Annotated in this window: 43 protein-coding genes and 1 pseudogene (2 of these 44 cut by a window edge); 16 read left to right on the top strand and 28 right to left on the bottom strand. The window is 71.5% G+C overall.

What is annotated here, in order from left to right; translation table 11 throughout:
* From ACIPK3_RS01275 to ACIPK3_RS01260, 4 genes are all read right to left on the bottom strand, one after another.
* A protein-coding gene (locus tag ACIPK3_RS01275; protein ID WP_402565510.1) for an AMP-dependent synthetase/ligase crosses the window boundary here: on the bottom strand, positions 1 to 436 show its beginning. 1499 nt of this gene lie to the left of the window's left edge; only the first 436 of its 1935 coding nucleotides appear in the window; it begins with the start codon at positions 434 to 436; its stop codon lies beyond the left edge, outside the window.
* Positions 437 to 517: 81 nt separating this feature from the next.
* Positions 518 to 2065, bottom strand: coding sequence for a von Willebrand factor type A domain-containing protein (locus ACIPK3_RS01270; RefSeq protein ID WP_402565508.1), 1548 nt, complete (start codon positions 2063 to 2065; stop codon positions 518 to 520).
* 334 nt (positions 2066 to 2399) lie between these two features.
* On the bottom strand, positions 2400 to 3272 hold the full coding sequence (locus ACIPK3_RS01265; protein ID WP_402565506.1) for an ABC transporter permease: 873 nt from the start codon (positions 3270 to 3272) through the stop codon (positions 2400 to 2402).
* The gene (locus ACIPK3_RS01260; RefSeq protein WP_402565504.1) at positions 3269 to 5923 is read right to left on the bottom strand and encodes a CocE/NonD family hydrolase; all 2655 of its coding nucleotides are present in this window, start codon (positions 5921 to 5923) and stop codon (positions 3269 to 3271) included. Before ACIPK3_RS01260 ends, ACIPK3_RS01265 begins: the two co-directional genes overlap by 4 nt.
* 115 nt (positions 5924 to 6038) lie before the next feature.
* Between ACIPK3_RS01260 and ACIPK3_RS01255 the strand changes: the two genes are divergently transcribed.
* Complete coding sequence (locus ACIPK3_RS01255; protein ID WP_402565502.1) at positions 6039 to 6455, top strand: GNAT family N-acetyltransferase; 417 nt, start codon at positions 6039 to 6041, stop codon at positions 6453 to 6455.
* Between the two features lie 3 nt (positions 6456 to 6458).
* Here the strand turns inward: ACIPK3_RS01255 and ACIPK3_RS01250 are convergent, their stop codons facing one another.
* Positions 6459 to 7877 (bottom strand): APC family permease, encoded by a 1419-nt coding sequence (locus ACIPK3_RS01250; protein WP_402565500.1) that lies wholly within the window; start codon positions 7875 to 7877, stop codon positions 6459 to 6461.
* A 353-nt stretch (positions 7878 to 8230) separates the two neighbouring features.
* Here ACIPK3_RS01250 and ACIPK3_RS01245 point away from each other — a divergent pair, with 353 nt between their 5' ends.
* On the top strand, positions 8231 to 9082 hold the full coding sequence (locus ACIPK3_RS01245) for a hypothetical protein (protein ID WP_402565498.1): 852 nt from the start codon (positions 8231 to 8233) through the stop codon (positions 9080 to 9082).
* Between the two features lie 63 nt (positions 9083 to 9145).
* Here the strand turns inward: ACIPK3_RS01245 and mmsA are convergent, their stop codons facing one another.
* The 5 genes from mmsA to iolC are packed head-to-tail and all read right to left on the bottom strand — an operon-like array spanning position 9146 to position 15284.
* A complete protein-coding gene (gene mmsA, locus ACIPK3_RS01240; protein ID WP_402565496.1) occupies positions 9146 to 10648 on the bottom strand; it encodes a CoA-acylating methylmalonate-semialdehyde dehydrogenase in 1503 nt (500 codons plus the stop codon).
* Positions 10649 to 10662: 14 nt separating this feature from the next.
* Positions 10663 to 12561, bottom strand: a complete 1899-nt coding sequence (iolD, locus tag ACIPK3_RS01235) for a 3D-(3,5/4)-trihydroxycyclohexane-1,2-dione acylhydrolase (decyclizing) (RefSeq protein WP_402565494.1) — start codon at positions 12559 to 12561, stop codon at positions 10663 to 10665.
* Positions 12558 to 13373, bottom strand: coding sequence for a 5-deoxy-glucuronate isomerase (gene iolB, locus ACIPK3_RS01230; RefSeq protein ID WP_402565492.1), 816 nt, complete (start codon positions 13371 to 13373; stop codon positions 12558 to 12560). Before iolB ends, iolD begins: the two co-directional genes overlap by 4 nt.
* A gap of 7 nt (positions 13374 to 13380) precedes the next feature.
* On the bottom strand, positions 13381 to 14337 hold the full coding sequence (locus tag ACIPK3_RS01225) for a deoxyribose-phosphate aldolase (RefSeq protein WP_402565490.1): 957 nt from the start codon (positions 14335 to 14337) through the stop codon (positions 13381 to 13383).
* Entirely contained in the window at positions 14334 to 15284 is a 951-nt protein-coding gene (iolC, locus tag ACIPK3_RS01220; protein WP_402565488.1) for a 5-dehydro-2-deoxygluconokinase, read from the bottom strand. Before iolC ends, ACIPK3_RS01225 begins: the two co-directional genes overlap by 4 nt.
* 267 nt (positions 15285 to 15551) lie before the next feature.
* On the opposite strand from iolC, the gene ACIPK3_RS01215 reads away from it, so the two are divergent.
* Positions 15552 to 15758: a helix-turn-helix transcriptional regulator gene (locus tag ACIPK3_RS01215; RefSeq protein WP_402565487.1), complete on the top strand. Its 207-nt coding sequence runs from the start codon at positions 15552 to 15554 to the stop codon at positions 15756 to 15758.
* A gap of 124 nt (positions 15759 to 15882) precedes the next feature.
* On the opposite strand, the gene ACIPK3_RS01210 is transcribed toward ACIPK3_RS01215, so the two are convergent.
* Positions 15883 to 18156 carry an MMPL family transporter gene (locus ACIPK3_RS01210; RefSeq protein WP_402565486.1) on the bottom strand — a complete coding sequence of 758 codons (2274 nt, stop codon included), beginning with the start codon at positions 18154 to 18156 and terminating at the stop codon, positions 15883 to 15885.
* A 161-nt stretch (positions 18157 to 18317) separates the two neighbouring features.
* On the opposite strand from ACIPK3_RS01210, the gene ACIPK3_RS01205 reads away from it, so the two are divergent.
* From ACIPK3_RS01205 to ACIPK3_RS01195, 3 genes are all read left to right on the top strand, one after another.
* Positions 18318 to 18983: a TetR family transcriptional regulator gene (locus ACIPK3_RS01205; RefSeq protein ID WP_402565485.1), complete on the top strand. Its 666-nt coding sequence runs from the start codon at positions 18318 to 18320 to the stop codon at positions 18981 to 18983.
* Positions 18984 to 19242: 259 nt separating this feature from the next.
* Positions 19243 to 19482, top strand: a complete 240-nt coding sequence (locus tag ACIPK3_RS01200; RefSeq protein ID WP_402565483.1) for a heavy-metal-associated domain-containing protein — start codon at positions 19243 to 19245, stop codon at positions 19480 to 19482.
* Positions 19483 to 19592: 110 nt separating this feature from the next.
* Positions 19593 to 21875 carry a heavy metal translocating P-type ATPase gene (locus ACIPK3_RS01195; RefSeq protein WP_402565481.1) on the top strand — a complete coding sequence of 761 codons (2283 nt, stop codon included), beginning with the start codon at positions 19593 to 19595 and terminating at the stop codon, positions 21873 to 21875.
* 661 nt (positions 21876 to 22536) lie between these two features.
* Here ACIPK3_RS01195 and ACIPK3_RS01190 read toward each other — a convergent pair.
* A complete protein-coding gene (locus ACIPK3_RS01190) occupies positions 22537 to 23826 on the bottom strand; it encodes a citrate synthase (protein WP_402565480.1) in 1290 nt (429 codons plus the stop codon).
* A gap of 251 nt (positions 23827 to 24077) precedes the next feature.
* Positions 24078 to 26348: an ATP-dependent RecD-like DNA helicase gene (locus tag ACIPK3_RS01185; RefSeq protein WP_402565479.1), complete on the bottom strand. Its 2271-nt coding sequence runs from the start codon at positions 26346 to 26348 to the stop codon at positions 24078 to 24080.
* A gap of 293 nt (positions 26349 to 26641) precedes the next feature.
* Between ACIPK3_RS01185 and ACIPK3_RS01180 the strand changes: the two genes are divergently transcribed.
* Together ACIPK3_RS01180 and ACIPK3_RS01175 are read left to right on the top strand one after the other, a co-directional pair.
* Positions 26642 to 27688, top strand: a complete 1047-nt coding sequence (locus ACIPK3_RS01180) for a LacI family DNA-binding transcriptional regulator (protein ID WP_402565477.1) — start codon at positions 26642 to 26644, stop codon at positions 27686 to 27688.
* A gap of 54 nt (positions 27689 to 27742) precedes the next feature.
* Entirely contained in the window at positions 27743 to 28543 is an 801-nt protein-coding gene (locus tag ACIPK3_RS01175) for a sugar phosphate isomerase/epimerase family protein (RefSeq protein ID WP_402565475.1), read from the top strand.
* Positions 28544 to 28556: 13 nt separating this feature from the next.
* On the opposite strand, the pseudogene ACIPK3_RS01170 reads toward ACIPK3_RS01175, so the two are convergent.
* A pseudogene (locus ACIPK3_RS01170) lies at positions 28557 to 29397 on the bottom strand (EamA family transporter); the annotation flags it as partial.
* Between the two features lie 87 nt (positions 29398 to 29484).
* On the opposite strand from ACIPK3_RS01170, the gene ACIPK3_RS01165 reads away from it, so the two are divergent.
* On the top strand, positions 29485 to 30474 hold the full coding sequence (locus ACIPK3_RS01165) for a LysR family transcriptional regulator (protein WP_402565473.1): 990 nt from the start codon (positions 29485 to 29487) through the stop codon (positions 30472 to 30474).
* A gap of 7 nt (positions 30475 to 30481) precedes the next feature.
* Here the strand turns inward: ACIPK3_RS01165 and ACIPK3_RS01160 are convergent, their stop codons facing one another.
* The gene (locus ACIPK3_RS01160; protein WP_402565471.1) at positions 30482 to 31738 is read right to left on the bottom strand and encodes an MFS transporter; all 1257 of its coding nucleotides are present in this window, start codon (positions 31736 to 31738) and stop codon (positions 30482 to 30484) included.
* Positions 31735 to 32274: an ArsR/SmtB family transcription factor gene (locus tag ACIPK3_RS01155; RefSeq protein ID WP_402565469.1), complete on the bottom strand. Its 540-nt coding sequence runs from the start codon at positions 32272 to 32274 to the stop codon at positions 31735 to 31737. Before ACIPK3_RS01155 ends, ACIPK3_RS01160 begins: the two co-directional genes overlap by 4 nt.
* A 164-nt stretch (positions 32275 to 32438) precedes the next feature.
* On the opposite strand from ACIPK3_RS01155, the gene ACIPK3_RS01150 reads away from it, so the two are divergent.
* Positions 32439 to 34256 carry a glycoside hydrolase family 3 protein gene (locus ACIPK3_RS01150; protein ID WP_402565467.1) on the top strand — a complete coding sequence of 606 codons (1818 nt, stop codon included), beginning with the start codon at positions 32439 to 32441 and terminating at the stop codon, positions 34254 to 34256.
* An 80-nt stretch (positions 34257 to 34336) separates the two neighbouring features.
* Here the strand turns inward: ACIPK3_RS01150 and ACIPK3_RS01145 are convergent, their stop codons facing one another.
* The 5 genes from ACIPK3_RS01145 to ACIPK3_RS01125 all read right to left on the bottom strand — a co-directional run bounded on the left by ACIPK3_RS01145 (position 34337) and on the right by ACIPK3_RS01125 (position 42218).
* Positions 34337 to 35764 carry a S28 family serine protease gene (locus tag ACIPK3_RS01145; protein WP_402565465.1) on the bottom strand — a complete coding sequence of 476 codons (1428 nt, stop codon included), beginning with the start codon at positions 35762 to 35764 and terminating at the stop codon, positions 34337 to 34339.
* Positions 35765 to 35849: 85 nt separating this feature from the next.
* Positions 35850 to 36239: a hypothetical protein gene (locus ACIPK3_RS01140; protein WP_402565464.1), complete on the bottom strand. Its 390-nt coding sequence runs from the start codon at positions 36237 to 36239 to the stop codon at positions 35850 to 35852.
* A 102-nt stretch (positions 36240 to 36341) separates the two neighbouring features.
* On the bottom strand, positions 36342 to 40091 hold the full coding sequence (locus ACIPK3_RS01135; RefSeq protein ID WP_402565462.1) for an ABC transporter ATP-binding protein: 3750 nt from the start codon (positions 40089 to 40091) through the stop codon (positions 36342 to 36344).
* 81 nt (positions 40092 to 40172) lie between these two features.
* Complete coding sequence (locus ACIPK3_RS01130) at positions 40173 to 41207, bottom strand: esterase-like activity of phytase family protein (RefSeq protein WP_402565460.1); 1035 nt, start codon at positions 41205 to 41207, stop codon at positions 40173 to 40175.
* 78 nt (positions 41208 to 41285) lie between these two features.
* Entirely contained in the window at positions 41286 to 42218 is a 933-nt protein-coding gene (locus tag ACIPK3_RS01125; protein ID WP_402565458.1) for a serine hydrolase, read from the bottom strand.
* 519 nt (positions 42219 to 42737) lie between these two features.
* Here ACIPK3_RS01125 and ACIPK3_RS01120 point away from each other — a divergent pair.
* Complete coding sequence (locus ACIPK3_RS01120; protein WP_402565456.1) at positions 42738 to 44474, top strand: M4 family metallopeptidase; 1737 nt, start codon at positions 42738 to 42740, stop codon at positions 44472 to 44474.
* A gap of 67 nt (positions 44475 to 44541) precedes the next feature.
* Here the strand turns inward: ACIPK3_RS01120 and ACIPK3_RS01115 are convergent, their stop codons facing one another.
* Complete coding sequence (locus ACIPK3_RS01115) at positions 44542 to 45384, bottom strand: serine hydrolase (RefSeq protein ID WP_402565455.1); 843 nt, start codon at positions 45382 to 45384, stop codon at positions 44542 to 44544.
* A gap of 239 nt (positions 45385 to 45623) precedes the next feature.
* On the opposite strand from ACIPK3_RS01115, the gene ACIPK3_RS01110 reads away from it, so the two are divergent.
* Entirely contained in the window at positions 45624 to 45974 is a 351-nt protein-coding gene (locus ACIPK3_RS01110; protein WP_402565453.1) for a peptidase inhibitor family I36 protein, read from the top strand.
* A gap of 15 nt (positions 45975 to 45989) precedes the next feature.
* Here ACIPK3_RS01110 and ACIPK3_RS01105 read toward each other — a convergent pair whose 3' ends face one another.
* Together ACIPK3_RS01105 and speB are read right to left on the bottom strand one after the other, a co-directional pair.
* On the bottom strand, positions 45990 to 47687 hold the full coding sequence (locus ACIPK3_RS01105) for a thiamine pyrophosphate-binding protein (RefSeq protein WP_402565451.1): 1698 nt from the start codon (positions 47685 to 47687) through the stop codon (positions 45990 to 45992).
* A complete protein-coding gene (speB, locus tag ACIPK3_RS01100; protein WP_402565449.1) occupies positions 47684 to 48664 on the bottom strand; it encodes an agmatinase in 981 nt (326 codons plus the stop codon). The genes ACIPK3_RS01105 and speB overlap by 4 nt, the downstream gene beginning before the upstream one ends.
* Before the next feature lie 113 nt (positions 48665 to 48777).
* Between speB and ACIPK3_RS01095 the strand changes: the two genes are divergently transcribed.
* Positions 48778 to 50292 carry a helix-turn-helix domain-containing protein gene (locus ACIPK3_RS01095; protein WP_402565447.1) on the top strand — a complete coding sequence of 505 codons (1515 nt, stop codon included), beginning with the start codon at positions 48778 to 48780 and terminating at the stop codon, positions 50290 to 50292.
* Between the two features lie 40 nt (positions 50293 to 50332).
* The gene (locus ACIPK3_RS01090; RefSeq protein WP_402565446.1) at positions 50333 to 51127 is read left to right on the top strand and encodes a phosphatase; all 795 of its coding nucleotides are present in this window, start codon (positions 50333 to 50335) and stop codon (positions 51125 to 51127) included.
* Between the two features lie 107 nt (positions 51128 to 51234).
* On the opposite strand, the gene ACIPK3_RS01085 is transcribed toward ACIPK3_RS01090, so the two are convergent.
* The 4 genes from ACIPK3_RS01085 to ACIPK3_RS01070 all read right to left on the bottom strand — a co-directional run bounded on the left by ACIPK3_RS01085 (position 51235) and on the right by ACIPK3_RS01070 (position 54749).
* Complete coding sequence (locus tag ACIPK3_RS01085; RefSeq protein ID WP_402565444.1) at positions 51235 to 51627, bottom strand: hypothetical protein; 393 nt, start codon at positions 51625 to 51627, stop codon at positions 51235 to 51237.
* 311 nt (positions 51628 to 51938) lie between these two features.
* Positions 51939 to 52817, bottom strand: a complete 879-nt coding sequence (locus tag ACIPK3_RS01080; protein ID WP_402565443.1) for an acyl-CoA thioesterase — start codon at positions 52815 to 52817, stop codon at positions 51939 to 51941.
* Positions 52818 to 52855: 38 nt separating this feature from the next.
* Positions 52856 to 54013 carry an acyl-CoA dehydrogenase family protein gene (locus ACIPK3_RS01075; protein WP_402565441.1) on the bottom strand — a complete coding sequence of 386 codons (1158 nt, stop codon included), beginning with the start codon at positions 54011 to 54013 and terminating at the stop codon, positions 52856 to 52858.
* Positions 54014 to 54131: 118 nt separating this feature from the next.
* Positions 54132 to 54749, bottom strand: coding sequence for a TetR/AcrR family transcriptional regulator (locus ACIPK3_RS01070; protein WP_402565439.1), 618 nt, complete (start codon positions 54747 to 54749; stop codon positions 54132 to 54134).
* Positions 54750 to 54844: 95 nt separating this feature from the next.
* On the opposite strand from ACIPK3_RS01070, the gene ACIPK3_RS01065 reads away from it, so the two are divergent.
* Entirely contained in the window at positions 54845 to 56461 is a 1617-nt protein-coding gene (locus ACIPK3_RS01065; RefSeq protein WP_402565437.1) for a carboxyl transferase domain-containing protein, read from the top strand.
* Positions 56462 to 56472: 11 nt separating this feature from the next.
* Positions 56473 to 57671 carry the 5' portion of an acetyl/propionyl/methylcrotonyl-CoA carboxylase subunit alpha gene (locus ACIPK3_RS01060; RefSeq protein ID WP_402565435.1) on the top strand. Its footprint extends 742 nt past the window's final position, so only the first 1199 of its 1941 coding nucleotides appear in the window; the start codon lies at positions 56473 to 56475; the stop codon falls past the right edge of the window.

Below are 57671 nucleotides of genomic sequence, written 5' to 3'. Positions count from 1 at the left end.
GGACGATCCACTCCACCTGCTCGGCGGAGGAGGTGGGGTAGACCGGGACGCTCTGGCCGCCCGCCGCCCAGATCGCGAAGTCCAGGACGGTCCACTCGTAGCGGGTGCGGGACATGACGGCGACCCGGCCACCCGGTTCGAGACCCGCCGCGATCAGCCCCTTGGCGGCGTCCATGACGTCACGGGCGAAGCCGGCCGCGGTGACCGGGCGCCAGGTGCCGTCCGGCTCGCGGCGGCGCAGCACCACCGTGTCGGGGGCCTCGGCCGCGTTGGTGAAGGGCACGTCGGCGATGGAGCCGGTCGTGGCGGGCGGGACCAGCGCGGGTGTGCCGGCCTCGCGCACGACGCCGTGCTCGTCCCTGACGATCCGTGCCCGAGCGCGGGTCACCGGGCCACCGCGCTTTCGTGCCCGCTTCAACTCCGCGTGTACGCCCATGACGACCCCCGTCGCGACCGTGGCTGCTCTGACGGAACGTTCTGACCAAAGGTCAACCTACTCAGGGCCGATCCCGGGGCACTACCCCCGTGACCGGCTCGCCTCGCCTATCGACGCGGCGAGTTCGCTCACCTCCCGGTCGCCGGTCGCGTCGGCCAGATCGGTGGCGTGCCGCTTGAGGGCGGCGAGCCCGGGGTCTCCCGGCAGCGTCCTCCCGCTGCCGGCCGAGTCGCGCAGGGCGTCGGCGAAGTAGGCGGCGACGGCGGTGACCTGGAAGCGGTCGGACGCGGTCCAGACGGAGTCCTTCAGGGCCTTCGTCTCCAGTCCACCGGAGGCCTCGTGCGGATCGCGGGTGCCGGGGTCGAGCCAGCGCACGGTCGCCGTGGCGAGGTGGCCCGAGGCGTCGTGCCGGGTGCGGACGGCGTAGAGGGCGGTCACGGTGTGGCCGGGGCCGACCTCGCCCCCGTCCACGCGGTCGTCGCGGAAGTCGTCGTCGGCGACCTCCCGGTCGTCGTAGCCGACGAGGCGGAACTCGGCGACCGTGTGCGGGTCGAAGGCCACCTGGGCCTTGGCGTCGCGGGCGGTCACTTCGATGTTCCGCGGGAGTTCGTCGCGGAACACCTCGCGGGCGTCCTCGGTGTCGGAGACGTACACCGTGTGTCCGTCGCCCCGGTCGGCGAGGCGTTCCATCAGGGCGTCGCCGTAGTCGCTGCCGACACCGACGCCGAAGAGGGTGATGCCGTGCTCGCGGCGGGCCTTCGAGATCCGTTCCAGGATGGAGTCCGGGTCGGTGTCACCGGTGTTGGCGAGCGCGTCGGAGATGAGGACGACGCGGTTGGTCGCGCCCTTGCGCAGTCCCTCGACGGCGGTGTCATAGCCGGTCTCCACGCCCGCGCCGAGGTTGGTGGAGGCCTCCGCCTCCAGTGTGTCGATCGCGTCGTGGACCTTGCCCCGGTGTCCGCCGAGCCGGGTCATCGGCAGCACGGTCTCGGCCTCCTCGCTGAAGGTCACGATCGCCACCGAGTCGTCGTCGCGCAGTTGGTCCGTCATCGTGCCGAGGGACTTCCTGGCGAGGTCCAGGCGGCCGGGTTCGTCCATGGATCCGGAGATGTCGATGACGAACGTGAGGGCGGCGGGCGGGCGTTCGCCGGCCGACTCGGCGTCCCGGGTGGCCAGGCCGACCCGGACCAGGGACCAGTCGGACCCGCCGGTACGGGCGCCGTCGACCGTGACGGAGAAGTCGTTGCCGTCGGGGCGCCGGTAGTCCTGGCGGAAGCTGTTGACGAACTCCTCGGGGCGGACCGTGGACGGATCGGGCCACCGGCCGTCGGCGAGGGTACGGCGGGCGTACCCGTAGGAGGCGGTGTCCACGTCCAGGGCGAAGGTGGAGAGGTGGTCGGCGGAGGGGGCGCCGTCCGCCTTTCCGCGCGCCGTGTCCGAGTCCTGGCCCCGACCTTGGCCCTGGCCGGGGGCCGGCGCCGGGAGCCCGCCGTTCTTCGCGCCTCCGCGACTGTCGCTCGAACCGCCGGGGCCGCCCGCGCAGCCGGTGAGCAGCAGTCCGCCCGCCGTCGCGAGCGCGACCAGCGCGCTGAGCGCACCGCGCCCGCCCGATGTCCGGTGTCGCTTCATCTCGTCCGCCCCCTGTGCCGGTTGATGTCAACATCTGTGACTTTGACGGCACGGGCGGTCGTAACGTACGACACGGAGCATTGCGGATGCGTCTCGAACCGGCCACGGAGCGGGCCCTTCGAGACCGGTGGGTGACGTTCCGGTGATCTAGGGTCTGTCGTTTGGATCACGCCGCGGACACGGGGCCCGGCACGCACGGCCGCCGCGTTGTCGTCGGTCGCCGACGCGCCGCGTCGACTCCCTCCTCCGCCTTGCAGCCGCACGCACCAGACCCCGCTCGCCCCCATTGAGGAGGCACCGTCGGCATCCTGCGACCTGATCCGAACAACAGACCCTACGAAACCACGTCCTTGCGGGCAAAACCCCGGAAGGCCAGGGCGAACAGGATGACGGCGTACGTTACCGAGACCGCCGCGCCCTGGATCATTCCCGACCATTCGAGATGCGGCTGTACGGCGTCGGCCCAGGCGAACTGCCAGTGCGCGGGCAGGAAGTCGCGCCAGTCCTCGAGGGCGGTGACGGCGTCCAGGACGTTGCCGACGATGGTCAGGCCCACCGCGCCGCCAACCGCGCCGAGTGGCGCGTCCGTTCTCGTCGAGAGCCAGAACGCGAGTCCGGCGGTCACCAGTTGGGAGACGAAGACATAGGCGACGACCACCAGGAGACGCTGGGCGGCGGTGCCCGGGGCGAGCGCTCCGCCGGTGGGGATCTCCAGCGGGCCCCAGCCGTAGGCCGCCGTGCCGACGGCGATCGCCACGAGCGGCAGCAGCATCATCGCGGCCAGGCTGAGCCCGAGCCCGACGACCAGCTTGGACCACAGCAGGCGGGCCCTGGGCACGGGCGCGGCGAGCAGATAGCGCAGGGAGGACCAGCTCGCCTCCGAGGCCACCGTGTCGCCGCAGAACAGGGCGACCGGGATCACCAGCAGGAAGCCCGCCGAGACGAACAGGTTCACCGCGGCGAAGTTGGCGCCGGACGCGGTGGCCGTGTCCATCAGGGTGACCCGGCCGTTCCGGCTCTCCGGATCGCCGCCGATCGCGAAGGCGATCAGCAGCACGAACGGCAGTACGGCGAGGATCGCGCCCATCACCAGGGTGCGGCGCCGCTTGAGCTGCCGGACCAGTTCCACCCGCAGCGGGAGCGTGCGCCCGGCGCGGTAGCCGGAGGCCGTCCCGGCGGCTTCGGCGCGCTCGGTGAGCGTGCTCATGCGGAGCCTCCGATCAGGGTGAGGAAGGCGTCTTCCAGGCGCCGGTGGGGGCCGACCGAGGCGACGGGCACCTCCAGGCGCACGAGTTCCACGACCAGCCGCTCGGCGGTGCCGCCGGGTTCGAGGCGGATCAGCAGGCCGTCCTCGGCGCGGACCGCGGAGGCGACGCCGGGCAGCGCGGCCACCTTCTCCATGAGCGGCTCCTCGACCGGGGTGCCGGTGCCGACCAGCAGCGTGTCCCCGGAGCCGATGATCTCCCGCACCGGGCCGGCCTGCACCAGGCGGCCGCGGTCCATGACCACCAGGTGGGTGCAGGACTGCTCGACCTCGGCCAGGAGGTGGCTGGAGACGATCACCGTGCGACCCGCGGCCGCGTAGCGGATCATCACCTCGCGCATCTCGCGGATCTGCGGCGGGTCGAGGCCGTTGGTGGGCTCGTCGAGGATGAGCAGGTCCGGCAGTCCCAGCATGGCCTGGGCGATGGCGAGGCGCTGGCGCATGCCCTGCGAGTAGGTGCGCACCGCACGGTCGAGCGCGTCACCGAGGCCGGCGATCTCCAGGGCTTCGGCGAGGTGCGCGTCCTCGGGCGGGCGGCCGGTCGCCCGCCAGTACAGCTCCAGGTTCTCGCGGCCGGAGAGGTGCGGCAGGAAGCCGGCGCCCTCCACGAAGGCGCCCACCCGGGACAGCACCGGCGTGCCCGGCCGGACGGCGTGCCCGAAGACACGGATTTCTCCGCCGTCGGGCTTGATCAGGCCCATCAGCATGCGCAGGGTGGTGGTCTTGCCCGCGCCGTTGGGACCGAGCAGTCCCAGTACCTGGCCCCTTTCGACGCGGAAGGACAGCTCCCGCACGGCGTACCGGTCGGTGGAGCGCGCGTAGCGCTTGCTCAGGTCCGTTATCCGGAGCGGAACATCGGCCAGGCCGGGATCGGGCGCGGAGTGCGCCGTACGGCGGCGGCCGGTGAGCAGCAGGGTCAGGGCGAGGACGGCTCCGGTCGCGGGCAGCCACCAGACCCAGGCGGGCAGCGGGGCGGCCGCGGTGGTGACACCGGGGGCCGTGGGCACGCTCAGGCCGCCCTTGAGGGCGACGGTGTAGGTGGCGGGGGCGGCCGGGGAGGCGTAGCCGAGGTCGGTGGAGGCGAGGACCAGACGGAGCCGGTGGCCCTTCTGCACCGCGTGGTCGATCGCCGGGAGGGTGAGCTTCACGTCCTTGCCGGACCGGGCACCCTCGATCCTGAGGGGGGCGACCAGTTGGGAGGGCAGTACCTGTCGTCTGCCGTCGGGGGCGACGTCGTACACCTTGCCGAACAGGACGGCGTCGTCCCCGGTGGAGCGGACGTGGACGGTGGCCGTGGGCGAGCCGGTGATCCGCAGGTCGCGGGTGACCGGTGCGGAGTCGAAGTGGGCGTACTGGTCGGGGAAGTCGAGGGACACGCCGATGCCGAGGGAGGACAGCTGGGTGAGTCCGCCCGCGGTGCCGAGGCCGGGCAGGGCGGACACGGCGGGCGGACTGGCCCCGGCCGGGTTGGCGAAGCTCTGCTCGCCGCCGGTCAGCGGGACGGCGCGCCGGTCGTTCGCCAGGCCGGGGTAGGTGGCGGCGCTCGCGCCGCGCAGCCGGGCGGCGCCGTCGGTGGTGTCGACGCCTCCGGTGCGGGTGACCCGGAAGGCGGGACCGGTGTCGATGCCGCGGTCGCCCTTGAGGTAGCGGTCGAACCAGGTGCGCACGCGGGCCTGGACGCGGCCCTCCTCCAGGTCGCCGCCGTCGTGGCCGCCGGCGATCCAGTCGACGTCGACGGGGGCGCCGTTGGCTCGGATGGCCTTTTCGGCGGCGTCGGTCTGGGCGAGGGTGAACAGGGAGTCGGTCTGGCCCTGCGTCAGGAGGGTCGGCACCTTGATGCGGTCGGCGACGGCGGACGGCGAGCGCTCCTCCAGCAGTGCCCGGGCGGCCGCGTCCGGCTTGCCGGAGACGGCGACCCGCTCGTACATCCGGCACAGCGCGGGCTCGAACCTGGCGCAGCCGCCGCCCGTGTTGAAGAAGACGCCGGCCCAGAGCTTCTTGAAGACGCCGTCCGGGAACAGGGCGTCCGCGAGGTTCCAGTAGGTGATCGCCGGGGCGATGGCGTCCACCCGGTGGTCGGATCCGGCGGCGAGCAGGGAGATCGCCCCGCCGTACGAACCGCCGGCCACGCCGACGCGGGGGTCGCCCGCGCGGTCGAGGCGCACCTGGGGCTGTCCGGCCAGCCAGTCGATGAGCCGGGAGACGTCGGCGACCTCGTGCTTCGGGTCGTTCAGGCCGATTTTCCCGGTCGAGCGGCCGAAGCCGCGCGCGGACCACGTGAGCACCGCATACCCGTCGCGGGCGAGGTCCTCCGCCTGTCGGCCCACGTCGGTCTTGCTGCCGCCGAAGCCGTGGGCCAGGAGGACGGCGGGGCGGCGGCCGGCGGTGGTGGACGTGAAGTAGGAGGTGTCGACGCGCGTGCCGTCGTCCATGGTCATGACCCGGTCGGTCCGGTGCACCGGGGGTGTGTCGCCGGAGGCGGCCACGGCCGTCCAGGTGCCCACTCCGGCGAGCAGGACGACGGCGGCCGCGGCGGCCATGATGCGCCGCGGCCCCCGAAGCAGCCCGCCCGGACGGGGCGTTCGAAGATGCATGCCCCAACGGTACGGGCCGCCGCTGACAACCGGAGCGGCCGACGGGCTGAACCCGGGCCCCTCCCCGAGGAGTACGGGTCTGCCGCCGGGTACACCAGCCGTGGTAGGCAGACGCATGGAGATTCGCCGCGCAGGCTCCGTCGCCGAAGTCACCGTCGCCGAGCACCTCTTCGACCATCCCGTCCGCGCCGAGTGGGCCGAGCGGTTCCTCTCGTCCGCCGGACATCATCTGTTCCTGGCCTACGAGGAGGGTGCGGACGCCCCCGTCGGCTTCGTCAGCGGCGTCGAGACGGTCCACCCCGACAAGGGCGCCGAGATGTTCCTGTACGAACTCGCCGTCGCGGAGCCGTACCGGCGCCGGGGCATCGGGCGGGCGCTGGTCGGCCGGCTCGCGGCGTTGGGCCGGGAGCTGGGCTGTTACGGGATGTGGGTGCTGGTCGACACCGGGAACGACGTCGCCCTCGCCGCCTATCGCAGTGCGGGCGGCGAGGACGACGGTTCGTGCTCGGTGGTGACGTGGGACTTCGCGTGACCGTCAGGCCTGCGCGTCCTCCGGGATCGACACCAGCCAGCGGGTCTCGCGGCGGGGGCGGAGGTAGAGGGCCCAGTAGAGGGTGGCGACGGCGGTGATGCCGCCGGTCCACAGCAGGTAGACGGTCTCCTGCTGGCTGAGGATGTAGGCGAGCACGGCGATGAGCAGGACCGGCACCGCGGGCCACAGCGGCATCCGCCAGGCGGGGGTGTGCTGGTGGGAGCCGCGCCGGGCGAGCAGGGCGGCGACCGCGACGAGCAGGTACATGCCGGTCACGGAGACGCCCGTGACGCCGTACAGGGTGTCCAGGTTGACGAAGCAGAGGAGCGCTCCGGGGACGCCTACGGCGAGTGTGGCGACCCAGGGGGAGCCGAAGCGGCCGAGCTTGGCGAGGACGTTGTTGACCGGCTCGGGCCAGGCCTTGTCGCGGGCCGAGGCGAACAGGACGCGCGAGTTCTGGATGACCATCACGATGCCCGCGTTGATGATCGCGAGGGCCACGCAGAGGCTCACGAAGGTGCCGACGGCCGAGTTCGACCAGGCGGTGACCATGGAGCTGATGTCGCCGCCGGTCAGCTCCTCGAGGTCGGAGGCGCCCATGGTGATGGCGACGACGGGGACCAGGATGATCACGGAGGAGATGGCGAGGGTGGCGAGGACCGTGCGGGCGACGTTGCGACGCGGGTTCTCCAGTTCCTCGGAGAGGTAGACGGCGGTCGAGAAGCCCTGGGTGACGAAGAGGGCGATCGCGAGGCCGGAGACGACCAGCATGGCCGTCACGGTGTCCGTGTGCCCGTTTCCGCCCGCCACCTGCATGGAGACCAGGCTTCCGGCCCCGCGGTGGCTGTGGGTGAAGCCCAGCAGGGCCACGACGCCCGCGGCGATGACCTCCAGGACCAGGAAGACGCCGGTGATCCAGGCATTGGCGCGCAGGTCGAGCAGGCCGGCCAGGGTGGCCAGCAGCATCACTCCGGCGCCGGTCAGGGCCGGGTCGAGGTGTACGAGGGGGGCCAGGTAGTCGGCCGTGCCCATGGCGATCACCGGCGGCACGATCATGACGACCAGCAGGGAGAGCACGAACACCAGCCAGCCCGCCAGCCGCCCGGCCATCGTGGAGACCATGGCGTACTCGCCGCCCGCGCTGGGGATGAGGGTGCCCAGCTCCGAGTAGCAGAACGCCACGGCGATACAGAGGAGGGAGCCGATGGCGATCGTCAGGGCGGTCGCGGTGCCGAGGGAACCGAACAGGTCGGGGACCACCACGAAGAGCGTGGACGCCGGTGTGACGCACGAAAGCGTCAGCAGGGTGCCGCCGACCACGCCGATGGAACGCTTGAGCTTCTGGGGGCTGTCGGAGGTCTGTGCGGCGGGCGCGGTGTCCTGGAGGACGGCGGTCTGCACGGGGCGGAGCGTGTCGGTCATTCGGCGGTTCCGATCGACTCGTGCGGCGGTGGTCCGGGCGGGAGCGCTATCGCCTCCGGCGGTTCGCGTCGTGCATCTCTTCAAGTTGCTCCCGGCGCTGATGGAACCCCGACGAAAACCAAAGCGTCAATGGGTGTTCACCTACGGAATCCGTAGGTGAAGGCCGTCCTTGATCGCGAAATCGGCAGTTTCCCTCAGCTCTTCCCCGGAATCGCCCATACGAGATTCGCAGTACGGGCGTCAAAAAAACGTCAGGAAAAACCGTCGCACCCCTGTCGTAGGCGCCCGCTAGAGTCCTTGTGTCATAAAGAACACCATCACAACAGCACACAAGAACTACGGGGTGGGGACAGATGAAGCTGCGGCACACTGCGGCCTGGGTGGGATTCACGGCGGCGGCTCTGGTGGCGGCCTCCGCGTGCAGCACCGAGGGCGCAAAGACGGCGGCCAAGGCCGTGGACAACGCCGACGACAAGATCATGGCGGCGCTGACCCGGGCGACCGACCGCACGCAGAACCTCGGCTCGGCCGAGGTGACGATGAGCACCGACCTGGGCACCGGCACCGGCCCGATCAGCATGGACGGCACCTACTCCTGGGGCCGTGGCTTCGCCTTCGACGTCGACATGGACACCAGGGCCGCCCAGATGCAGACCCTGACCAGCTCCCCCAAGGTCCGCATGCTCTTCGTGGACGGCGCCTACTACTACGACGTCGACCCGCAGCCCTCCGGCCCCCTCAAGGGCAAGGAGTGGATGAAGATCGACGGCTCGGCGGTGTTCGGCGACAAGGGCAAGCAGGCGATGGCCGGGAGCACCGGCGGCGGCAGCCCGGTGGCCTCCATGAAGGCCCTCAAGTACGCGAGTGACGTCGACGACCTCGGCAAGGAGACCGTCGACGGGCAGAGCACGACCCACTACCACGCCGTGATCAAGGCGGACCAGATGGGCAAGTTCAAGGACGTCTACGGCGACCAGGGCAACATGTTGAACCAGATGACCGGCGCCAACGGCTCGATGGTCATGGACATCTGGGTGAACGGCAAGGACCTGCCGGTCCGCCTGAAGGAGAAGTTGGGCGCGGCCACCGTGACCATGGACTTCAAGAAGTTCGGCCAGACGGTGGCGGTGAAGGCCCCGCCTGCCTCGCAGACCGGCGACCTCACCGAGCTGGTCAAGGCGCAGCAGAAGAAGAGCCAGGGCTGAGCCCGGACGCGGCGGCGCCCCGTCCTCTCCCCCGAGGGGAGGGCGGGGCTCCGGACCGCCGGCTCAGTGGTTGCGCGGGAAGCCCAGGTCCACGCCCGCGGGGGCCTCGGACGGGTCGGGCCAGCGCGTGGTGACGACCTTGCCGCGGGTGTAGAAGTGCGTGCCGTCGTTGCCGTAGATGTGGTGGTCGCCGAAGAGCGAGTCCTTCCAGCCGCCGAAGGAGTGGTAGCCCACCGGGACCGGGATCGGCACGTTCACGCCGACCATGCCCGCCTCGATCTCCAGCTGGAAGCGGCGGGCGGCTCCGCCGTCGCGGGTGAAGACCGCGGTGCCGTTGCCGAACGGCGATGCGTTGATGAGGGCGACACCCTCCTCGTAGGTGTCCACGCGCAGCACGCACAGCACCGGGCCGAAGATCTCGTCCTGGTACGCCTTGGCGCCGGTCGGCACCTTGTCGAGCAGCGAGATGCCGATCCAGTGGCCGTCCTCGAAGCCGTCCACCGTGAAGCCGGTGCCGTCCAGAACCACCTCGGAGCCCTCGGCCGCCGCGCCGGTGACGTAGGACGCCACCTTGTCGCGGTGCACCTTGGTGATGAGCGGGCCCATCTCGGAGGACGGGTCGTTGCCGGGGCCGATCTTGATCTTCTCGGCGCGCTCGCGGATCTTCTCCACGAGTTCGTCGCCGATGGAGCCGACCGCGACGACCGCGGAGATGGCCATGCAGCGCTCGCCCGCGGAGCCGTAGGCCGCCGAGACGGCGGCGTCGGCGGCCGCGTCCAGGTCGGCGTCCGGCAGCACCAGCATGTGGTTCTTGGCGCCACCCAGGGCCTGGACGCGCTTGCCGTTCGCGGAGGCGGTGGTGTGGATGTAGCGGGCGATCGGGGTCGAGCCGACGAAGGACACGGCCTTGACGTCCGGGTGCTCCAGGAGGCGGTCGACGGCCACCTTGTCACCGTGGAGGACGTTGAAGACGCCGTCCGGCAGACCGGCCTCGGCGAGCAGCTCGGCGATCTTCATCGCGGCCGACGGGTCCTTCTCGGACGGCTTCAGCACGAAGGTGTTGCCGCACGCGATGGCGATCGGGAACATCCACATCGGGACCATCGCCGGGAAGTTGAAGGGCGTGATGCCGGCGACCACGCCCAGCGGCTGCCGGATCGAGGCGACGTCGACGCGGCTGGCGACCTGCGTCGACAGCTCGCCCTTGAGCTGCACGGTGATGCCGCAGGCGAGGTCGACGATCTCCAGGCCGCGCGCCACCTCACCGAGGGCGTCGCTGTGCACCTTGCCGTGCTCGGCGGTGATCAGCTCGGCGATCTCGTCGCGGTGGGCGTCCAGCAGTGCCCGGAACTTGAACAGGATCGAGGTGCGCTGGGCCAGCGAGGACTGGCCCCAGGTGGCGTAGGCGTCCTTGGCGGCGGCCACCGCCGCGTCCACCTCGTCCACGGAGGCGAAGGCGACCTTCGTGGTGACCGCGCCGGTCGCCGGGTCCGTGACCGGCCCGTACGTACCCGACGCGCCTTCGACGGTCTTGCCGCCGATCCAGTGGTTGACGATCTTCGTCATGCCCGGTTGCTCCTTCACAGATGGCGGCGTCGGGTGGAGACGTGCCGTTCGTACAGCTCACGTGCCTCGACCGCGGACGCTCGGGTCGCGGTCTCGGCCACAGGAACATCCCACCAGGCCTGTGCCGAAGGCGCGCCCGACACAGTGTCGGCCGTTTCGGTCTCCACGTAGACACATGTGGGAGTGTCGGCGGCCCGCGCCTCGGCGAGCGCCGCCCGCAGGTCCCGCACGGTTTTCGCGCGCAGCACCCGCATGCCTAGGCTCGCCGCGTTGGCGGCGAGATCGACCGGCAGGGGGGCGCCCGTATGGGTGCCGTCCTCGGCGCGGAACCGGTAGGCGGTGCCGAAGCGCTCACCGCCCACGGACTCGGACAGCGCGCCGATCGAGGCGTACCCGTGGTTCTGCAGCAGCAGGACCTTGATCGCCACGCCTTCCTGCACGGCGGTGACGATCTCCGTGGGCATCATCAGATAGGTCCCGTCGCCCACCAGGGCCCACACGGTCCGGCCGGGTGCGGCGAGCCGCACACCGATGGCGGCGGGGATCTCGTAGCCCATGCACGAGTACCCGTATTCCAGGTGGTACTGGTCGCTGGACCGGGTCCGCCACAGTTTGTGCAGGTCACCGGGGAGGGAACCCGCCGCGTTGACCAGGATGTCGGTCTCGTCGACGAGGGCGTCCAGCGCGCCGAGCACCTGGAGCTGGGTGGGGCGGGCGTCCGGTTCGTCGGCCGCGTAGCACGCGTCGACGAGCCGCTCCCAGCGGTCCTTGTCCCCGGTGTACTCGGCGACGTAGGCGTCCGTGGCCCGGTGGGCGTGCAGTGACAGCGCCTCGGCCAGCTCGGCCAGGCCGCTGCGGGCGTCCGCGATCAGGGGGGTGCCGGCCAGCTTGTGGCCGTCGTAGGACGCGATGTTGAGGTTGAGGAAGCGGACGTCCGGGTTCTCGAAGAGGGTGCCGGAGGCGGTGGTGAAGTCGGTGTACCGGGTGCCGACGCCGATCACCAGGTCGGCGTTTCGGGCCAGCGCGTCGGCGGTGGCGGTGCCGGTGTGGCCGATGCCGCCGACGTCCTGCGGGTGGTCCCAGCGCAGGGAGCCCTTGCCGGCCTGGGTGGCGGCGACCGGGATGCGGGTGGCGGCGGCGAACTCGGCGAGCGTGTCCTCGGCGCGGCTGTGGTGGACGCCGCCGCCGGCGATCACCAGCGGCCGCTTCGCCGCCCGGACCAGCCGCACCGCTTCGGTGAGTTCGGCGGGGTCGGCGCCCGGCCGACGTACGCGCCACACGCGTTCGGCGAAGAACGCGTCCGGCCAGTCGTACGCCTCCGCCTGCACGTCCTGCGGGAGGGCGAGGGTGACGGCTCCGGTGTCGACGGGGTCGGTGAGCACCCGCATCGCCTGGAGGGCGGCCGGGATCAGGGCCTCGGGGCGGGTGATCCGGTCGAAGTAGCGGGACACCGGCCGCAGGCAGTCGTTGACCGACACATCGCCCGCGTAGGGGACTTCGAGCTGTTGCAGCACCGGGTCGGCGGGCCGGGCGGCGAAGACGTCGCCCGGCAGCAGCAGGACGGGCAGGTGGTTGACCGTGGCGAGGGCGGCGCCGGTGACCAGGTTGGTCGCGCCGGGGCCGATGGAGGTGGTCACCGCGTGCGTGGACAGACGGTTGGACTGGCGGGCGTAGCCGACGGCCGCATGCACCATGGACTGCTCGTTGCGGCCCTGGTGGAACGGCATGGCGTCGCCGTACTCGACGAGCGCCTGCCCGATCCCGGCGACGTTGCCGTGGCCGAAGATGCCCCAGGTGGCGCCGATCAGCCGATGGCGTACGCCGTCGCGCTCGGTGTACTGGGCCGACAGGAACCGGACGAGCGCCTGAGCGACCGTGAGCCTCGTCGTCGGGGTCTGCGTCGTCGGGGTCATCGGTAGCCCTCCGTGTGATCGGGGTGGAAGCAGATCCGCCACTCCCGGGTCTCGCCCGGTCCGGACATGACGTTCAGGTAGTACATGTCGTGTCCGGGCTGGGCGATCGACGGGCCGTGCCATCCGTCGGGTACGAGGACGGCGTCTCCGGAGCGGACCTCGGCGAGCACGTCGGTGCCGCCCGGTCGGGAGGGGAACACGCGTTGGTAGCCGAAGCCGTTCGGGCCGTCGATCTCGAAGTAGTAGATCTCCTCCAGCTGCGACTCCACGCCCGGCCGGTGCTCGTCGTGCTTGTGCGGCGGGTACGAGGACCAGTTGCCGCCGGGTGTGATCACCTCGACGGCGATCAGCCGGTCGCACTCGAAGGCGTCGGCGGAGGCGAAGTTGCGGACGCGGCGCGAGCAGTTGCCGCTGCCGCGCACCTCGACGGGAACCTCCGGCGCGGGACCGTAGCGGGCGGGGAGTCGTCGCTCGCACTTCGCTCCTGCCAGGGCGAAGCGGCCTCCCGCGCCGGAGGCGATCTGGACCCGGGCGTCGCGGGGCGCGTAGGCGAAGTCGGACGCCTCACCGAACACGCTTTCCCTACCCAGGAGTTGGAACTCCGATCCTTCCGTCCGGACGGTACAGCCACCGCTCAGCGGAAGCACGATCCATTCACTGTCCCCGGTGGTGAAGACATGCGTGCCGTTCGGTTCGAGTTCGACGACCCGCAGGCTGCTGTGGGTCCATCCGGCACGTTCGGGGCCGATGTCGAGCACGTACTGGGGGCCCGCGGTCGAGCCGTTGCGCAGGTGTGGGTCAGTGCTGGTCATACGGCCCTCACAGCAGTCCGACGGCGGTGTCCACGGCGGCGGCCACGTCGTCGTCCGCCGGGTACAGCAGTGAGCGGCCGACCACCAGGCCGCGCACGGTGGGGAGGTGCAGGGCGCCGCGCCACTTCTCGTAGGCCGCGTCCTGGTTCCCGGGCGAGTCCCCGACATCACCGCCGAGGAGTACGGCGGGGAGCGTCGAGGCCGCCATGACCTCGGCCATGTCGTCGGGGTTGTCGGTGACCGGCACCTTCAGCCAGGTGTAGGCCGAACTGCCGCCGAGACCGGAGGCGATGGCGATGGAACGGGTGACCGCTTCGGCGGACAGGTCGTTCATCACCTTCCCCTCGGGGGTCCGGCGGCTGATGAACGGCTCGACGAACACGGGCAGTCGGCGTGCGGCCATGTCGTCCACGGCGCGGGCGGCGGACTCCAGGGTGGCCAGGGAGCCCGGGTCGTCGTAGTCGATGCGCAACAGCAGTTTGCCCGCGTCGAAGCCGAGCCGCTCGATGTCCTCGGCGCGGTGGCCGGTGAACCGGTCGTCCAGTTCGTAGCGCGCGCCCTGGAGGCCGCCGCGGTTCATCGAGCCCATGACCACCTTGTGGTCGAGCGCGCCGAGCAGCAGCAGGTCGTCCAGGATGTCGGCGGTGGCGAGTACGCCGTCGACGCCGGGGCGGGACAGCGCCAGGCAGAGGCGTTCGAGGAGGTCGGCGCGGTTGGCCATGGCGAGCCTGCGGTCGCCGACCCCGAGGGCGCCGCGGGCCGGGTGGTCGGCGGCGACGATCATCAGGCGGCCGTCCTCGGCGAGCAGCGGCCTGCGCGGGCGGCGGGCGGCGGCCTCGGCGATCGCCTCGGGGTGGTGGGTGCGGGTGCGGACCAGGGCGGGGACGTCGACGCGCGGGTGCCCGACGCCGTCGTCGCCCGGCCCGCTGCCCCGGTGGGTGCCGCCCACCCGGCCGGCCCTCATCGCACCGCTCCGGCGGCGAGGGCGGCGGCCACCTCGTCCGGGGTGGGCATCGCGGAGGAGCATTCCAGCCGGGAGGCGACGATCGCGCCGGCCGCGTTGGCGTGCCGCATGATCTTCTCCAGGTCCCAGCCGGCCAGCAGGCCGTGGCACAGGGAGCCGCCGAAGGCGTCACCGGCGCCGAGGCCGTTGAGGACGTCGACCGGCAGCGGCGGCACCTCGGCCGACCCGCCCCGGCGGTCCAGGGCGAGCACTCCCGCGGGGCCCTGCTTGACGACGGCGAGTTCGACTCCGGTGTCCAGCAGCGCGCGGGCCGCGGCGTGGGGTTCACGGGTCCCGGTGGCGACCTCGACCTCGTCCAGGTTGCCGACGGCCACGGTGGCGTGCCGCAGGGCCTCGGCGTAGAAGGGGCGGGCCGCGTCGGGGTCGGCCCAGAACATGGGGCGCCAGTCGAGGTCGAAGACCGTCGTACCGGACTTGGCCCGGTGGGCCAGGGCGGCGAGGGTCGCCGTGCGGCTGGGCTCCTCGCTCAGGCCCGTGCCGGTGACCCAGAACGCGGCCGCCTCGCGGATGGCGCCGAGGTCCAGGTCACGGGCGTCGATCTCCAGGTCGGGCGCCTTGGGCTGCCGGTAGAAGTACAGCGGGAAGTCGTCCGGCGGGAAGACCTCGCAGAAGGTGACCGGGGTGGGCAGTCCGGGGACCGGGGTGACCCAGCGGTCGTCGACCCCGAAGCCGCGCAGGGCCTCGTGCAGATAGGCGCCGAAGGCGTCGTCCCCGGTGCGGGTGACGACCGCCGTGCGCCGGCCCAGGCGGGCCGCGGCGACGGCGACGTTGGTGGCGGACCCGCCGAGGAACTTGCCGAAGGACGACACCTGGGCGAGCGGGACACCGGTCTGGAGCGGATAGAGGTCCACTCCGATCCGCCCCATGGTGATCAGGTCGTACGCCATCGGCTTCCCTTCGTCACGGCTCTTCCCCGGTTTGTAGTCCTGTACCCGTAACCCTGTCAACATTTTGTCCGGACATTCGGACTAGATGCGGTGCCGGTTTGTGACGACTCCGTCACAAACGCCTCCCTCCCGTCACATACGTCACGTGTACGCGGTCCCTCGGTCACACCCGGGCGACAGCCACTTGCCCCCGCTCACTCTCCGTCGTTCACCGGACACAGACTTGGTGATCGCCAGCGCGGCGGCGCGCGCAGGGAGGTGCGGTTCATGACCGACCGAAGACTCTGGTCCTACAAGGAGATCGCGGCACACATCCGGGTCCAGCCCGACACCGTGCGGTCCTACCGCAAGCACGGGCTGCTTCCCCCGCCCGACCATGTGGAGGGCGGCAAGCCCTACTGGTACGCCGACACGGTCCGCACCTGGGTCGCCTCCCGGCCGGGCAACCGGGGGCGGGGGCGGGAGCGCCCCTGAGACGGGAGCCCGGGCGGGACAACTGCCCCCGGATCGCGCCCGGATCGCCCCCCGGCTCGGACGCGGATGCACGGGCCGTTCACACCGGCCCGTGCATCACACTGATTCCGCTCCGTGCAACGACCTAGCTGTGCGCCGCCGCCTTGTCGCGGGCGTGGTCGTCGGCTACGGCCGGGGACGACTCGCCCTCGGTCAGGCCGAATCGGCGGTGGAAGCGGCGCAGTGGGGCGGGGGCCCACCAAGTGGCGCGGCCGGTGAGGCGCATGATGGCCGGGACCAGGAGGCTGCGGACGACCATCGCGTCCATGATGGTGGCCAGCGCGATGCCGAGGCCTAGCATCTTGGTGCTGGTGACCCGCGAGTTGCCTATCGCGACCATGACGACGGCGAGGATGACGGCCGCCGCGGTGATCAGTCCGCCCGTGCGCTGCAGCCCGTGGCGGACCGCCTCGTTGTGGTCGCCCGTGCGGTCGTACTCCTCCTTGATGCGGGAGAGGAGGAAGACGCCGTAGTCCATGGAGAGGCCGAAGGCGACGCAGAACATCAGGACGGGCAGGGTGGTCTCGATGGAGCCGGAGCTGGTGAAGTCGAGCGGTCCGGAGAGGTGGCCGTCCTGGAAGACCCAGACCACCGCACCGAACATCGCCGTCAGGCTGAGCGCGTTGAGGACCACGGCCTGGAGCGGTATCAGCACGCTGCCGGTGAGCAGGAAGACCAGGAGCAGGGTGACGATCGCGATGAACGCGACCGCCCACGGCAGGCGTTCGCCTATCGCGTGCTTGGAGTCGACCAGGACGGCTGCCGTGCCGGTCACCTTGGTGTCGAACGGCGCGTCCAGCGCGCGGAGTTCACTCACCAGGTTCTGGGCCTCGTCACCCACGGCCTCGCCCTTCGGCAGAACCGTGAAGTACGCCGACTCGCCGCGCACCAGCGGGCCGTCGACCTGGGCGGCCTCGGGCAGCGCTGCCAAACGCTGTCGATAGGCGGCGTACTGCGCCTTGGTCGCCTTGCCCTCCGCCAGGATTTCGAGGCCGCCACCGGGGCTGCCCGGGAAGCCGTCCCGGATGTGCTGCTGCACTACGCGTGACTCGGCGCCGGAGGGCAGCTGGCGGTCGTCCGCCGTGCCGAACCTCACGCCCAGGAAGGGCAGTCCGAGGACGATCAGGAGTGCCGTGGTGCCGATCGCGAAGAGCGGGGCGCGGCGCATCACCAGGGCCGCCGTGCGCGCCCAGGCGGTGCCCTCCTGGCTGGAGTCGCCGGAGTCGGCGGAGTCCCGGGACGGCTCGCCGCGGCGCCGCAGTCGGCGCACGTCAAGGGCGTTCACCCGGTGGCCGAGCAGGACGAGAGCGGCCGGGAGCAGGATCAGGGCTGCCGCGGCGGCCAGCAGTACGACGGCTATGCCCGCGTAGGCGAAGGAGCGCAGGAAGTACTGCGGGAAGACCAGCATCGCCGCCAGGGACACGGCGACCGTGAGGGCGGAGAAGAGCACGGTGCGGCCTGCCGTGCGCAGTGTGCCGGCGACGGCCCGAACGGCGTCCGCCCTGTTCGAACCCGGCTGGGAGCCCGCGGACGGGGCGGTGCCCGCGGACAGTTCCTCGCGGAAGCGGCGGACGATGAAGAGGGCGTAGTCGATGGCGAGGCCGAGGCCCATGGCCGTGGTGAGGTTCAGCGCGAAGACGGAGACGTCGGTGAACTCCGTCAGGCCGCGCAGTACGGCGTCGGTGCCGAGGATGGCCACGATGCCGATTCCGAGGGGCAGCAGGGCCGCGACGGCGCTGCCGAAGACCATCACCAGCAGTACGAGCGTCACCGGAAGCGCGATCAGTTCGGCCTTGGTCAGGTCCTCCTTGATGATCGTCTGCATGTCGTGCCGGACTGCCACGATGCCACCGACCTTCACCCGCACCGGACCCTGCGCCCCTCGGTAGTGCGGCGCCATGCGGTCCAGCGTCTCGCCCATCGTCTTCTCGTCGCCCGTGATGCGGGCGGCGATCAGCGCCTCGTGGCCGTCCTTCGCGCGCAGGGCGGGAGCCGCCTGGGGGGCGGCCTGCCAGTAGGAGCCGACACCCACCACGCCCTTCTCGCGGGACAGGCGCTCAGCGAGGCTGCGCGCGCGGGCGGCGACCGCCGGGTCGTCGACGGTGGCCCAGCCGGAGTCGACGAGCAGCAGGAGGTTGGGCTGGGAGTCCGGGAACTCGCGCTCCAACGCCTTGGTCGCATAGGTGGAGTCGGCGGCCGGGTCCTCCCAGCCGCCGCTGCCGAGGCGGTCGGCGACGTCGCTGCCGGCCAGCACGGCGAGCACGGTGAGCACCAGGGCGGCGAGCAGCGACAGCCGCGGCCGGGCGGTCACGAAGCGGGTCCACCCTCCGACCCGGAGTGGCCTGTTGACTTCGGTCATCGCGCGATGTCCCCTTCACACCTGACCCGTGCCACAAGCAGGCAGGCAGCATGGATCAGCCATTGCCATAGACTGACAAACACGAGAGATCGCTCGCGTTTCACCAGAATGCGAGTGGTCGCTCGCGTTTGTCAACCGCCCTCGGAAGCTGGGGATGACACGTGCCCGAAACGCCCGGGAAGGAACAGCCGCGCCGCCGCCAGGCCCGCGGCGAACGTCGCATCGCACAGCTGCTGGAGGCCGCGGCCACCGTCTTCTGCGCGACCGGCTACACGGCGGCCAGCACCAACGCCATCGCCCGCGAGGCGGGCGTCTCCCCGGGCACGCTCTACCAGTTCTTCCCGAACAAGGAGGCGCTCGCGATCGAGCTGGGCGACCGGCTCATGCACGAGATGCGCGAGACCTACGGCGAGGCGCTCGCACCGGTCGACCCGGCCACACCGCTGCACGAGGCCGTCTCCGCGGCCGTCGACCGCTTCATCGCCTTCAACACCGAGCACCCCGTCTTCTTCGCACTGATGCACGGCCCCGACATCCCCGGCCGGATCGCGGAGGAGCACGACGCGCTGCACGCCGCCCTGATCGCCCGCATCGAGGAGCTGCTCGCCTCGGTCCTCCCGGACACGCCCGGCACCGAGGTCACCCGCACGGCACAGGTCTGCCTCGGCATCTACAAGGCGGGACTGGAGCTGGTCCTCATCCACGAGGGCGCCGAGCGCGCGGCGTACATCCAGGAGATAAAGCACGTCCTCATCCGCTACCTGGAGCCGTTGGTCGGGGACCGGCTCGGCGAGATCCAGCTCACGGGCGGCGACCGCCAGGGCTAGGACCGCCCGCAGCCGGGGTCCCATCGCCCCCCCGGCGCACTCCGCCCACCCCTCGCATCTCTCGCACCTCTCCCCGCTGCATCTCACGCACCACTCCCCTCTCTCGCACCCCGCGCGCCTCTCGTCCGAACGGCGGCTTCCGGCCCGTCGCCACGGCCGGCATCCCTTGGATGAATACCCCCTAGGGGTATAGTGTGAAGAGATGCGGTGCCCCACCGTGGGTCCCGCAGGCCCCACACGCCTCGACGAGGAGAACCACATGACCGCCCAGATCGACACCGCGGGCTCCGTCACCACCGTCTTCAAGGTGAGCGGGATGAGCTGCGGGCACTGCGAGGGTTCCGTGTCCGGCGAGATCGCCGAGATCCCCGGCGTCGGCTCGGTGCAGGCCGTCGCGTCCACCGGCGAGGTCACCGTGGTCTCGGCCGCCCCGCTCGACGAGGAGGCCGTCCGCGCCGCCGTCGACGAGGCCGGCTTCGAGCTCGTCGGGCGGGCCTGAGCCCGGCGCCCGGCACGCCGGGCGGGGCCACCACCCAATTCCCCGACCAGGTCGCGCCGACCAGCTCATACTGACTCCGCGCGGTCCGGTCCGATGTCTGGAGTCCGGACATGACCAGCACCACCGCACAGACGCCGGCAGCGGCACCCATAGCGGCCGAGACCTCCGAGGTCGAACTGTTGATCGGCGGCATGACCTGTGCCTCCTGCGCCTCCCGGGTCGAGCGCAAGCTCAACCGGCTGGACGGCGTCACCGCCACGGTGAACTTCGCGACGGAGAAGGCGAAGGTCTCGTACCCGCACGGCGTCGCCGTCTCCGACCTGATCGCCACCGTCGTGAAGACCGGCTACACGGCCGAGGAACCCCCGCCGCCGCAGCCCGAACCGGCCGAACGGCCCGAAGCCGACGCCGACGCGGCAGCACGGGGACACGACGCCGCGGACCCCGAACTCACCGCACTGCGCCAGCGTCTGCTGGTCACCGCGCTCCTCGCCGTCCCGGTCGTGCTGCTGTCCATGGTCCCGGCGCTCCAGTTCGACAACTGGCAGTGGCTCGCGCTCACCCTCGCGGCACCGGCCGTAGTCTGGGGCGGGCTGCCCTTCCACCGGGCCGCGTGGACCAACGCCCGGCACGGCGCCGCGACCATGGACACGCTGGTCTCGGTGGGCACGCTGGCCGCCTTCGGCTGGTCGCTGTGGGCGCTGTTCCTCGGCGACGCGGGCATGCCCGGGATGCACGACGAGTTCCGGTTCACCGTCTCGCGCATGGACGGCGCGTCCACGATCTATCTGGAGGTCGCCGCCGGAGTGGTGGCCCTGATCCTCCTGGGCCGCTATCTGGAGGCCCGCTCCAAGCGGCGTGCCGGGGCCGCGCTGCGCGCGCTGATGGAGCTCGGCGCCAAGGACGTCGCCGTCCTGCGGGACGGCCGTGAGGTGCGGGTGCCGGTGGCCTCGCTGGTCGTCGGGGACCGGTTCGTCGTACGGCCCGGCGAGAAGATCGCCACCGACGGCACCGTGGTCGAGGGGGTCTCCGCGGTCGACGCGTCCATGCTGACCGGGGAGTCCGTGCCGGTGGACGTGGCGCCCGGCTCCGCCGTGACCGGCGCGACCGTCAACGCCGGGGGCCGGCTGGTCGTCGAGGCGACCCGGGTCGGCGCGGACACCCAGCTCGCCCGGATGGCCAAGCTGGTGGAGGACGCGCAGAACGGCAAGGCCGAGGTGCAGCGGCTGGCCGACCGGGTCTCGGCGGTGTTCGTGCCCGTGGTCATCCTCATCGCCCTGGGCACGTTCGGCGTGTGGCTCGCCGTCACCGGCGACAGCGTGGCCGCCTTCACCGCCGCCGTCGCCGTACTGATCATCGCCTGCCCGTGCGCGCTGGGCCTCGCCACGCCCACCGCGCTGATGGTCGGCACGGGCCGGGGCGCGCAGCTCGGCATCCTCATCAAGGGTCCGGAGGTCCTGGAGTCCACGCGCCGCGTCGACACGGTCGTCCTCGACAAGACCGGCACGGTCACCACCGGCCGGATGACCCTCCAGGAGGTCCACGCAGCCGAGGACACCGACACGGAGGAGCTGCTGCGGCTCGCGGGCGCCCTGGAGCACGCCTCCGAGCATCCGGTCGCCCGGGCGGTCGCCGCCGGTGCCGAGGAGCGGGTCGGCCCGCTGCCGGACGTCGAGCGCTTCGAGAATGTGCCCGGGCGGGGCGTACGCGGGCGTGTGGCGGGCCGCGAGGTGGCCGTGGGGCGGCTGTTCGACGTGCTCCCGGAGGAGTTGGCCCGCGCCCGGCAGGAGGCCGAGAGCCGCGGTTTCACGGCCGTTGTGGCCGGCTGGGACGGTCGGGCGCGCGGCGTCCTCGCCGTGGCCGACACCGTCAAGGAGACCAGTGCCGAAGCGGTGGCCGCGCTGCGCGGGCTCGGGCTCACGCCGGTGCTGCTGACCGGGGACAACCGGGCGGCGGCCGAGACAGTGGCGGGTGCCGTGGGGATCGACGAGGTGATCGCCGAGGTGCTGCCCGAGGACAAGGTCGACGTCGTACGGCGATTGCAGCGCGAGGGGCGGACCGTGGCGATGGTCGGTGACGGCGTGAACGACGCGGCCGCGCTGGCCGCCGCCGATCTCGGCCTCGCGATGGGGACGGGGACGGACGCGGCGATCGAGGCGGGCGATCTGACGCTGGTGCGCGGGGATCTGCGGGTGGCCGCGGACGCGATCCGGCTCGCCCGGCGGACGCTGGCCACGATCAAGGGCAACCTGGTGTGGGCCTTCGGGTACAACGTGGCAGCGCTGCCGCTGGCCGCGGCCGGGCTGCTGAACCCGATGATCGCGGGGGCGGCGATGGCCTTCTCCTCCGTGTTCGTGGTGACGAACAGTCTGCGGCTGCGAACGTTCCGCTGAAGTCACGGCAGTACTTCGCGGTAGATCTCGGAGTCCCCCTGGAGTCCAACGCGCGCCTCACATAAGCTCTTCACAAGGCTCGCGCATCATCCTTACGCCTGGGGGTCGATCACGCTATCGACGCTCTTGCGCATCTAACGGACATATGCAAGAGACGCAGATCACAGTGATGTGAACGTAACCATCGAAGGGGTTCGAAGGTCTAAGTTGGCGGTGTCAGACAGCGTCTTGGGGGGCGCCGGCTGACATCTGGGGATGTCTTGGGGGACCTCCTCAGAGATGCGTTGCCGGGGCGCGTACTTCGGGAAGCTTTGAGCGGCCCTCCCGATCGGTACGGGTCCCGGCAGGTCGCACCGCATCACTGAAGCACGACGGAGTGCGGCGGGCTCTGCCCGCCGCACTCACGACAGCGATTCAGGCGCTGTCCTCTCAGGCGCCCGGCCGGATCCCGTGGGGGGAATCCGCACCGGGACACGGGAAGGCGCCCTGGTCGTCGGCCCGTGGGGGGACTGACGCACCGGGGCGCCTTCTGCTGTGCCCGGCCAGGACAAGTCGGCCAGGACAAGTCTTCTGCCGCACCCGGCCAAGACAAAAGGCGCCCGGCCGTCCCCGCCCCGACAGGGCGACGGACGATCGGGCGCCTGTGGCCGGACCGGAGCTGTCAGCGCTCCTCGACCGGCACGAAGTCGCGCTCGACCACGCCGGTGTAGATCTGGCGCGGGCGGCCGATGCGGGAGCCGGGCTCCTTGATCATCTCGTGCCACTGGGCGATCCAGCCCGGGAGGCGCCCCAGGGCGAAGAGGACCGTGAACATCTCGGTCGGGAAGCCCATGGCCCGGTAGATCAGGCCGGTGTAGAAGTCGACGTTCGGGTAGAGGCTGCGCGAGACGAAGTAGTCGTCGGAGAGCGCGTGCTCCTCCAGCTTCAGGGCGATGTCCAGCAGCTCGTCGGACTTGCCGAGGGCCGACAGGACGTCGTGCGCGGCGGCCTTGATGATCTTGGCGCGCGGGTCGAAGTTCTTGTAGACCCGGTGGCCGAAGCCCATCAGGCGGACGCCGTCCTCCTTGTTCTTCACCTTGCGGATGAAGCTGTCGACGTCACCGCCCGCGTCCCGGATGCCTTCCAGCATCTCCAGCACGGACTGGTTGGCGCCGCCGTGCAGCGGACCCCACAGCGCGTTGATGCCGGCCGAGATCGACGCGAACATGTTGGCCTGCGACGAGCCCACCAGGCGGACCGTGGAGGTCGAGCAGTTCTGCTCGTGGTCGGCGTGCAGGATGAGCAGCTTGTCGAGGGCGGAGACCACGGTCGGGTCGAGGTCGTACTCCTGCGCCGGGACCGAGAAGGTCATGCGGAGGAAGTTCTCGACGTAGCCGAGGTCGTTGCGCGGGTAGACGAACGGGTGACCGATCGACTTCTTGTACGCGTAGGCCGCGATCGTCGGAAGCTTGGCGAGCAGCCGGATCGTGGAGAGGTTGCGCTGCTTCTCGTCGAACGGGTTGTGGCTGTCCTGGTAGAACGTGGACAGCGCCGAGACGACCGACGACAGCATGGCCATCGGGTGGGCGTCGCGCGGGAAGCCCCGATAGAAGTTCTTGACATCCTCGTGCAGCAGGGTGTGCTGCGTGATCTCGTTCTGGAACGAGGTCAGTTCGTCGACCGTCGGCAGCTCGCCGTTGATCAGCAGGTACGCCACCTCAAGGAAGGTGGAGCGCTCCGCCAGCTGCTCGATCGGGTAGCCGCGGTAGCGGAGGATGCCCGCCTCGCCGTCGAGGTAGGTGATGGCGGATTTGTACGCGGCCGTATTGCCGTACCCGCTGTCCAGGGTCACCAGACCGGTCTGGGCGCGGAGCTTCCCGATGTCGAAGCCCTTGTCGCCGACGGTGCTGTCGATCACCGGGTAGGTGTACTCGCCGTCGCCGTACCGCAGTACTACAGAGTTGTCGCTCACGTCTTCCCTCACCGACGTAGTGCCTCATCTTCGAGGTGCCCTGACTGTCTCTACCATCCCCCATTTGGCTCAGGAGAGTGCACTCGGGGTCGACCATTAGGCCCATCGGCGGCACTCAGTGCCGCCAACCTGCTCATCCTGCCCGGTTGTCCCCCCATCTGGAAGTGCTCTGTGACCTTCACGACTCATTTGATCGATCATTTTTTTGGATCACACTCCGGCAGAGCCCCAGGAGCCCGGAATCGGAGCTCTCAGCGCCCGAAATCGCCCCGGTCGAGCCTGAAGTCCAGCGCAGTGCAGCGCCGTCCCGCCGACACCGTGCGCACCGCCTGACCGATCGCCCTGCGCGAGCCGACGAGGACGACGAGCTGCTTGGCGCGGGTGACCGCCGTGTAGAGCAGGTTCCGCTGGAGCATCATCCACGCCCCGGTGGTGACCGGGATCACCACGGCGGGATATTCACTGCCCTGCGAGCGGTGGATGGTCACCGCGTAGGCGTGCGCCAGTTCGTCCAGTTCGTCGAACTCGTACGGCACTTCCTCGTCCTCGTCCGTCAGGACCGTCAGGCGCTGTTCCACGGGGTCGAGCGAGGTGACCACACCGACGGTGCCGTTGAAGACGCCGTTCTCACCCTTCTCGTAGTTGTTGCGGATCTGGGTGACCTTGTCGCCGACGCGGAAGACCCGGCCGCCGAACCGCTTCTCCGGCAGGTCGGGGCGGCCGGGGGTGATGACCTGCTGGAGCAGACCGTTCAGGGTGCCCGCGCCGGCCGGGCCGCGGTGCATGGGCGCGAGCACCTGCACATCCCGGCGCGGGTCGAGCCCGAAGCGGGCCGGGACACGGCGGGCGGCCACGTCCACGGTGAGGCGGCCGGTCTCCTCCGTGTCGTCCTCGACGAACAGGAAGAAGTCCTTCATCCCGTCGGTGAGCGGATGCTGCCCCGCGTTGATCCGGTGCGCGTTCGTCACCACCCCCGACTGCTGTGCCTGCCGGAAGACCCGGGTGAGGCGGACCGACGGGATCGGGCTGCCGTCGGCCAGCAGGTCCCGGAGCACCTCCCCCGCGCCGACGCTGGGCAACTGGTCCACGTCGCCCACGAACAGCAGATGGGCGCCCGGAGCCACCGCCTTGACCAGCTTGTTGGCGAGCAGCAGATCCAGCATGGACGCCTCGTCCACGACGACCAGGTCGGCGTCCAGCGGGCGGTCCCGGTCGTACGCCGCGTCACCGCCCGGCTTGAGTTCGAGAAGCCGGTGGACGGTGGACGCCTCGGCGCCGGTCAGTTCGGAAAGACGCTTGGCGGCACGGCCGGTGGGCGCGGCGAGCACGACCTTCGCCTTCCTGGCACGGGCCAGCTCCACGATCGAGCGGACCGTGAAGGACTTGCCGCAGCCGGGGCCGCCGGTGAGGACGGCGACCTTCTCGGTCAGCGCCAGCCTGACCGCCGCCTCCTGCTCGGGCGCGAGGTCGGCGCCGGTCTGCCGCTCGAGCCAGCCCAGCGCCTTGTCCCAGGCCACGTCCCTGAAGCCGGGCATGCGGTCCTCGCCGGTGCGCAGCAGCCGCAGCAGCTGGGCGGAGAGGGAGAGTTCGGCACGGTGGAAGGGGACGAGGTAGACGGCGGTGACGGGGTCGCCGCCGTCGCCGTCGGGTCCGGGGACCTTCTCCCGTACGACACCGGGTTCGGATCCGTCCTCGGCGGGTTCCGCCAGTTCGGCGAGGCACTCGATGACCAGCCCGGTGTCGACCTGGAGCAGCTTCACCGCGTCGGCGATGAGCCGTTCCTCGGGCAGGAAGCAGTGCCCCTGGTCGGCGGACTGGGAGAGCGCGTACTGAAGTCCGGCCTTGACCCGGTCGGGGCTGTCGTGCGGGATGCCGACGGACTGGGCGATCTTGTCGGCGGTGAGGAAGCCGATGCCCCAGACGTCGGAGGCCAGCCGGTACGGCTGGTTCTTCACGACCGAGATCGAGGCGTCGCCGTACTTCTTGTAGATGCGCACGGCGATGGACGTGGAGACCTCCACCGTCTGGAGGAAGAGCATGACCTCCTTGATCGCCTTCTGCTCCTCCCAGGCGTCCGCGATCCGCGCGGTGCGCTTGGGGCCGAGGCCGGGGACCTCGACGAGGCGCTTCGGCTCCTCCTCGATGATCCGCAGGGTGTCCAGGCCGAAGTGCTGGGTGATCCGGTCGGCGAAGACCGGTCCGATGCCCTTGACCAGTCCGGATCCCAGATAGCGGCGGATGCCCTGGACGGTGGCGGGCAGCACGGTGGTGTAGTTCTCGACGGTGAACTGCTTGCCGTACTGCGGGTGTGAGCCCCAGCGGCCCTCCATCCGCAGCGACTCCCCCACCTGGGCGCCGAGCAGCGCGCCGACGACGGTGAGCAGGTCTCCGGCGCCCCGGCCGGTGTCGACCCGGGCGACCGTGTAGCCGTTCTCCTCGTTCGCGTACGTGATGCGTTCGAGTACGCCTTCGAGGGTGGCGAGCCGTCGTTCGCCCGGGGGGTTCCCCGCCTGGTTGGACATGGTCCGACGGTACCGCCGGGGGCTGACAGCGACCGGCCCCGGACAGCTTCGAGGGGGCCCGGTCCGCGGACCGAGCCCCCTCTGCTTCTCCCCTCCGTGCCAGAACCCCCCGAATCCCCCCCGGAATTCCCCTCCAGGGCCCTGACTCCGAATACGACACGTCTGGCGGCAGAAGGGTTGCACGGGAATCCCGACTTTTTTCCGCCGCCGCCGTTTTCGGGCCGTAGTGTCTGCTCACCGTGTCCTGTGCGCGGGCTGTGGACGACGTCGAAGCGTGACCGGAGGACGACGACATGACGGTGACCCTGGCGGACGTGGCGGCTCGCGCCCAGGTCTCGCCCGCGACGGTGTCGCGCGTGCTGAACGGCAACTACCCGGTGGCCACCGCCACGCGCGAGCGGGTGCTGCGGGCAGTGGACGAACTGGACTACGTCCTCAACGGCCCGGCGAGCGCACTGGCCGCGGCGACCTCGGATCTCGTGGGCATCCTCGTCGACGACATCGCGGACCCCTTCTTCGGAGTCATGGCGAGCGCCATCCAGCACGAGATCGGCGGCCCCGGCGGCCGCGCGGGCGGGGAGCGGCTCGCCGTCGTCTGCAACACCGGGGGTGCGCCCGCGCGTGAACTGACCTATCTGACCCTGCTGCAGCGGCAGCGCGCCGCGGCCGTGATCATGACGGGCGCGGTCGCGGAGGACGAGACGCACACCGCGGCCGTGTGCGCCAAGATCCGGAAGCTGACGGAGGCCGGCACCCGGGTGGTGCTGTGCGGACGCCCGCCGGCCACCGGCACCGGGGCGGTCACCCTCGCCTTCGACAACCTGGGCGGCGCCCGGCGGCTGACGGAGCATCTGCTCGGCCTCGGCCATCGCCGGCTCGGCTACATCGCGGGCCCCGGGGAGTGGACCGCCACCCGGCACCGGCTGGCGGGACACCGGGCGGCGCTCGGCGCGGCGGATGTGGCGGAGGACCCGCGCTGGACCGTGCACGGCGGCTGCGACCGACGGTCGGGCTACGACGCGGCCCGGGAACTGCTGCTCCGGGATCCGTCCCTGACCGCGGTGGTGGCCGCGAACGACTCCCTCGCGCTGGGCGCCTGTGCCGCCCTTCGCGACCTGGGCCTGCGCATTCCCGAGGACGTCTCGGTGGCCGGCTTCGACGACCTGCCCTTCAGCCTCGACGTCGTACCGTCCCTCACCACCGTACGGCTGCCGCTGGCCGAGGCCGGAGCACGGGCCGGCCGTATCGCGACGGGCCGTGAGGAGCCGCCGCCCGGCGGGCTCGCGACGGTGCGCGGGGAACTGATGGCGCGCGGCTCCTCCGGGGTGCCGCGTCCCTGAAACGTGAACGTGTACCGCTCCGTCCCGGGCGGGTGACGAGTAGGGTCCGTAGACATGAAGCTCGCCTTCTCCACCCTCGGTGTCCCCGGCCTGCCCGTACCGGAGGTCCTGGCGCTCGCCGCCGAGCACGGCTACCACGGCGTCGAGTTGCGCGCCCATCCGAAGGAGCCGGTCCATCCCGGGCTCGGGGCGGCGGAACGGGCGGATGTGGCGGCCGCGTTCCGGGCGGCGGGAACCGAGATCGTGGGGCTCGCCTCGGACACACGGGTCGCGGCGCCGGGCGACGACGCCCCGGTGCTCGACGAGTTGGGTGCCCTTCTCGGCCTGGCGCACGATCTGGGCGCCCCCTTCCTACGGGTCTTCCCCGGCGCCGCCCCCGGCCAGTCCCGGGACGAGGCCGACGCCGTCGCCGCCCGCCGGCTGGGCACCGCCGCCGAGCAGGCGTCCGCGCTCGATGTGCGGATCCTTCTCGAGACCCATGACTCGCACCCCACCGGCGCCGACGTGATCCGTGTCCTCGGCCCGGTCGGGCACCGTCAGGTCGGCGCGGTGTGGGACGTGATGCACACCTGGCTGGGTGGTGAGCAGCCCTCGGAGAGCTACGCGGCGCTCTCCCCCTTCCTCGGATACGTCCGGGTCAAGGACATCGCGTCGGCCGACGACACCGCCCCGCTGCCGCTCGGCGCGGGCGTGCTGCCGCTCACCGAGTGCGTGGACGTGCTCTCCCGGCAGGGCTGGGAGGGCTGGCTGTGCTGGGAGTACGAGAGGCGCCCGGCCGAGTCGTCGCCGTCGCTCGCGGAACTGCTGGACGCCGGCCGGGACCACCTGGGACGGCTGCTCAGCGACGCCGCCTGAGGAGCGCGCGCGAACGACGTCAGCGCCACCCCGCCGACCAGCAGTACGGCGGCGCACCAGCGCAGCGCGCTGATCGGCTCGCCGAGGAACAGCGCCGCCGACGACATCCCGAAGACCGGGACCAGAAGGGAGAAGGGGGCCACGGTGGACGCGGGGTGACGGCGCAGCAGCCAGCCCCACGCGCCGAAGCCGAACACCGTGGAGACCCAGGCGACGAACACCAGCGCGCCCGCGCCCTGCCAGTCCAGGCCGCGCAGCGCGTCGTAGTCGGCGCCCGGCCCCTCCAGCAGCAGCGACAGTCCCAGCAGTGGCAGCACCGGGACCGTGCTCACCCACACCATGAAGTTCAGCGCGTCCGGCGGCGCCGCCTTGCGGGTGAGGACGTTGGAGACGCCCCAGCAGGCGGCTCCCGCGACGACGAGCGCGAAGGCGACCAGCGGACCCGAGGTTCCCTCGTCCACCGCCGCGACACCGATGCCGCCCAGCGCCACCAGCATGCCCAGGAGCTTCACGGGGGTGGGGCGTTCGTCGAGCACCACGGCGGCGAGGACCGCCGTGAACACCGCCTGGATCTGGAGCACCAGCGACGAGAGTCCGGCCGGCATTCCCGCGTCCATGCCGACGAAGAGCAGCCCGAACTTGGCGACCCCCAGCGTCAGTCCCACCGCGCAGATCCACTTCCACGCGGTCTTCGGGCGGCCCACGAAGAAGACCGCGGGCATCGCCGCCACCAGAAAGCGCAGTGCCGAGAAGAGCAGGGGCGGGAAGTGGCCGAGGCCGATCTCGATGACGGTGAAGTTGACGCCCCAGACAGCGGCGACGAGCACGCCGAGGGCAAGGTGGGAAGGTCGCATACATCGAGCATCAGGTCCCGGGACCGTGAAGCACCAGCGAATCTCTCTGCATGGTTGGATGAAGCAACGCTAATCGTTGGAGGGGTCGTGCTCGATCTACAGCGTCTCCGCGCCCTGCACGCGGTCTCCGTCCACGGCACCGTCGGCGCCGCGGCCGCCGCGCTCGGATACACCCCGTCGGCCGTGTCGCAGCAGATCGCCAAGCTGGAACGGGAGACCAGGACCGTGCTCCTGGAACGCGAGGGGCGCGGGGTGCGGCTCACCCCCGAGGCGCACCGGCTCGCCGCCACCGCACGGGAGTTGCTGGCCATCGTGGAGCGGGCCGAGACCGAGCTGGAGGAGCGGCGCGGGGTGCCCGCCGGGCGGCTGTCCGTCGCCGCGTTCGCGTCGGCCATGCGCGGGCTGATGCCCTCCGTGACGGCCGGACTGGCGCACCGTCATCCCGCGCTCGACGTCAGGCTCACCGAGGTCGACCCGGACCTCTCCGTCGACCTGGTCGCCAAGGGCGCCGTCGACCTCGCCGTCGCCCACGACTGGGACATCGCGCCACTGCCCGCTCCGGCCGGCCTGGAACACGCGGTCATCGGCGACGACCTGTGCGATCTGCTGGTGCCCGAGGGGCATCCGTTCGCCGGGCGTACGGCGGTACGGCGGGAGGACCTGGGCGGTGAGCGGTGGATCTGCCAGCCGCCCGGCCGGGTCTGCCACGACTGGCTGGTGCGCACCCTGCGCACGGCCGGACACGAGCCGGACATCGTCCACCAGGCCGAGGAGAACCCGACGCTGGTCGCACTGGTCGGCGCGGGTCTGGGCGTCGCCCTGATCCCACGGCTCGGCCGCGGACCGCTGCCCGAGGGGGTGGTGGAGGTACCGCTCGACCCCATGCCGGTACGGCGGCTGTACGCCGTGTGGCGCACCGGGGCCGCCCGGCGTCCGGCGATCGCGGAGACCGTACGGGCGCTGCGGGAACACTGGCCCCGGGTGTCGGCCCACGCGTCCCCGGATCGTCGGCACCGATCGGTTCACGAAATCTCGTGCGACTTTCCTGTGCCGCTGCCGAAGCACACCGGGACGTGACAAGGCTCTAAGCGGCAAGCTCCTGAACATCGGCCGGGGCGGCGGCACGCAGCGCCGCCTCGACCCGGCGGTTGCTGGTCATGGTCGCGGTGATGGCGGTCATGGCGAGGAGGAGGCCGGCGGCGGTGTAGAGCGGGGTGCGTACGCCGTAGGTGGTGGCCAGCCAGCCGCCGAGGAAGGCGCCGAACGGGGCGGCGCACATGGCGAGCATGCGGGAGGTGGAGGCGACCCGGCCCATCAGGTGGGCGGGGACGATCGCCTGCCGGAGGGAGGGCGCGAGCACCATCGTGGCGCCCATGCCCGCTCCGCAGACGGCGAGCGCGAGGCCGGCGACATAGGGGTTCGGGGCGGCGGCAAGGCCCAGAACGGCGAGTCCCTCGACTGCGGCCGTGCAGGTCAGCGCGGTGCCGGTGCCGAGTCGCCGGCCGAGAAAGGAGGCGATGCCCGCGCCGAGCAGACCGCCGGTGGCCTCCGCCGTGAGGAGCAGGCCGAAGCCGAAGGTGCCGACGCCGAGACGGTCGTGGGCGAAGAGGGCGAGTACGGTCTCCACGGCGATGAAGGCGATGTTCCCGACCGCCGGACGCAGCGCGAGGCCGAGCAGCAGCTGATCCCGGAAGACGTAGGAGGCGCCGGCCCGTGCCTGCCGCAGCAGCGACTCACGGGCCTGCGGTGCGGGCCGGGGTGCGGCGGGGAGTGACCGTACGAGCAGTGCGGAGAGCGCGAACGACACCGCGTCGGCGATCAGCGGGACCGCCCGTCCGAGCGCGAGCAGGGCGCTGCCCGCGGGAGGCCCGGCGAAGCCGGACGCGGCGGTCTGGGTGCCGCGCAGACGGGAGTTGGCGCGCTCCAGGAGTGCGGGGTCGCGGTGGAGCAGATCCGGCAGGTAGGCCGTGGCGGCCGTGTCGAAGAAGAGTCCGCCGAGACCGAGGAGGAAGGCGAGGGCCGCGAGCAGTGGAATGCTCAGCACGTCGAGTGCGGCCGCCGCCGCCGGTATCGCGAGCAGCGCCGCACGCGCCGCGTCCGTGATCCACATCGTGCGCCGGCGGTCCCAGCGGTCCACCAGCGCACCGCCGAGCACCCCGAAGAGCAGCCACGGCAGGGTTCCGGCGGCCGTGACGACGGCGAGCGCCATCGGGTCCCGTGTCAACGTCAGGGCGAGCAGCGGCAGTGCGGCGTGTGTCACCCCGTCGCCGAGCGAGGACACCGTCTGCGCGGTCCACAGCCGTCCGAACCCGGCCGGCAACTTGCGGATGTCCGAGTTCACTTGGCGTCCCCTTCGGCCTGCTTGCGCGATGTCGGGTGGAACAGTGCGAAGACGAGTGACGCGTCCGGGAGCGAGGGATCGGACAGCTCCCGGTACTCGTCCGCCAGTGCCTGCAGCCGCGCCCCCAGCTCCGCGAACTGCTCCTCGGTGAGCCGCAGATGCGCCATCCGCACATGCCGTTCGGCATCCGCCGGCGCTGCCTCCAGGTCGGCCACCGCATGCCGCATCAGCATGTCCGGCCCGCCCTCGCCCGGATCCGGCAGCACGATCGACCGCGCGGCCATCGCGTAGTACCGCTCGGTGACCCCACGGACCTTCCGCGTCCGTACCACCTTCACCAGGCCGGCCCGTTCGAGCAGCCGTACGTGGTAGCTGGAACTCCCCTTCGCGAGGCCCACCCGCTCGGCGATCTGCGTGATCGTCGCGGGCTCGAAGCGGAGCACGGCCATGATCCGGTGACGCGTGAGATTGGAGACGGCGCGCAACTGCTCGTCGGTGGTGACGTGAAACGTCTCGGGAAGATCATCGGTAGGCATGAGAGAAATGGTCAACGATTCTTGACCATTGCGCAAGGGGGTTTCCGCATCTCAACCGCCCCGCGCGTTTCCTTGACCGATACGGACCTTCGGGATATTGCTGGCATCACGGATGTTTCCTTCAGCGGATCACCTCCGGCCTCCGGCCTCCGGAAGGAGCGCGCGTGCCCTCCAGACGTACCGTCCTCGCCGCCACCGCGGGGGTCACCGCGACCCTGGCGATCGGCGCCGACGCCAACGCCGGTGCCACGGACGACAAGTCGCTCGGTGCTCTGGTCTCCCGGATGACGCCGCAGGAGAAGGTCGGGCAGCTCTTCGTGGCGCGGGTCCACGGCCATTCCGCCACCGCCCCCGACCAGGCCGACATCGACGCCAACCTCCAGGACTCCGGGGTGCGTACGGCCGCCGAGCTGATCGCCCGGTACCGCGTCGGCGGCGTCATCTACTTCGCCGTCACCCACAACACCCGCGACCCCCACCAGATCGCCGACCTGTCCAACGGCATCCAGCGGGCCTCGCTCGCACTGCCGCGCGGGCTGCCCCTGCTCATCGCCACCGACCAGGAGCACGGGATCGTCTGCCGCGTCGGCAGACCCGCCACGCTCCTCCCGGGCGCCATGGCCGTCGGCGCGGGCGGGTCACGGACCGACGCCCGCACCCTCGCCCTTGTCTCCGGCACCGAACTGCGGGCCGTCGGCATCAACCAGGACTACTCCCCCGACGCCGACGTGAACGTCAACCCGGCCAACCCGGTCATCGGGGTGCGGTCCTTCGGCGCGGACCCGGACGCGGTCGCCTCCCTGGTGGCGGCCGAGGTGACGGGGTACCGGTCGGCCGGGGTCGCGGCCACCGCCAAGCACTTCCCGGGGCACGGCGACACCACCGTCGACAGCCACCACGGCTTCCCGGTCATCACGCACAGCCGGGAGCTGTGGGAGCGGCTGGACGCGGTGCCCTTCCGGGCGGCGATCGACGCCGGGGTCGACTCCGTCATGACCGCGCACATCCAGTTCCCCGCGCTCGACCCCTCGGGCGACCCGGCCACCCTCTCCCGCCCCATCGTCACCGGCATCCTCCGCGAGGAACTGGGCTACGACGGGGTGGTGGTCACCGACTCGCTCGCCATGCAGGGCGTGCGGACGAAGTACGGGGACGACCGGGTGCCGGTGCTCGCCCTCAAGGCGGGCGTCGACCAGTTGCTCGACCCGCCCGACCTCGGTGTCGCCTGGAACGCCGTCCTGAAGGCGGTGGAGGACGGTGAGCTGACCGAGGCGCGGCTCGACGAGTCGGTGCTGCGGATCCTGCGGCTGAAGGCGCGGCTCGGGATCCTCGACCATCCCTATGTGGACCCGGCCGGCATCGAGGGCTCGGTCGGCACCGCGGCCCACCTCGCGGAGGCCGACCGGATCGCCGACCGGACCACGACCCTGCTGGCCAACACGGGCGGAGTGCTTCCGCTGTCCCACCGCACCCACCCGCGGATCCTGGTCGTCGGCGCCGACCCGGCCTCCCCGTCCGGCACCACCGGCCCGCCCGTCCGGGTGCTCGCCGCCGCCCTCACCGAACTGGGCTTCACGGCCACCGCCCGGACGACGGGCATGACTCCCTCCGCGGCGGTCGTCACCGAGGCGGTCGCGGCGGCGCGGGACGTGGACGCGGTGGTCGTGGCGACGTACAACGTCACCGCGTCGAGCGAGCAGCGGACTCTCGCGGAACGGCTGGTGGAGACGGGACGGCCGGTGGTCGCGGTCGCCGTGCGCAACCCCTACGACGTGGCACACCTGCCCACGGTCCAGGGCTGCCTCGCCGCCTACTCCTGGACCGACGTCGAACTGCGCGCCGCAGCCCGGGTCATCGCGGGCCGGGTGAGCCCCCGGGGCAGACTGCCGGTACCGGTGACGCGGGCGGACGATCCGGCGCGGGTGCTGTACCCCGTCGGGCACGGCCTGTCGTACCCCGCGTCCACCACGAACCGGACCTGACCGCCCGGCCCACGGATGAGGGGCCGGGCGGCACACGGTTACTGGCTACGGGTTACCGGTATCCGGCTCCCGGCTTCCGGTCACGGGCGCAGTGCGGGCTCGCGCTCCACGTCCCGGGCGTCCAGCCTCGCGTCGTGGCGGGCGAGGGGCTTGGCGGCGGACGGGTCGGCCAGGACCGCCGGGGAGGCGACTCCGGCCCACTCCAGGATGCGGGCCGTGGCCAGAGCCTTCTCGTCGGGTACCAGACCGGCCACGTTCGCGCCGTGGTTCATGCCGGGTGCCGTGAAGACGTACGCGTCGCGGGCGCCGGTGCCGGGCCGGAAACGTTCCGAGCCCCAGGGGTCGTTCTGGCCGTAGACGAAGAGCATGTGCCGGGCGTGGTGGCGGACCCAGCTGTCGACGTCCCGCATGACGCCGGACTGCCAGCGCATCGGGATGGCGGCCGGCACGAAGTTCCGGGGCGGCTGGTAGCCGTAGCGGATGAGTTTCTTCTCGATGTACGGGAAGCGGATCGTGGGCGCGCCGAGCTGGGTGCCCGCCTGGTAGTAGTACGGGGTGTACTGCTCCAGTCCCTGGTCGGCGTAGGCGGAGAAGCCGGAGATGTCGTCGACGGAGCTCCAGATCGCGTCGTCGGTGGCGGTCGCCGCGTCGGCGGGGACGGTGCCGCAGTTCTGGAGCAGGTTGTACTGCCAGAAGCCCCAGACGTAGTCGAGTACGACGGCTTCGTAGGCGCGGTCGATGCCGCCGACGGTGGTGAAGGTCAGGCCGTTCTCGGTGGCGTAGGCCGCGTACTTCTTCTCCAGGGACTCCCGGCGCACCAGCGCCTCCCGCTGGACGGCGTTCAGCCGGTCGCGGCACTCCTTGGTGCCGACGGTGGCGAAGAAGCGGTCGTAGGCGGAGTCCTCGTCGTTGCGCACGTCGTTGGGGGCGACGTAGGCGACCACGCCGTCCATGTCACGGGGGTAGAAGCGCTCGTAGTACGTGGCCGTCATACCGCCCTTGGAGCCGCCGGTGGCGAGCCAGTTGTGCGGGTAGACCTGCTTGAGGGCCTTGAAGACGCGGTGCTGGTCGCTCGCGGCCTGCCAGATGTCGAGCTTGGTCCAGTCGGCCGGGGCCGGGCGGGACGGGGTGAAGAAGCGGTACTCCAGGGAGACCTGGTTGCCGTCCACGATCTGGGTGGGCTCGCGGCGGCCGGGGGTCGTGGAGACGTTGTAGCCGCTGGTGTAGAAGACCGTGGGGCGGCTGACGTCCTTGTGCAGCACGGTGATCCGCTGCTGGAACGTGCCCTTGGACGGGTGCCGGTGGTCGATCGGCTGGGTGTAGTTCAGCACGAAGAAGCGGTAGCCGGTGTAGGGCTTCTCCTCGACCAGGGACATGCCCGGTATGGCCAGGAGTCGGTCCTTTATGTCCTGCGGCTGGGCGGCGGTGGCCGCCCCCGCCGTGGCCGCCGTGCTCAGCGTGCCTATGAGCACGGTGAGCGCGAGCAGCCATCTGAGCGCCTTGCGCATGCACAACTCCCCTGTGAGACAGATGTGCGCCGGAAGCTATCGGAGCAACACCTGTAGCACCAGGGGTTGTTGAGACGTCAGTGGGTCAGTTCAGGAACCAGCCGGAACTCATCGTGGCACCGCTCACCGAGCCCTTCACCAGCACCAGGCGGTGACCGGCGTAGACCTTCACCGGGCCCGCACGGTAGGCGAACTGCCCCGAGTCGACGACCGGCCGGTTGCCGCGGGCCTGCACGCTGACCGACATGGCGCGCCGGGCGCCGGGCTTCTTGGGCAGGGTGACGGCGCAGACGTAGCCGTTGTCGCGGTAGATCTGCACGGTACCGGCGGAGAAGGACAGGGATTTCACCTTGCGCCCCGCGCACTGGCTGTCGGCCGCCTGGGCGCTGCCCGGCGTCAGGAGTGCGAGCACCCCGGACACGGCCAGCGCGGCCGTACCGAGCGCGAAGCGTCGGCGTATCGCATCACTGTCCACTGTCGTCCCTCCTGTACTGCGGCTCCGCATCACCTTCGAACGTACTGATGTACGGACGCAGAACATATGTCGGATGGTTGCACGTCCGTCAGCAACGCACGCTCAGCGGGTCACGCCGACCGGTTCCTCGGGCTCGGCCCCGCCGATGAAGGTTCGCCACAGCTCGGCGTACCGGCCGCCCAGGGCCAGCAGTTCCTCGTGGGTGCCGTCCTCGGCGACCCGGCCGCGGTCCATCACCACGACCCGGTCCGCGCGGGCGGCGGTGGTCAGCCGGTGGGCCACCACCAGGGTCGTACGACGGCCCGCCAGACGGTCGGTCGCCTGGTTGACCTGAGCCTCCGTCGCCAGGTCCAGGGCCGCGGTCGCCTCGTCGAGGAGCAGCACGTCGGGGTCGACCAGCTCGGCGCGGGCCAGCGCGATCAGCTGGCGCTGTCCGGCCGAGAGGTTGCGGCCGCGCTCGGCCACCTCGTGGAGATAGCCGCCGTCGAGCGTGGCGATCATGTCGTGGGCGCCGACCGCACGCGCGGCCGCCTCCACCTGGGCGTCGGTGGCCTCGGGCCGGCCGTAGGCGATGGCGTCCCGGACGGTCCCCTGGAAGAGGTACGCCTCCTGCGGCACGACGCCCAGGCGGTGCCGGTACGACGTGAGGTCGAGGGTCCTCAGGTCGGTGCCGTCGACGGTGACCCGGCCGGCCGTCGGGTCGTAGAACCGTGCCACCAGCTTGACCAGGGTGGACTTGCCCGCGCCGGTCTCGCCGACGAAGGCGACGGTCTGTCCGGCCGGGATCCGCAGGTCGATCCCGCTGACCGCGGCTTCGGCGCCGTCGCCCGCGCCGTAGGCGAAGTCCACTTCCTCGAAGGCGATCTCGCCCCGGAGCGAGCCGACCTCGGCCGGCCGGCCCACGGGCCGCGTGGACGTCGGCTCACGGAGCAGTTCCTGGATGCGGCCGAGGGAGACGGTGGCCTGCTGGTAGCCGTCGAAGACCTGGGAGAGCTGCTGGACCGGGGCGAAGAACAGGTCGATGTAGAGGAGGTAGGCGACCAGCGCGCCCGTGGTGAGCGTCGCCGCCTCGACCCGGTCGGCGCCCCTGACCAGTACGGCGGCCGCCGCGGCCGAGGCGAGCAGCTGGACGAACGGGAAGTACACGGATATCAGCCACTGGCCGCGTATGCGGGCGCGCCGGTAGCTGTCGCTGCGCTCGGCGAACCGCGCCCGGCCGTCCCGCTCGCGCCGGAAGGCCTGCACGATCCGCAGCCCGGAGACCGACTCCTGGAGGTCCGCGTTGACCAACGACACGCGCTCGCGGGCCAGTTCGTACGCCTGCACGCTCGCCCGGCGGAAGAAGTAGGTGGCGACGACCAGCACGGGCAGGGTGACGAAGACGATCAGGGCCAGCTCGACGTCGAGCGCCAGCAGGACCCCCATGATGCCGACGAAGGTGACGACCGAGACGATCGCGGTGACCAGACCGGTCTGGAGGAACGTCGACAGCGCGTCCACGTCGGTCGTCATCCGGGTCATGATCCGGCCGGTCAGCTCGCGCTCGTAGTAGTCGAGGCCGAGCCGCTGGAGCTGGGCGAATATCTTCAGCCGCAGCGAGTACAGGACGCGTTCGCCGGTGCGGCCGGTGAGCCGGGTCTCGCCGGTCTGGGCGGCCCACTGGACGAACACGGCGAGCAGGGCGAGCAGGGAGGCCGCCCAGACACCGCCGAGGGCGGCCTTGGTGACGCCCTGGTCGATGCCGTGCCGGATCATGATCGGCAGCAGCAGGCCCATACCGGCGTCCACGGCGACCAGCAGCAGGCTGACCAGCAGCGGCCGGCCGAAGCCGCGCAGCAGGCGGGCGAGGCCGTAGGAGTCCTCGGGGCTCACCGCCCGCGCCTCGTCGATGCCGGGGGTGTCGGTCGCCGGGGGCAGCGCCTCCACCAGGGCGAGCAGCTCGGGGGTGGCCGGGGTGCCGGAGAGCGCCGTGATCTCGGCGTTCTTGGACTCGCGGTCGCCGCTCCACAGTCGGGGGGTCACACCGCGTTCGGCGTCGAACTCGGCGTCCAGTTCCTCGCGGACGGTGGTGTCCTCGGGGGGCGGCACGGGCAGGGCGTGGCCCGGGGAGACGCCGCCCAGTTCGTCGGGGTCGGTGAGCAGCCGCCGGTAGAGGGCGGAGCGTTCCTGGAGTTCCTCGTGGGTGCCGATGTCGGCGAGACGGCCCCCGTCGAGCACGGCGATCCGGTCGGCGAGGTTGAGGGTGGAGCGGCGGTGGGCGATCAGCAGCGTCGTACGGCCCGCCATGACCTGGCCGAGCGCCTCGTGGATCTCGTGCTCGACGCGGGCGTCCACGGCGGATGTGGCATCGTCCAGGACCAGCAGACGCGGGTCGGCGAGGATCGCGCGGGCGAGCGCGACGCGCTGGCGCTGGCCGCCGGAGAGGGTGAGGCCGTGCTCGCCGACCTTGGTGTCGTAGCCGTCGGGCAGCTCGCTGATGAAACGATCCGCCTGGGCGGCTCGGGCGGCCTGCTCGATCTGTTCCCGGGTCGCGTCGGGGCGGCCGTAGGCGATGTTCTCGCGGACGGTGTCGGAGAAGAGGAACGAGTCCTCGGGGACCAGGCCGATCGCGGCCCTGAGCGAGTCCTGGGTCAGCTCGCGCACATCGTGGCCCCCGACCAGCACGGCGCCGTGGGTGACGTCGTAGAAGCGCGGCAGCAGCAGGGAGACGGTGGACTTGCCGGAGCCTGAGGAACCGACGACGGCGAGGGTCTCACCGGGGCGGATCTCGAAGCTCAGCCCCTGGAGGACCGGGCGCTCGGGGTCGTAGCCGAAGGACACGTCGTCGAACTCGACGGTCGCGGGCGCGTCCGCCGGGAGCGTCTTCGTGCCGTCCTTCATCGACGGCTCGGTGTCGATCAGCTCCAGGACGCGTTCGGTGCCCGCGCGGGCCTGCTGGCCGACGGTGAGGACCACGGCCAGCATGCGGACCGGGCCGACGAGCTGCGCCAGGTAGGTGGAGAAGGCGACGAAGGTGCCGAGGGTGATGTGCCCGCGTACGGCGAGCCAGCCGCCCAGCGCCAGCATGGCGACCTGGCCGAGGGCGGGGACGGCCTGGAGGGCGGGGGTGAACCGGGCGTTCAGCCGGATGGTGCGCAGCCGACCGGCGAACAGCCTCCGGCCGACCTCCCTGAGCTTTCCGGTCTCCTGCTCCTCCTGCCCGAAGCCCTTCACCACGCGTACGCCGCTGACCGCACCGTCCACCACGCCCGCGACGGCGGCGGCCTGGGCCTGCGCGTACCAGGTGGCGGGGTGCAGACGGGTGCGGCTGCGGCGGGCGATCCAGCCCAGCGCCGGGCCGACCGCGAGGGCGACCAGGGTCAGCGGCAGCGACAGCCAGGCCATGATGACCAGGGAGATCAGGAACAGCATGACGTTGCCGATGGTCATCGGCAGCATGAAGAGCAGGCCCTGGATCAGCTGGAGGTCGCTGGTGGCACGGCCGACGACCTGGCCGGTGGACAGCTCGTCCTGGCGGCGGCCGTCGAGGCGGGTGATCGCGCCGTACATCTCGGTACGCAGGTCGTGCTGGACGTCGAGGGCGAGGCGCCCGCCGTAGTAGCGGCGGATGTAGGTGAGCACGTAGACCAGCACGGCGGCGCCGATCAGGGCGCCGGCCCAGGGGGCCATGGAACGGCTGTGGCCGCCGATCACGTCGTCGAGGATCACCTTGGTGATCAGCGGGACGACGGCCATCACGGCCATGCCCGCGAGCGAGGAGCCGAGGGCCAGGAGCACGTCCTTCGGATATCGCCAGGCATAGCCGGCGAGCCTTCGCGCCCAGCCCTGTATGTCCCCCTGCTCCGCTGCCACGCCGGTGCCCTCCGTCGAAGTATGGTCTGCCTGGTCTCCCGGAAGGCACCAACGCGGCGGGGGGCGGATTTCATCCCGCCGTCACGAAGAGACTCGCCCGACGCGTACCCGCAGGCGGTAGAAACGGGTCGTCTGTGCCGCGTTCTGGTTGTCGTCGCTGACCAGGAGGACCCTGAGACGGCCCCGGTGGTCACGCCCCGTGACCGTCATGCCCTCGATGTTGTCGAGGAGCGGGTTGGGCTGGGGCTGCTTGGCGGTGGCGCCGAGGGAGGGGCAGGAGGCGATGTCGGCGAGCAGGGTCTTCCTGATCGGGCGGACCCCGTCCTGTCCGGTCAGGTTCTCGATGCCGCTGGTGTCCGTGGCGCGGCGGAGGTCGGCCAGATAGAGGCGGACGGTGTTGCCGACCCCGGCGGTGAAGCCGCGCTCCAGGACGAGGAGGCGGCCGTCGGGAATGGCCTGGACCTCGGGGACGCCCAGACCGGCGTCGGCGCGGTAGGCGTACTGGGCGGCGAGCGCGAAGCGGCCCCGGTGGCGCCGCCAGGTCTGGAAGCGGACGGTGCCGGGCGAGTCGCCGGAGATCGCGTACTCCATGGCGGCGAGGAGCGTGTGCCCGCCGGGCAGCAGGGTCAGGCTCTCGAAGGTCTGGTTGGTGACGGCCCGGCCCGCCGGGGCGACCAGCAGCGAGGAGGGCACGGGCAGCCGGTCGAGGATCCTGCCGTCGCGGGAGTAGCGCCGTATGGACGGCTCGGCCTCCGAGGTGATCAGGCGGGTGCCGTCCCGGTCCACGGCCAGGCCCTCGGAGTCGAGCGCGGCGCCGTGCTCGTCGGCGAGCGGGAGCGCCGATGCCGGTGCGAGGGTCCGGGCGTCCAGGCCGAACAGGGCGGAGCGGTCGGACAGGGCGGTGAGGGAGCCGTCCCGGTCGGTGGCGAGGGCGGAGAGGTTGCCGACGAAGGTTCCGTCGTACGTCGTCTTGTCGAGCGCGTCGGAGAAGCGGTCGAGGGAGACCGAGGGCGAACAGGCGTGGCCCTCGGTGGCGTTGGCCGGGCCGGCGGCGGTCAGGCAGCTGACCGCCGCCAGTCCGGCGGTGACGGTGGCGAGTACGGTTCGCAGGCGCATGGGCGTCACCGTAGGGCGGCCGGATGTCGGACGGGAGACCCCCGGGTGAAGCGCGCCGGACGCCGCTCGCCGGGCCGGTCAGCCCTGCGGGGGTGTGGCGACGAACGCCTCGCGGGGGTGGCTGGTCGGGGTGTAGCGCTTGGTCGCGGCGGTGGTCGGGACCAGGTCCTTGTGCACGGCCCTGGCGATGTTCTGGATGGTGGCGACGCCGTAGTCCATGGTGCTGTTGTCCTGGGTGAGGACGCTCATCATGTAGTCGTGCCCGGCGCCGTTGAAGGTGCCCAGGCTGTGCACCCGCCAGCCGTGCGTGGCCCGCTCCAGCCAGCCGTTCTTCACATGTACGGCGACCGAGGACGGCGCCCCGGCGGGCGTACCCCAGCGCTGGTCCGCGACGACCAGGCCCATCAACTTCAGGATGTAGGCACGCGAGTTGTCGCTCAGCACGTCGTTCTTGGCGGTGACGAGCCTGAGCAGCTTCTGCTCGTCGGTGACGTTCTCCTGGGTGAGGCCCCAGTAGCCGTCGGCGCCCGGGACGGTCTTCGTCATCCCGGCGGCGGTCAGGAAGCCCTGGATCTTCGCGATGCCGAGCTGCTTCCACAGCTTGGTGGTGGAGTCGTTGTCCGACCGGGTGATCATCGCGGTGGCGAGGTCGGCCTCCTCGTCCGTGAGGTAGCGGTTCTGCTTCTTCGCGTCCCACAGCAGCGTGGCGAGGACGGTGACCTTGACCGTGCTCGCCGAGTCGAAGGCGGTGGTGGCGTTCAGGGTGCAGGTGGTGTTGGTGCTGCGGTCGTACAGACCGATGGCGACGGTGCCCTGACGGCCCGCCAGGGCGGCCGTGATGTCCTTCGTCAGCTTGTCGGCGAGGCCCGCCTTGGCGGAGGTGCAGCTGACGGCGGGCGCGGGTGCGGGCGCCGCGGCGGCCGGGGTGGCGGCGACGACGGCCGGCCCGAGCAGGGCGGCGCCGAGGGCGGCCGCGAGTGCACCGGTACGGCCGGATATCCGATGGGTCATGAAGAGTCTCCCCCTTGAACTGAACGTCGTACGGGCGTTTCTCAGAACGCCGTCGGCGCGCCCGTACCGTCCGGTCTCGACTCGACAGGGCGGCCGACAGTTGTACGCATGTTCGCAGCAAGGGAGTTGACGGATACGGGCGGGTGACCTTCCGAGCAGGAAGCGAGCCTTCCGGTTGGTGAACGACGCCCATCGGCGGGCGATTTGCCGGAATAACCCCACTGATCACTTCGGTCAGCTTGTGAATTCAAAGGCGCATTTGATCCATACGGCTTCCGTCACCTGGATGTCACTACCCGTACATCTCAGGTAAAGAGCCACTAAAGGAAGGGATTTGACACCCTCTTTGATCTTCCGGAGGCGCCGCTTTCCGGGGAAAAGTGCCGCCTCAGAACCCGCAGGTTTTTCACAGCAGATTCACCACCACCTCCCCAGGTGGCTGTTTCTGCTGCGTTCCCCCACACCGAAGGGCACCTCGTGCGCAGATCTCCGATACGCAGGCTGGCGATCACCGTTGTCATGGCATCGACAGCGGCACTGACCGCCGGCACCCTCAGCACCGCCTCCGCCTCGCCCCACCCCGCCACGGCCTCCGCGTCGAGCAACGCCTCGTCAGCGGTCGTGGCCGCCGCGAACGCCGCCGCCCACTCCCACGCCAAGGCGACCGGAGTCGGCGAGCACGACACCCTGAAGGCGACCGAGGCACTGGTCGACCCGAACGGCAAGAAGCACGTCCGCTTCGTCCGGACCCACCGCGGCCTGCCGGTCCTCGGCGCCGACCTGATCGTCCATCTGGACGCGAAGAACCGGTACCTCGGCGTCACCCGGGCGACGAACCGGACCATCGACCTCGCGGTCACCACCCCGAAGAAGTCCGCCGCCGCCGCGCGGACCGCCGCCGCGGCGGGCAAGGGCACCGCGGGCAGCGCGAAGCTGGTCGTCAGCGCCCTCGCCGGCCACGCCCCCGTCCTCGCCTACCAGGTCCGGGTGACCGGCAGCGCGACGGCCGAGGGCACCGGCGCCCGTGACGTCGTCGTCGACGCCACCACCGGCAGGATCCTGAGCGACACGCCGGTCGGGGACCCGTTCCTCTCGCCCACGGCCCTCGACAAGCTCCGCAAGCAGAACGGCACTTCGCACGCGGCACCGACCGCGCCCCGCACCGCCGCGCGCGGCCTGCTCCCGGCCTCGGCGGCCGCGTCGGGCACGACGGCGACGGGCTACTCCCTGTACGACGGCACCGTCTCCCTCAACGCGTCGCCCTACACCTACCAGGGCAGCCGGTACTACATCCTGAAGGACTCCAGCCGCGGCAACACCGAGGTGCGGGACGCCGACAACCAGGAGACCCAGAACTTCGACGACGGCTACCTCGCCGCCAGCACCAGCACCACCTTCGGCAACGGCTCCACCAGTGACCGCAACTCGGCCGCCGTGGACGCCATGTACGGCATCACCAGCACCCTGGACTTCTACAAGAGCACCTTCGGGCGCAACGGCATCGCCAACGACGGCGCCGGCGCGCACGGCATGGTGCACTGGGGCAACTCCGTCGGCAACGCCTTCTGGGACCCCGACTGCAACTGCATGCTCTACGGCGACGGAGACGGCCGCGACTTCAAGAAGCCGCTGGTCGTGCTGGACGTCACCGGTCACGAGCTGACCCACGGCGTGGTCGGCGCCACCGCGGACCTCCAGCCCACCCGGACCGACAGCAGGGGCAACCAGTACGGCGAGCCCGGCGCCCTCAACGAGTCGCTGGCCGACATCTTCGGCAGCGGCGTCGAGTTCGCCACCAACAACGCCAAGAACCCGCCCAACTACCTGATGGGCGAGAGGCTCGGCATCGCCCAGGGCTTCCTGCGCCGCCTGGACCAGCCCTCGCAGGACAAGCTCGAAGGCACCGTCGACTACTGGTCGAAGTCCCTCACCGACGCCGAGGTGCACGGCGGCTCCGGTGTCTCCTCGCACGCCTTCTACCTGCTCGCCGAGGGCAGCGGCCGCAAGACCATCGGCGGCGTGTCGTACAACTCCCCGACCTACGACGGCTCCACCGTCACGGGCATCGGCCGGGCCAAGGCGCTGAACATCTTCTACTACGCCCTGACCCGCTACATGGTCTCCACGACCAGCTTCCACGGCGCCCGCACCGCCACCCTCAACGCCGCGAAGGACCTCTACGGCGCGAGCAGCACCGAGTACCAGACCGTGAACAAGGCGTGGGCGGCGGTCAACGTCACCGCCTCCAACGGCTGATACCGGCCCGCTTCGGCAGCAGCGCCGTGTGCTTCGGCACCGGCGCTGCCGTCGTGTGCGTCGGCCGCTACGCCATGTCCTTGTGGACGGCCTTGGCGACGCCCTGGATGGTGGTGATGCCGTAGCTCATGCTGCTGTTGTCCTGGGTCAGCACGGTGATCGTGTAGTCGTGGCCCCTGCCGGTGAAGGTGCCGAGGCTGTGCACCCGCCAGCCGTGCGAAGAACGCTGGAGCCAGCCGTTCTTGACGTGCACGGCGACTCCGGAGGGGGCGCCGTACGGGGTGCCCCAGCGCTGGGACGAGACGACCTTGCCCATCAGCTTCAGGATGTAGGCACGGGAGTTGTCGCTGAGCACCGAGTTCTTGGCGGTGACCAGCTTGAGCAGCTTCTGCTCGTCGTTCACCGTGATCTGGGTCAGGCCCCAGTAGCCGTTCGCGCCCGGCTTCGTCTGCGTCATGCCGGCGGCGCTCAGGAAGCCCTTGATCTTCGTCGTGCCCAGCTGCTTCCAGAGCTTGCTGGTCGCGGTGTTGTCCGACTTGGTGATCATGGCCGTGGCCAGGGACTGCTCGGTGCTGGTCAGGAACCGGTTGTGCTTCTTCGCGTCCCACAGCAGGGTGGCGAGGACGGTGACCTTGACCGTGCTGGCCGAGTCGTAGGCGCTGGTGGCGCGCAGGGTGCAGGTCGTCTTGGTCGTGCGGTCGTAGAGGCCGACGGCGATCGTGCCCTTGCGGGGCGCGAGTGCCGCCGTGATGTCCTTCTTCAGCTTGGCCGCGAGGCCCGCCTTCGCAGACGTACAGCTGACCGTGGGCGCCGCCGCGGAAGCCGTACCGGCGGCGATGCCCGGTATGAGCACCGCTGCGCCGACGACTGCGGCCAGCGCCTTGGCGCGTCTTGGGGTCCGGTGAGTCATACCCGCGTTGACTCACATGTTCGGGCGAATGGTTGTGCTAGACGAGTTGCGGTTCGGCAAAGACTGCCGCCGGACCGTCGCCGGTCGTACTGGTTCTACTACTTCGCTCACACAGGTGAGCCGGGCTTCCGCCCGGGCGTGTCCGGGTTCCGGGACGAAAGCATGAGAGCGCCACGGCGCCTCCGCCGTGGTGTCCCGACTCCGTTCCTCTGGAGAACCTGGAGAACCTGGAGAACACCGTGAAGATCCGCTCGTGGTCCCTCGCCGCCGCCCTCGCCCTCACCGCCCTCGTCCTGCCCGCCCAGTCCGCCTCCGCCCAGGCGGCGCCCTCCTGCCCCGACGGCTCGGTGTGCTTCTGGAGCGGTGAGGACTTCGGCGGCGACTACTGGGAGTGGACGTCCCGCAGCGGCTACCGCGACATGCCGCCGGGCCTCCACGACCGCGTGGGCTCCTTCGTCGCCTCCACCCGCGCCTGCTTCGCCAACTGGTCCCCGGTCGAGAAGCGCGACGTCTTCAACGGCGACTGGCGCGCCCGCTACCTCGGTGACTTCGGAGGGCGGATCGACGGGGTGGGGCCGGGTGGCTGCTGACCGGGGCGACCAGGGCTACGGGGCCTGGAGGTGCGTCGGTGCGAACATCCGGAGCAGTGCCGGGAGCACGACCACCGACGGTCCGGGCGTCGTCAGCGCCTTGCGGAGGTCTTCCTCCAGCGTGCCGGGGGTCGTGCGCGTCGCCGGTACGGCGAAGGACTCGGCGAGGGCCACGTAGTCCGGGCGGGTCAGTTCCGTCGCCGTCGGAAGCGGCTGGCCGAAGGCGTCGGTCATGTACTCGCGGAGGATGCCGTAGCCGCCGTCGTCGACGATCAGCCAGGTGACGTCGAGGTCGTGCTGGCGGGCCGTGGCCAGTTCGGCGATCGAGTACAGGGCGCCGCCGTCGCCCGACACCGCGAGTACCGGGTGGCCCGGGTCGGCGGCTGCCGCGCCGAGGGCGGCCGGGAAGGCGTAGCCCAGGCCGCCGGATCCCTGGGCGGAGTGCATCAGGTTGGTGCCCCGGGGGTCGAAGGCCGCCCAGGCCCAGTAGGACAGGATCGTCATGTCCCAGAAGGAGGGGGAGGTCGCGGGCAGCGCTCGGCGGACCGACGCCAGCACGTCCTGTTCCAGGGTGAGTTCCTGGGCGGCGATCCGCGCCGAGACCCGGGACAGCAGGTCCCGTACGCGCTGCGGCGCCGACTCGTCCGTGCGCTCCTCCACCGTTTCCAGCAGGGCCTGGAGGGCCAGGCGGGCGTCCGCGTGGATACCCAGGGCCGGGTGGTTGGACTCCAGTTTGCCCGGGTCCGCCTCGATCTGGATCACCCGGCCGCGAGGCCTGAACGTGTGGTAGTTCGAGGAGAGTTCGCCCAGGCCCGAGCCGACGACCAGGAGGACGTCGGCGTCTTCCAGGAAGTCCGTCGTGTGACGGTCCTCCAGCCAGGACTGGAGCGAGAGGGGGTGCTTCCAGGGGAAGGCGCCCTTGCCGCCGTAGGTGGTGACCACGGGGGCGGCCAGCAGTTCGGCGAGCTTCCTCAACTTGCCCGAGGCGTCCGCCCTTACCACTCCCCCGCCCGCGATGATCGCCGGTCGGGCGGCCCGGGAGAGCAGGTCGGCCGCCACCGCGGTCAGTTCGGGGCGCGGGGCCGGCTCGTCCGGGGTCGCGTCCACCGCCGTCACGACCGGCAGCGAGGTCTCCGCGAGGAGTACGTCCTGCGGGATCTCCACCCACACCGGGCCGTGCGGAGCCGTGAGCGCCGACTTCCAGGCCGCCGCGACGGCGGACGGGATCTGGGACTGGCTGCGGACCGAGTGGACCGACTTGACCACACCACGGAACGAGGCCGCCTGGTCCGGGAGTTCGTGAAGGTAGCCGTGGCGGCCGCCGCCCAGGCCCGCCGTGGGGACCTGGCTGCAGATGGCCAGCACGGGGGCGCTGGCCGCTGCCGCCTCCTGGAGCGCGGCCAGCGAGGTGAGGGCTCCCGGGCCGGTCGACAGCAGCAGCGGCGCCGCCTCGCCGGTGATCCGGCCGTAGGCGTCCGCCGCGAACCCGGCGTTGTTCTCCACCCGCAGACCCACATAGCGCAGGTCGGAGCGGCGCAGTGCGTCGAACAGGCCGAGCGCGTGCTGGCCGGGCAGACCGAAGACGGTCGTCGCGCCCAGCCCGGCCAGGGTCTCCACGACCAGGTCTCCGCCGGTTCGGCCGGGCGGTGGGTTCAGCGCGGCGGCCCGCTGCGCGGGCGTCGGGCGGAGTACCAGGTCGTGGTCGTGGGTCACTTCGCTTCGGAGTCCTTCCGGGCCGCCGCGATCTGCCGGCTCATGATCGTGGTCAGTTCGTATGCCGTGTGCGAGGCCGCCACGGAGGTGATCTCCGCGTGGTCGTACGCGGGGGCCACCTCGACGACGTCCGCCGACACCAGGTTGCACGATGCCAGACCGCGCAGGATCTCCAGCAGCTCGCGGGAGGTCATGCCGCCGGCCTCGGGGGTGCCGGTGCCGGGGGCGTGCGCCGGGTCGAGGCAGTCGATGTCGATGGAGATGTACAGCGGGCGGTCCCCGATGCGCTGCCGCAGCTGGTCGGCGACCTCGTCGGCGCCCCGGCGGTAGATGTCCGCCGAGGTGACGATGCCGAAGCCCATCTTCTCGTCGTCGGTCAGGTCCTGCTTGCCGTACAGCGGGCCGCGGGTGCCGACGTGGGAGAGCGCCTCGGTGTCGAGGATGCCCTCCTCGACCGCGCGGCGGAACGGGGTGCCGTGCGTGTACTCGGCGCCGAAGTAGGTGTCCCAGGTGTCGAGGTGGGCGTCGAAGTGGAGCAGCGCGACCGGGCCGTGCTTCTTGGCCATCGAGCGCAGCAGCGGCAGGGCGATGGTGTGGTCGCCGCCGAGGGTCATCAGGCGCGCGCCCGTGCCGAGCAGGTCGTCGGCGGCGGCCTCGATGGTCTCCACCGCCTCGTTGATGTTGAACGGGTTCACGGCGATGTCGCCGCCGTCCGCGACCTGGGCGAGCGCGAAGGGGGAGGCGTCCTGCGCCGGGTTGTAGGGGCGCAGCAGGCGGGACGCCTCGCGGATGGCGTTGCCGCCGAAGCGGGCGCCGGGGCGGTACGAGACGCCGGAGTCGAAGGGCACGCCGACGACGGCGACGTCCGCGGTGCCGACCTCGTCCAGGCGGGGCAGCCGGGCGAACGTCGCGGGTCCGGCGTACCTCGGGATCCGGGAGGAGTCGACGGGGCCGCGGGGCGTCGCGTTGCTGCTCATGACGGAGTGCCTTCCTTCTCACGCCGCGTCTCGTACACGGTGCTGTTCCTTCGACTCTAGGTCGCCGGGCAACGGCCGCGAAGTGTACGTTTCCTCCATTCGAGGCCGACGCGATGGAGGGAACGCACAACATGCCGGACGTACCCGCGTCAGCAGGCCCGGCGGTACCCGATGTCCCGCCCACCCCGCCGGTCCCGCTCACGGCCCTGCTGGCCCGTGCGGACCTGGCCCTGCGGCAGATCGCGGGACCCCCGGCGGGCGGGGTGGTCATCCACTGGGCGCACGCCTCGGAGATGGCCGACCCCTTCCCCTACCTGCTCGGCGGCGAGCTGCTGCTGTCCGCCGGGGTGCACATCCCGGAGGCGGCGGACCCGGGCTCCTACTTCGACGCCTATGTGTCCCGGATCGTGGCGGCGGGCGGCGCCGCTCTCGGCTTCGGCCTGGCCCCGGTCCACGACACGGTCCCGCCCGCCCTGGTGGCCGCCTGCGACGCGCACGGGCTACCGCTGATCGAGGTGCCGCCGCGGACCACGTTCTCCGGCGTGGCCCGCGCGGTCTGGCAGCTGATGGCCGAGGCCCGCCTGGCCGAGCTGCGCCGGGTGACCGAGGCCCAGCGGAGCCTGGCCGCGGCGGCCGCCCGCCCCGACCCGGTCTCCTCGGTGCTGCGGCAGCTCGCCCAGCGCCTCGGTGGCCGCGCGGTGCTGCACGGGCCGGACGGCAGGGAGGTCGCGGGGGCCGGGCGGGAGCCCGAGGAGCGGGTGCGGGCGGCCCTGGAGGCCCTCGCCGGGGTCGTACGGCCGGCGGCGAGCGGGCGTACGGCGCCCTCCTCCGCCGCGGACACCCTGGCCGGCAGTCATCTCGCCGCCTATGCACTCGGCCCCGGGGAGGGCTTCGTCCTCGGGGTCGTCACCCCGGGCCGGGAACCGGGCGACCACACCGTCGTCTCCGTCGCCGCCGTACTGCTCACCCTGCTGACCGGGGAGCAGCAGAGCGGGGCCGGTGCCGCGCGGTCCTCGGCGCTGGTGCGGCTGCTGCTGGGGGCGTCGCCCGAGGAGGTGGCCCCGCTGGTGGGGGGCGGCCAGTGGGTCGTCGTGCACGCGCGGCGGGACGCGCGGGCACCGGACGCGATGGCCGCCTCCGCGCTGGGGGCCGCCCTGGGGTCGCCCCTGGTGGACCTCGCCCGGGACGTCGTACGGGTCCTGGTGCCGGCCGATCGGGCGCCGGGCGCGCAGCCCGGCTGGACCCTCGGGGTGAGCGCCGCCGTCACCCCGGACGGGTGGCCGTCCGCCGACACCCAGGCGGCCCGTGCCCTGGCCCGCGCCCGCGCCACCCGCGCCCCGCTGGTCCGGCACGGTGCCCGCGCGGGGCTCGACGGTCTGGTGCCGGGCGCGGAGGCCGCGGCGCACGCCCGTGCCGTGCTCGCGCCGCTCGCGGCGAGCCCCGCGCTCATCGACACACTGCGCACCTGGCTTTCCCTGCACGGAAGTTGGGACCGGACGGCGGTGGCGCTCGGGGTGCACCGCAACACCGTGCGGCAGCGCGTCGCCCGCTGTGCCGCGCTGCTCGGCGCGGACCTGGACGATCCGGATGTGCGGATGGAACTCTGGTTCGCCCTCAAACACCTGTGAGCGCGCCGCCGCCCCACACCGCTGCCCCACAATGGAAGGCATGCCGATACCCGGGACACCCAGCCGCACCGAGCTTGTCGACCACCTTGTGAGGACCCGCATCGCGGGTGACGTCGCCACGCCGCGCGAGAACAACCTGCTGCACTACCGCAAGCTGGCCAACGGCGAGCGGAACTGGTGGCTCGGGCTGGAACTCGGGGACCGGTGGGCGGACGAGCAGGACGTGCTCGCGGTGATGGCGGAGCGGGTCGGAGTCAACGACGACCCGGGTTACCGGTACGGACAGGACACCATCGACCCCGAGCTGACCGTCGACGCGCTAGACCGGTTGGCGGGGCGGCTGCGCAAGGCGGCCGAGGACCGGCAGCGGGTGCTGTTCGCGACCGGTCACCCGGGCGGTCTGCTGGACGTGCACCGCGCCACGGCGGCCGCGCTGCGCGCCGTGGGCTGCGAGATCGTGGTCATCCCGGACGGGTTGCAGACGGACGAGGGGTACGTCATGCAGTTCGCGGACGTCGCGGTGCTGGAGCACGGCGCAACGCTGTGGCACACCCACTCCGGCGAGCCGATGCGGGCGATCCTGGACGGGATGGGCCGTGAGGGCCGGCCGCTGCCCGACCTGGTGGTCGCCGACCACGGCTGGGCCGGGTACGCGGCACAGGCCGGCCTGGACTCCGTGGGATACGCCGACTGCAACGACCCGGCTCTGTTCCTGGCCGAGTCGGAGGGCACGCTCCAGGTGGCGGTGCCGCTGGACGACCATGTGCCGAGCCCTCGGTACTACGACCCGATGACGGCGTATCTGCTGGCGGAGGCGGGCCTGACGGAGCGGTAGGGACCGCCGAACGCCTCGGCGACCGCTCAACACCGCGGCGTGCGGCTCCGTCTGACGGAACCGCACGCCGTGTCATTCGTGCCTGGGGTGCTTCGGGGTCCGGGGGCTCAGTGGCCGCCACCGCCGCCGTTGCCGCCGCCACCGCCACCGTTGCCGCCGCCACCGCCGCCGTAGCCTCCGCCACCGCCGCCGTTGCCGCCGCCACCGTAGCCGCCACCGCCGTAGCCGCCGCCGTTGTCGCCGCCGCCATAGCCGCCGCCGTAGCCGCCGCCGTTGTCGCCGCCGCCGTAGCCGCCGCCACCGCCGCCGTTGCCGCCGCCGTAGCTGTCGCCCCACCAGCCGTCGTTGTCGTCGTCGCCCACCCAGCTGTTGCTGTAACCGCTGTTCTGGTGGCTCGGCGACGCCGCGGCGGTGCCCGCGGCTCCGAGCGCGGCTCCGCCCGCCATCAGCAGGCCGGCGGCTGACGCCGCGATGACACGCCTCGCGCGTTGTGTTCGCATGAGAAATACCTTTCCGTTCCATCGTCTCTCGCGATTCCCGCTGCGGGATGTGCGAGGTGGATGGCCGCCGCGGTAGATGACGAAAACGGCGGTCAGAGTGTCGCCGCGTGTTCAGACAGGCACGCGCTCGACCGCCGATGTCTCACAGGCCGTCCGCACCGAGTCGTGCGGAGGGTCACTGCGGCCCTGGTCCCGGGTGTCGGAACCGGTTCGGCCGGTCATGCCGCGCGGTTGCGGCTTCACCCAAAAAGCCTAGTCCCGGACCCGCGGCTCGGCATCTCGGCGGTCCCGTCGGCCCCTTGGAAGGACGGCTACCGACGCGGAACGCGGACGACGCCCTCCTGGATCACCGAGATGGCGAGGCGGCCGTCCCGCGTGTATATGCGGGCCTGCCCGAGCCCGCGGCCGCCGTGGGCGGAGGGGGACTCCTGGTCGTAGAGCAGCCACTCGTCGGCGCGGAAGGGGCGGTGGAACCACATCGCGTGGTCCAGCGAGGCGCCGACGACGTCACCGACGGCCCAGCCGCCCCGGCCGTGCGCGAGGAGCACGGAGTCGAGCAGGGTCATGTCGGAGACGTAGGTGGCGAGGACGACGTGCAGCAGCGGCACGTCGATGTCGCCGTCGAGCTTGCCGTTGGTGCGGAACCAGACCTGGGAGTGCGGCTCGCGCGGCTCGCCGAACCTGCCGTACGGCGGCTCGTCCACGTAGCGCAGGTCGACCGCCTCGCGTGACGACTGGAACTTCGCCACGACGTGGGGGTCGAGATGACCGTAGTCCCGCAGCCGTTCGTCGGAGGTGGGCAGGGTCTCCGGGTCCGGGGCGGGCGGCATGGGGGCCTGGTGGTCGAGGCCGTCCTCGTACGTCTGGAAGGACGCGGAGAGATGGAAGACCGGCTGTCCGTGCTGGACCGCGACCACCCGGCGGGTGGTGAAGGACCGGCCGTCGCGGATGCGGTCGACGGTGTAGACGATGGGCGCGCCCGGGTCGCCGGGGCGCAGGAAGTAGGCGTGGAGCGAGTGGGCGTGCCGGTCGGCGGGGACCGTGCGCCCGGCAGCGACCAGTGCCTGTGCCGCGACCTGGCCGCCGAAGACCCGTGGGACCACGGAGGACCGGGACTGGCCGCGGAACATGTCCTGCTCCAGCTGCTCGAGGTCGAGCAGCTGGAGCAGGGCCGTGAGTGCCTGACTCATGGGGTGGGAGGGCTTTCGCCTGGACTTTCGTCCGGGCCTTACAGCCCCATGTCCTTCGCGATGATCGACTTCATGATCTCGCTGGTGCCGCCGTAGATGCGGTTGACGCGGTTGTCCGCGTACAGGCGGGCGATCGGGTACTCGTTCATGAAGCCGTAGCCGCCGTGCAGCTGGAGGCAGCGGTCGATCACGCGGTGGGCGACCTCGGTGCAGAACAGCTTGGCGCTGGCGGCCTCGGCGGGGGTCAGCTCGCCCGCGTCGAGGGCCTCGGTGGCACGGTCGGCGACGGCCTCGGCGGCGTCCACCTCGGCCTGGCAGGCGGCCAGCTCGAACTTGGTGTTCTGGAAGGCGGCGACGGGCTGGCCGAAGACGGTGCGCTGCTGGACGTACTCCTTGGCGAACCGGACGGCGGCCTTGGCCTGGGCGTAGGCGCCGAAGGCGATGCCCCAGCGCTCGGAGGCCAGGTTGTGACCGAGGTAGTAGAAGCCCTTGTTCTCCTCGCCGAGGAGGTCCTCGACCGGGACCTTGACGTCGACGAACGCCAGCTCGGCGGTGTCGGAGGTCTTCAGGCCGAGCTTGTCGAGCTTGCGGCCGATCGAGTAGCCCTCGGCCTTGGTGTCCACGACGAACAGGGAGATGCCGTGGCGGCGGTCCTCGGCGGACGGCGCGGCGGTGCGGGCGCAGACGATCATCCGGTCGGCGTGCACGCCGCCGGTGATGAAGGTCTTGGAGCCGTTGAGGACGTAGTGCGTGCCGTCCTCGGAGAGCTTGGCGGTGGTCTTCATGCCCGCGAGGTCGGAGCCGGTGCCCGGCTCGGTCATCGCGATGGCCCACATCTCCTCGCCGGAGACGAACTTCGGCAGGTAGCGCTTCTTCTGCTCGTCGGTGGCCAGCAGCTTGATGTACGGCAGACCGAGCAGGACGTGCACGCCGGAGCCGCCGAACTGGACGCCCGCGCGGGAGGTCTCCTCGTAGAGGACGGCCTCGAACTTGTACGAGTCGATGCCGGCGCCGCCGTACTCCTCGTCGACACGGATGCCGAAGACGCCGAGGTCGGCGAGCTTGTAGTAGAAGTCGCGCGGCGCCTCGCCGGCGGCGAACCACTCGTCGTAGACGGGGACGACCTCGGCCTCGATGAAGGCCCGGACGGTCTCCCGGAACGCCTCATGATCCTCGTTGAACACCGTACGGCGCATGCCGCCACCTCCACGTACCTTCGGCATGACATCGGGTATGCCTAAGCGCTTGCTCAGACCCCAAGGTACCGGCCGGTAGGTTGAGGCGTCCAGGGTGATGTACCCCACCCCGTACGGGTCAGTCGCCGGGCCCGTCGCCGGCCCCCTCCGCCGCGCCCAGCGCCCCCCGGGCCATCCGGTGCAGCAGCTCCGCGGTGACCCCCCGGCCGGGCAGGGAGCCCGGGCGGCCGAGGTGCGGGGTCGAGTTCAGCAGACCGAAGACCGAGTGCACCGCGGAGCGGGCCATCGGCTCGGCCAGAGCCGGGTAGACCTCGCGCACGACCTCCACCCACAGCTCGACGTACTGCCGCTGAAGCTGCCGGACGAGCTTGCGGTCGCTGTCGCGGAGGCGGTCCAGCTCACGGTCGTGGAGGGTGATCAGGGGCCGGTCGTCCAGGGCGAAGTCGATGTGGCCCTCGATCAGCGAGTCCAGGACCGCCGAGGGGTCCGCCGCGCCGTCGGCCTCCGCGAGCCGCCGCTTCGCCCCGGTCAGCAGCTGACCGCTGATGCCGACCAGCAGCTCCGCGAGCATTGCGTCCTTGCCGGGGAAGTGCCGGTACAGACCGGGGCCGCTGATGCCGACCGCCGCTCCTATCTCGTCCACTCCGACGCCGTGGAAGCCGCGCTCGGCGAAGAGGCGAGCGGCCTCCTTGAGGATCTGCTCGCGGCGGGTCGGGGCGTCGGCTCTGGTGACCATGAAAGCAATTCTAGACAGGGAGGTTAGCGGTCGTTAACCTGAAGGAAATGGTTAACGCTCATTAACAGTCGATCGCTGGGTGAGGGGACCGCAGGATGCAAGAGGCACCGGAGCTGACGAGCGCGGCAGACCCCGCGTCGGAGGCCTGGCGGGCCAACGAGGACGCGCACCGCGCACTCGTCGAGGAGCTGCGCGGCAAGCTGGCCGCGGCGGCGCTCGGCGGCGGCGAGAAGGCGCGCGCCCGGCACACCGCGCGCGGCAAGCTGCTGCCGCGGGACCGCGTGGACACGCTGCTCGATCCGGGCTCGCCGTTCCTGGAGCTGGCCCCGCTCGCGGCCGACGGGATGTACGAGGGACAGGCGCCCGCGGCGGGCGTGATCGCCGGGATCGGCCGGGTCAGCGGCCGCGAGTGCGTGATCGTGGCCAACGACGCCACCGTCAAGGGCGGCACCTACTACCCGATGACGGTGAAGAAGCACCTCCGCGCGCAGGAGGTGGCCCTGGAGAACCGGCTGCCCTGTGTCTACCTGGTGGACTCCGGCGGCGCGTTCCTGCCGATGCAGGACGAGGTCTTCCCGGACCGCGAGCACTTCGGGCGGATCTTCTACAACCAGGCGCGGATGTCCGGCGCGGGGATTCCGCAGATCGCGGCCGTCCTCGGCTCGTGCACGGCGGGCGGCGCCTACGTCCCGGCGATGAGCGACGAGGCCGTGATCGTCCGCAACCAGGGGACGATCTTCCTGGGCGGTCCGCCGCTGGTGAAGGCCGCCACCGGTGAGGTGGTGACCGCCGAGGAACTGGGCGGCGGCGAGGTGCACTCCCGGGTCTCCGGTGTCACCGACCACCTCGCGGAGGACGACGCGCACGCGCTGCGGATCGTGCGGAACATCGTCGCCACGCTCCCCGCGCGCGGGAACCTGCCCTGGGAGGTCCAGCCGGCCGTCGAGCCGAAGGTGGACCCGTTCGGGCTGTACGGCGCGGTGCCGGTCGACTCCCGCACCCCCTACGACGTGCGCGAGATCATCGCGCGCGTGGTCGACGGCTCGCGGTTCGCCGAGTTCAAGGCCGAGTTCGGGCAGACCCTGGTCACCGGTTTCGCCCGGATCCACGGCCACCCGGTGGGGATCATCGGCAACAACGGCATCCTGTTCGCCGAGTCCGCCCAGAAGGGCGCCCACTTCATCGAGCTGTGCGACCAGCGCGGCATCCCGCTGGTGTTCCTCCAGAACATCTCGGGCTTCATGGTGGGCAAGGACTACGAGGCCGGCGGCATCGCCAAGCACGGCGCCAAGATGGTGACGGCGGTCGCGTGCACACGCGTGCCGAAGCTGACGGTGGTGGTCGGCGGGTCGTACGGCGCCGGCAACTACTCGATGTGCGGCCGGGCCTACTCCCCCCGTTTCCTGTGGATGTGGCCCAACGCCAAGATCTCGGTGATGGGCGGCGAGCAGGCCGCGTCGGTCCTCGCGACCGTCAAGCGGGACCAGTTGGAGGCGCGCGGCGAGTCCTGGCCCGCCGACGACGAGGACACGTTCAAGGCGCCCATCCGCGCGCAGTACGAGCGTCAGGGCAACGCCTACTACGCCACCGCCCGGCTCTGGGACGACGGTGTGATCGACCCGCTGGAGACCCGGCAGGTGCTCGGTCTCGCACTGACCGCCTGTGCCAACGCGCCGCTGGGTGACCCCCAGTTCGGCGTCTTCCGGATGTGAGGAGGGGACCCGTGTTCGACACAGTGCTCGTGGCCAACCGCGGCGAGATCGCCGTACGCGTCATCCGTACGCTCCGCTCGCTGGGCGTGCGCTCGGTGGCGGTCTTCTCCGACGCCGACGCCGACGCGCGGCACGTCCGGGAGGCCGACACGGCGGTGCGGATCGGTCCGCCGGCCGCCGGCGAGAGCTATCTGTCGGTGGAGCGGCTCCTGGAGGCCGCCGCCCGCACCGGCGCCCAGGCCGTCCACCCCGGTTACGGCTTCCTCGCCGAGAACGCGGGCTTCGCGCGCGCGTGCGAGGAGGCGGGGCTGGTCTTCGTCGGACCGTCGGCGGACGCGATCTCCCTGATGGGCGACAAGATCCGCGCCAAGGAGACGGTCCGCGCGGCCGGTGTCCCGGTGGTCCCCGGCTCCAGCGGGAGCGGTCTGACCGACGCCCAGCTGGCCGACGCGGCCCGGGAGATCGGGGTGCCGGTGCTGCTCAAGCCCTCGGCGGGCGGCGGCGGCAAGGGCATGCGCCTGGTGCGCGACCTGTCGGTCCTCGAGGAGGAGATCGCGGCCGCCCGCCGCGAGGCCCGCGCCTCCTTCGGGGACGACACGCTCCTGGTGGAGCGCTGGGTGGACCGCCCCCGGCACATCGAGATCCAGGTGCTGGCGGACGGCCACGGCAACGTGGTCCATCTCGGCGAGCGCGAGTGCTCGCTCCAGCGCCGGCACCAGAAGATCATCGAGGAGGCGCCGAGCGTTCTCCTGGACGAGGCGACCCGGGCCGCGATGGGCGAGGCCGCCGTGCAGGCGGCCCGCTCGTGCGGCTACCGGGGCGCGGGCACGGTGGAGTTCATCGTGCCGGGCGTCGACCCGTCGTCGTACTACTTCATGGAGATGAACACCCGCCTCCAGGTGGAACACCCGGTCACCGAGCTGATCACGGGACTCGACCTGGTCGAGTGGCAGCTGCGGGTGGCGGCCGGTGAGCGGCTGGGCTTCGCGCAGGAGGACGTGCGGCTCACCGGGCACGCGGTCGAGGCCCGGCTGTGCGCCGAGGACCCCGCGCGCGGCTTCCTGCCGTCCGGCGGCACGGTGCTGCGGCTGCGCGAACCGCAGGGCGACGGCATCCGCACCGACTCCGGGCTCAGCGAGGGCACCGAGGTCGGCAGCCTGTACGACCCGATGCTGTCCAAGGTCATCGCGTACGGCCCCGACCGGGAGAC

The sequence above is a fragment of the Streptomyces sp. NPDC086787 genome, assembly GCF_044745865.1.
In the GTDB taxonomy this organism is placed as follows: Bacteria; Actinomycetota; Actinomycetes; order Streptomycetales; family Streptomycetaceae; genus Streptomyces.
This window is presented reverse-complemented; position numbering and strand designations above follow the sequence as displayed.

Bases quoted from the DNA above. Each gene is read 5' to 3' on its own strand.
- ACIPK3_RS01265 (WP_402565506.1), bottom strand. From the start codon at position 3,272: ATGAGCACGCTCACCGAGCGCGCCGAAGCCGCCGGGACGGCCTCCGGC.
- ACIPK3_RS01185 (WP_402565479.1), bottom strand. From the start codon at position 26,348: ATGTCCAACCAGGCGGGGAACCCCCCGGGCGAACGACGGCTCGCCACC.
- ACIPK3_RS01145 (WP_402565465.1), bottom strand. From the start codon at position 35,764: ATGCGCAAGGCGCTCAGATGGCTGCTCGCGCTCACCGTGCTCATAGGC.
- ACIPK3_RS01115 (WP_402565455.1), bottom strand. From the start codon at position 45,384: ATGACTCACCGGACCCCAAGACGCGCCAAGGCGCTGGCCGCAGTCGTC.
- ACIPK3_RS01210 (WP_402565486.1), bottom strand. From the start codon at position 18,156: ATGACCGAAGTCAACAGGCCACTCCGGGTCGGAGGGTGGACCCGCTTC.
- ACIPK3_RS01075 (WP_402565441.1), bottom strand. From the start codon at position 54,013: ATGCGCCGTACGGTGTTCAACGAGGATCATGAGGCGTTCCGGGAGACC.
- ACIPK3_RS01215 (WP_402565487.1), top strand. From the start codon at position 15,552: ATGACCGACCGAAGACTCTGGTCCTACAAGGAGATCGCGGCACACATC.
- ACIPK3_RS01200 (WP_402565483.1), top strand. From the start codon at position 19,243: ATGACCGCCCAGATCGACACCGCGGGCTCCGTCACCACCGTCTTCAAG.
- ACIPK3_RS01225 (WP_402565490.1), bottom strand. From the start codon at position 14,337: ATGAGGGCCGGCCGGGTGGGCGGCACCCACCGGGGCAGCGGGCCGGGC.
- ACIPK3_RS01260 (WP_402565504.1), bottom strand. From the start codon at position 5,923: ATGCATCTTCGAACGCCCCGTCCGGGCGGGCTGCTTCGGGGGCCGCGG.
- ACIPK3_RS01120 (WP_402565456.1), top strand. From the start codon at position 42,738: ATGGCATCGACAGCGGCACTGACCGCCGGCACCCTCAGCACCGCCTCC.
- ACIPK3_RS01270 (WP_402565508.1), bottom strand. From the start codon at position 2,065: ATGAAGCGACACCGGACATCGGGCGGGCGCGGTGCGCTCAGCGCGCTG.
- mmsA (WP_402565496.1), bottom strand. From the start codon at position 10,648: ATGACGAAGATCGTCAACCACTGGATCGGCGGCAAGACCGTCGAAGGC.
- iolD (WP_402565494.1), bottom strand. From the start codon at position 12,561: ATGACCCCGACGACGCAGACCCCGACGACGAGGCTCACGGTCGCTCAG.
- ACIPK3_RS01250 (WP_402565500.1), bottom strand. From the start codon at position 7,877: ATGACCGACACGCTCCGCCCCGTGCAGACCGCCGTCCTCCAGGACACC.
- ACIPK3_RS01125 (WP_402565458.1), bottom strand. From the start codon at position 42,218: ATGACCCATCGGATATCCGGCCGTACCGGTGCACTCGCGGCCGCCCTC.
- ACIPK3_RS01255 (WP_402565502.1), top strand. From the start codon at position 6,039: ATGGAGATTCGCCGCGCAGGCTCCGTCGCCGAAGTCACCGTCGCCGAG.
- ACIPK3_RS01080 (WP_402565443.1), bottom strand. From the start codon at position 52,817: ATGAGTCAGGCACTCACGGCCCTGCTCCAGCTGCTCGACCTCGAGCAG.
- ACIPK3_RS01070 (WP_402565439.1), bottom strand. From the start codon at position 54,749: ATGGTCACCAGAGCCGACGCCCCGACCCGCCGCGAGCAGATCCTCAAG.
- ACIPK3_RS01085 (WP_402565444.1), bottom strand. From the start codon at position 51,627: ATGCGAACACAACGCGCGAGGCGTGTCATCGCGGCGTCAGCCGCCGGC.
- iolB (WP_402565492.1), bottom strand. From the start codon at position 13,373: ATGACCAGCACTGACCCACACCTGCGCAACGGCTCGACCGCGGGCCCC.
- ACIPK3_RS01065 (WP_402565437.1), top strand. From the start codon at position 54,845: ATGCAAGAGGCACCGGAGCTGACGAGCGCGGCAGACCCCGCGTCGGAG.
- ACIPK3_RS01090 (WP_402565446.1), top strand. From the start codon at position 50,333: ATGCCGATACCCGGGACACCCAGCCGCACCGAGCTTGTCGACCACCTT.
- ACIPK3_RS01095 (WP_402565447.1), top strand. From the start codon at position 48,778: ATGGAGGGAACGCACAACATGCCGGACGTACCCGCGTCAGCAGGCCCG.
- ACIPK3_RS01155 (WP_402565469.1), bottom strand. From the start codon at position 32,274: ATGCCTACCGATGATCTTCCCGAGACGTTTCACGTCACCACCGACGAG.
- ACIPK3_RS01180 (WP_402565477.1), top strand. From the start codon at position 26,642: ATGACGGTGACCCTGGCGGACGTGGCGGCTCGCGCCCAGGTCTCGCCC.
- ACIPK3_RS01175 (WP_402565475.1), top strand. From the start codon at position 27,743: ATGAAGCTCGCCTTCTCCACCCTCGGTGTCCCCGGCCTGCCCGTACCG.
- ACIPK3_RS01245 (WP_402565498.1), top strand. From the start codon at position 8,231: ATGAAGCTGCGGCACACTGCGGCCTGGGTGGGATTCACGGCGGCGGCT.
- ACIPK3_RS01130 (WP_402565460.1), bottom strand. From the start codon at position 41,207: ATGCGCCTGCGAACCGTACTCGCCACCGTCACCGCCGGACTGGCGGCG.
- speB (WP_402565449.1), bottom strand. From the start codon at position 48,664: ATGAGCAGCAACGCGACGCCCCGCGGCCCCGTCGACTCCTCCCGGATC.
- iolC (WP_402565488.1), bottom strand. From the start codon at position 15,284: ATGGCGTACGACCTGATCACCATGGGGCGGATCGGAGTGGACCTCTAT.
- ACIPK3_RS01195 (WP_402565481.1), top strand. From the start codon at position 19,593: ATGACCAGCACCACCGCACAGACGCCGGCAGCGGCACCCATAGCGGCC.